Below are 57671 nucleotides of genomic sequence, written 5' to 3'. Positions count from 1 at the left end.
TTCGCAGCAGGCGGTTTTGCCTTTCCTGCGCCTGAGCTGTAGTTGGGTCTTTCTGGCTTCGCTTTACTCTTCTTCTCGGGTGCCGCCTCTGAGCGTTCGGTCAAGGCGATAATGGTATCAATCTCTTTAGGCGTGAGATCGCGCCAGTCACCCAGGGCTAAGCCTTTAAGCGACACATTCATAATCCGCGTGCGGATCAGTTGGGTAACCTCATAGCCGAAGTATTCGCACATACGGCGAATTTGCCGATTGAGCCCCTGTACCAATGTAATCGTGAATACAAAGGTGGACTCTTTTTGTAACTTGCAGCGCTTGGTCACCTTGCCCAGAATCGGCACGCCGCGCTGCATACCCTCGATAAACTCGTCGGTAATCGGCTTGTTCACCGTCACCTGGTACTCTTTTTCGTGGTTGTTATTGGCGCGCAGAATCTTATTAACCAAGTCACCATTATTGGTCAAAAAAATCAACCCTTGGGAGTCTTTGTCGAGCCGCCCAATGGGGAAAATACGTGTGCCATGCTTCACAAACTCAACGATATTGTCCTTTTCGCTGGACTCGGTGGTACTGACAATGCCCACCGGCTTGTTCAGCGCGATCAGCACCAGATCCTCCTCCTCCTGAGGCTCGATCTCCTGACCATTGACCTTCACCAAGTCTCCCGCCACCACCTGATCGCCAGTGGTGGCACGGCGACCGTTAATCCACACGTTGCCCTGCTCCACAAAGCGGTCGGCTTCACGGCGGGAGCACATACCGCTCTCGCTAATGTACTTATTGATCCGGGTAGATTTTCGAAACGACATAAACCGCCACGTGGCTAATGGGTAATAAGCAAACAGTTAAAAAGAGGAGCCGGGCTCCTTTAAGAAGGCCAACTCCTCGTCGGTAGAGGCCCGCCCCAACAAGGCGTTACGGTGCGGGTAACGCCCAAAGCGATCGATAATCGCCTTGTGGCGCACTTCAAAGTCGTAGTTATTCTCTAACCCCGGCTGGTCAAACAACTGCATCGCCAGCTTATGAATGGCCACGGATTCGCTATGCATATAGGGCATATACAAAAACGCACGCTGCTCGCTGGTTAGTTCTGCGTCTGCCCCAGCGGCGACGGCCTCTTGCGCTAGCGCCAGCGCTAAAGCATCCGTGGCAAAGGCGCGAGCATCATCACGGTAAATATTGCGCGAGAACTGATCCAGCACAATGATCTCTGCCAGTCGCCCTTCGGCCGTTTTCCGCCATGGGTAACACTCGCACTGTGAAGCCTGCGTATGCAGTGCGCCAAATCGCTGCAAGATCATCCGATCCATCTCAGGGTCTTTTTTAAACCATTGAGCAGGCGTCAACGCCTCAAACCAGAAATCGAGTACCGCTTGAGCCTCTAAGGACATTGACGCCTCCTGCTTAATGAAGTTTAAAAATGCCGATGTTGCCTAATCGGTATTGCTTAGCCCGTGTTACGTAGACCCGCCGCTATCCCCGCCATGGTGACCATCAGTGCACGGGAAAGATCGGCGCTAATGGCCCCATCGGCGTCGCGGTTCCGCTGCAGCAGCTCCGCCTGCAGGCCGTGGAGCGGATCGATGTAGGGATTACGCACATCAATCGCCTGGCGAATCAGCGGCGTATTCTCCAGCAGTTTCTCCTGCTGCAAGATATCCAGCACGGCCTCTTCCAAGCGCCCAAAGCGTTCACGCAGCTGTTTACCCAATGCCTTCAACGAGGGTTCATCGACCAAGCGGTGCTCGTAGTAAGCGGCAATCGCCACATCGGCTTTGGCCAGCAGCATCTCCAGCATGTCCAGGTAGGTGCCAAAGAAGGGCCACTCATTGCGCATCTCTTGCAGCACATCACGCCCGCCGGGCTGCTCCAAGCGTCGCGAGAAGGCTTCGCCGCTGCCCAGCCACGCCGGTAACATTAAGCGAATCTGCGTCCAGGCGAAAATCCATGGGATGGCGCGCAGGGTTTCCACCCCGCCATCCTGGCGCCGCTTGGTGGGGCGTGAGCCCAACGGCAGCCTGCCCAAGGCACCTTCTGGTGTGACCGCCCGGAAATAGGGGACAAAATCGGGGTCTTCGCGCACCACGCCTACATAGGCGGTATGCGCTACTTTGGCGAGCTGATCCATCTCCTCGCGCCAGTGGGGTTCCGGAGCACGCGGTGGCAGTAGCGTGGCTTCCAGCACCGCGCAGGCGTAGATCTCCATGGAGCGAAGGGCGATATCGGGCTGACCAAACTTGAAGCGAATCATCTCGCCCTGCTCGGTCACCCTCAAACTGCCGTTTACCGAACCGGGGGGCTGGGAGAGAATCGCCGCATGCGCTGGGCCGCCGCCACGGCCCACGGTGCCGCCACGACCGTGGAACAGGGTCAAATCAACGCCGTGTCGGTGACACACATTCACCAACGACTCCTGAGCGCGATACTGCGCCCAGGCAGCGGCTAACTGACCGGCATCTTTTGCTGAGTCCGAGTAGCCAATCATGACCTCCTGACGGTCATCGATCAGAGAACGGTAGCCCGGTATCGCCAGCAGTTGATCCACCACATCGCCTGCGTGATCCAGGTCGTTAAGGGTTTCAAACAGCGGTGCAATAGGTAGCGTTACCTGCCCTCCCACCTCTTTCATCAGCAGCGCCACGGTGAGCACGTCCGAGGGCTCAGCGGCCATGGAAATGATGTAAGTTCCCAGCGCTTCGGAATGTTCCTGTGCTATGACTTTGAAGGTATCCAGCACTTCGCGGGACTCGGCGGAGCATTCCCAGCGGCGCGGAATCAGCGGGCGACGTGAAGTTAGTTCCTCAAGCAGAAAAGCCTGACGTTTGGCTTCGTCCCACTCCTGGTAATGGCCCAGACCCAGGGCGCTAGTCAGCTCTTCAATCACCTGGGCATGGCGGCTGGCCTCTTGGCGCAGATCGAGCTTGGTTAGGGTGACGCCAAAAACGGCTACCCGGCGCAGAGTATCCAGCAGCGCGCCGTTAGCGATAGTGTCCAGCCCCACATCGCATAGCGAACGGTAGCAGGCGAGCAGCGGTGAATAGAGCTGGTCGCGGGTTTCGATAATCGGCCCGCCGTTATAGTTGTGCCCTTCCAACTCTGCTTTGGCCCAATCCCGGGTGGACTCCATGCGTGCGAGCAGACGTTTAAGCACTTCGCGGTAGGGCTCGGCCACATCCCCCGCCTCGGCTTTGAGCGCACTATTCGCCTTCCACATGGAGAGCTCGGTTTTAAGCTGTTCGAGATCGCGTAGATAAAGATCGGCGGCCATCCAGCGACCTAACAGCAGCACCTCGCGGGTCACTTTAGCTGTGACGTTGGGGTTGCCATCGCGGTCGCCGCCCATCCAGGAGGCGTAGCGAATGGGGGCGGCATCCAGTGGCAGGCGTTCACCGGCGGTATCCAGCAGCAGGTTATCCAAATCTCTATGGAAATCTGGCACCGCCTGCCACAGCGAGTTCTCAATCACCGCAAAGCCCCACTTGGCCTCGTCCACCGGGGTGGGCCGCTCGTGGCGAATCTCATCGGTATGCCACGCCTGGCTAATCAGTTCTTCCAGGCGGCCCTGGGCGCGGGCACCCCGCTCAGGGTAGTCATCTGAGCTCTCAATAGCGGTGAGGCACTCATCAATGGCGTCATATTTTTGGATCAAGGTACGCCGGATAACTTCCGTGGGGTGAGCGGTGAGCACCAACTCTACGCGCATATTGGCGAGGGCCTCGACCAGTTTACGCGGTGAGTTGCCCGCCTGCTGAGCACGCTCAAGCAGTTCACCCAACACCGGCTGGGAGCCAGGCTTGTAGTCCTCAACCCGACGAAAGCGCGCCCGGTAGTGCTGCTCGGCAATATTGGCTAGGTTTAAAAACTGGTTGAACGCCCGGGTGACCGGCAGCAGATCCCGCTCGGGCAGCTCGCGCAGGTACTCGATCAATTCGCGCTGCTGCAGCGAGTCGCCCTGGCGCCCGCGCTTGGCGTGGGCGCGAATGGTTTCAATTTTATCGACAAATGCCTGGCCCAAATCATCGGCAATGGTGCGCCCCAGGCTATCGCCCAGAATACGCACGTTATCACGCAGGGATTCGTGTAGGTCGTGACTCATTGGCATGGCCTCCTTGCAGGGGTCGCATCATTATTAAATCAGGAATGTGTAGATTGTTTTTCTTCTGCTTTCGCCGCCTGCCAGTGGGCTTCCATCTCGTCTAGGGAAGCCTCCGTTAATGGCCGCTGGGCAGCGCTAAGCTCGCGCTCGACAAAACGGAAACGGCGCTCAAACTTGGCATTGGTCGCGCGCAGGCACTGCTCCGGGTCAGCCTTCAGCGTGCGGGCAAGATTGGTCACTGCAAACAGCAAGTCGCCGACTTCTTCCTGGGCGTGCTGTTGATCACCGGCGGCGAGCGCCTCTTCCACTTCGGCCAGTTCTTCACGAATTTTAGCCACCACGCCGCGCGCATCGGGCCAGTCAAAGCCTACCCGAGCCGCGCGTTTAGACAGCTTGGCAGCACGGCTAAGCGCGGGCAGCGTGCGCGGTACATCGTCGAGCACAGAGGGCTGCTCAACGGCCCTTTCAGCACGCTCATCGGCTTTAAGCGCCTCCCAGCGGCTGTTGACCTGCTGGGTTTGTACTTCCTCGGCATTCACACCCGGCGGGCGGCGGGAAGCCAGGGTGCCTTCCGGGAATACGTGAGGATGGCGGCGCAGCATTTTGGCGGTCAGCGTATCGACGATATCGGCAAAGTCGAAGCGCTGCTCTTCCGCGCCGAATTGGGCGTAGTAGACCACTTGAAAGAGCAGATCGCCCAGCTCGCCGGGTAGCTCGTCAAAAGCGCGCCGTTCGATGGCATCAGCGACCTCGTAGGCTTCTTCCAGGGTGTGAGGCACAATAGTGTCCCAATCCTGCTGGAGATCCCAGGGGCAGCCCTGCTCCCGGTCGCGCAGCACCTGCATCAAGGTCAGCAGGTCATCGATACCGTGACGCATTATGCTCCTCCCTTGCGAACTTGTTGATCCAGGTCGGCGTTGCGCAAACGACGTACTTCGGTAACGTTGGGCAACTGCTGGATACGCGAGAACAACCGCCCCAGGGATTCAAGGCCATCGACTTCCAGAGTAATGCGCAGCCGGGCAATGCCTTCATCGGTATCGGTGAGCGTGTTCACGGCGAGTACGTTGACCTTTTCATTACCCAGCAGGCCCGTGACATCGCGCAGCAGCCCGGAACGATCCCAGGCCTGAATCTCGATGGTCACCGGATAACGAGTTTGGGCGCGCTCGCCCCACTCCACTTCGATAATGCGCTGGGGTTCGTCCAGGCGCAATTGCAGAATATTGCTGCAGTCCTGGCGGTGCACGGTGACACCACGCCCCTGGGTAATAAAGCCGATAATCGGTTCGCCGGGCACTGGGCGGCAGCAGTTGGCCATACTGGTTTTAAGGTTGCCAACACCGAGCACCGTGATATCGCTTTTGGTGGCTTTGCTGGATTGACGCTTTGGCTTGGCCAGCAGGCGGTCGAGCTGCTCCTGGTCATCGGTTTCACCAAATAGCTGCTGGGCCTGGTGCAGCACCTGACCGATACGCAGGTCACCGGCGCCGATGGCCGCGTACATGTCCTCGGCGTTTTGGTAGTTGACGGCCTTGGCCAGTTTGGGCAGATCGAGGCCCTCGACATCCAGGCGGCGCATTTCTCGGTCAAACAGCACGCGCCCCTCATCCAGGTTTTGATCCCGCGCCTGATGTTTAAACCACGCCTGGATTTTGGCCCGTGCCCGGGAAGTACGTACATAGCCCAGGCTGGGGTTTAACCAGTCGCGGCTTGGCCCCCCCTTGGTGGCGGTAAGAATTTCAATCTGCTGGCCAGTTTTTAACTTGTAGGTGAGCGGCACAATGCGCCCGTTAATCTTGGCGCCCCGACAGCGGTGGCCAATTTCGGTATGCACCCGATAGGCGAAATCGATCGGTGTGGCAATCCGCGGCAGATCAATCACGTGACCGTCGGGAGTGAAAACGTAAATGCGGTCAGGCGCCACATCGCTCGAGAGCCCTTCGCGGAGATCGCCAAAGCCGCCCACTTCGTCCTGCCACTCCAGTACCTGACGCAGCCAGGCAATTTTCTCTTCGTAGCTACGGCTTTTGGCGTTGGTATCGTGCCCTTTGTAGCGCCAGTGGGCACACACGCCCAGTTCCGCCTCGTCGTGCATGGCGAAGGTGCGGATCTGGATTTCAAGTACTTTATTTTCCGGCCCCATAACAGCGGTGTGCAGCGACTGGTAGCCGTTCTTTTTGGGGTTGGCGATGTAGTCGTCAAACTCGTTGGGCACATGGTGCCAGCGCGAGTGAATAATCCCCAGCACGGTGTAGCAGTCCGCCACTTCCGGCACCAGTATGCGCACCGCACGTACATCGTGCACCTGCGAGAAGTCGATCCGCTTACGCTTCATTTTGCGCCAGATCGAGTAGATATGTTTGGCCCGACCATCCACATCGTAGCGGTGGATGTGCTGCGCTTCCATCAAGCTCTTGATGGTTTCGACCACATCGTGAATATAGCGGTCGCGGTCGAGGCGCTTTTCCGCCAAAAGCTTGGCGATCGCTTTGTACTCATCTTCATGCAGGTAACGAAACGATAGGTCTTCCAGCTCCCACTTCAGTTGCCCAATGCCTAAGCGGTGCGCTAACGGCGCATAGATATCGGCAACTTCTCTGGCAACCTGTAAACACTTTTCCCGGGGAGCATCCTTTACCTGACGTAGGGCACAGGTACGTTCAGCAATTTTGATCAACGCCACGCGTACATCGCCCACCATGTTAACCAGCATCTTGCGCAGGTTCTCCTGCTGATTGTGCTGGCCCATCCCATGGTCAGGCGCCAATGGGTAGCTGATCGCGGCCATTTGCAGCACGCCATCAATCAGGCTGGCTACTTCTTCGCCAAAACGCTTTGCTACCGACTCGAGGCTCAGCAATCCTTCCCGCACCGCGCGGTAGAGAACGGCGGCCTCAAGTGTCGCCTGATCTAGTTTTAATTCACCAAGAATATCGGCCATTTCCAGACCCATGCGAAAGCTAGAGCCTGGCGACAGCCATACACGATGGGTACGCGGTGCCTCAAGCTCTAACTGCTCAGCGAGCTCACAGGCCTCGACTAAACGCTCAGGTTCACGTACACGCACATCCTCCTGAAGGCGCGTTAACCATTGTTGTATGTCCACCTTTCCGCTTGCGGTTAGCGGCTGGTCTTCACGCACTTTCACCATGACAATCACTCATCCTTTCAGGGAGACGGTCTCTACATGACCGCCACCGTGGCTTGATGCGATGGGGAAACGTCTAGTCCCCGTACTCGAACAGCATCAGCGTTTCCATATGCGCAGTGTGAAGGAACATATCCGCCACTGCTACTTGCTTGACTCGGTAACCCGCATGCACAAGATGTGCCGCATCCCGGGCAAGCGTCGCCGGATCACAGGAAATATAGACCACCCTGGGTACCGGGTGGCGCGCCAGCGCCTGACAAATGACTTCAGCACCACTACGCGGCGGGTCGAGTACCAGCGCATCGCTACCGCCATACTCAGTTAATAGCGCATTTACGCTGGCAGCGCTGTTCAAATCAGCCTGTTGGCCGCTAACCATCAGTTGGTTACGCTTGGCATTAATGGCTATGCGCGCCACCATGGCAGGGTTACCTTCCACCGCATGCACCTCCGCGCCCGCTGCCGCTATGGGCAAGCTAAAATTTCCGATACCGGCAAAAAAGTCGAGTAGTTTTTGCCCTGACCTGGGCGCAAGCCACTGGATGACCTGGGCGATCATTTGCTGATTAACCTGGGCGTTGACCTGTAAAAAATCCCCCGGTGCAAAACTTAAGCTAAGCGGTGGCTGACCATCCACCGCTAGCGACTCTTCAAGCGCCGGCGCTGCGCCATGCCAGTGCAGTGTGGGTGTTTCACGCCCCAACCAGGTGCCTAGCGCCACTTTTTGCTGCTGCGCAAAGGCTTGCCAGCGTTCAGCGTCCCCGGCGTGCTCTTTTAACTGACGAACCAACACAACCTGCGCGGTTGCCGTTGCCAATAATTCGATGTGCCCTACCTGGCGCGGCGCCTCTAACGTACTCAGCAGCTCACGCAGAGGGGATAACAGGCGCTGTAAGGCATCGACCAATACCGGGCAGCGCTCAATATCCACCAGGCGGTGGCTATGAGCGGCACGAAACCCCAGGCGCGTAGTGCCCTGGCTGTCGACTTTGACCCCTAGCCGTGCCCGGCGCCGATAGCCCTGATCGCCGCCTTGAATCGAGCCGATTTCGTCTAGCGTTATACCCTGGCGAGCAAATAGATCACGCACTACTTCACGTTTATGGGCGCGCTGGGCGTCGACACTGAGGTGCTGTAAATCGCAGCCGCCGCAGTGGCCAAAATGTGGGCAAGGCGGTGTGACACGCAGCTCGGAAGTGGTTAGCAACGATTTGATATGCGCTTCGTCGAAGCGTTTGCGGGTCAGATGAATCGCCACTTCGACCTGTTCACCGGGCAGCGCCTGATCGACAAATACGGTTTTCCCGTTGGCTGCGTGGGCAACCCCACGCCCATCATGAGCCAAACGTTCAATGATCAGCGGCGACGCATCCTCTATAGCAGTATGCGGAGCCTTACCACCCGGTGTGCGCGCCAGCCCAGAATGCCCTGATGCGGGCCTGGCTGGCCGCCGTTTTCCCAACATGGCCATCATTATACTCCTGGGGCAAATAGGCCAGTGGAGAGATAACGATCACCACGGTCACAGACGATAAACACAATCACCGCATTTTCGGTTTGCTCCGCGATACGTAGCGCACCGGCCAAGCTGCCCCCCGATGAGACCCCAGCCAGAATGCCCTCTTCACGGGCCAGACGGCGCATATGCTCCTCGGCCTCTTGCTGACCAATATCGAGGGTGACATCCACCCGCGGCGCCTCAAAAATAGCGGGCAGGTACGCTTCTGGCCAGCGGCGAATACCGGGAATACTGGCGCCATCGGCAGGCTGTAAGCCGACAATTTGAATAGCCGGATTTTGCTCTTTCAAATAGCGCGACACCCCCATAATGGTGCCCGTGGTGCCCATGGAACTGACGAAGTGAGTCACCTCGCCCCCGGTTTGCTGCCACACCTCTGGGCCGGTGGTGCGATAGTGCGCTAACGGATTATCCGGGTTGGCGAACTGGTTAAGCGGTTTGCCTTCGCCTCTAGCAATCATGCCATCGGCAATGTCCCGCGCCTCTTCCATGCCCCCGGCTTTGCTGGCAGAGATTAATTTAGCCCCAAAAGCAGCCATCGCCTGCTTACGCTCTTCCGAGGCGTTTTCCGGCATTACCAACACCATCTGATACCCCTTGATCGCCGCCGCCATGGCGAGCGCGATACCGGTATTGCCGGAGGTTGCCTCAATCAGCGTATCGCCGGGGGTAATATCACCCCGCGCTTCTGCTTCATGGATCATGGAGAGCGCAGGGCGGTCTTTGACCGAGCCGGCAGGATTATTGCCTTCAAGCTTAGCCAACAAGGTATTGTTACGCCCAGCGTTAATGCGCTTCAGGCGTACAAGGGGCGTGTTGCCAACTACATCTTCTAGCGTGGGATAGCCCTTGAGATCGTTCATGAATATTCCTTATCGTCACCGTTATGCTGCATTATATCGGTGCTGCCTTGGGCTGGACAGGCAACCTCATTGAATCAACGAGTTCTTTTCATGTCTTTGAACACCCGTCTTCTATTCGCCTTACTCGGTTTTCCGCTACTGGTATACGCCATGATGGCCGTACTACTGGTCATACAGAGTGACACGCAAGCGCGTACGGCACAGCAAGCGCACTTGGAAAGTGCCGCCGAGCTGTTGGCACCAAGCCTTGCTGATGCGATCGTCAAGGGTGATACCCAGCACCAGGAAATCCTTGCGCGTCAGCTCCGCAATATGCAGGGACTTCGCGGGGTTGCGTTATTTAATCAACAAGGCAGCCTTATCTTACAGTTGGGTCAAGCCCCCTCTTCGTTACTCAACGCCCCCGCTGATCACCAATTGATCATGGAAGAGGACGTTTGGCGGCTGCGTTTGCCGCTAGAGGCTCCTCAGCTCAGTACCAGCCAGACCAGCACAAGACAAGCCAGCCCAGCAAGCAACAGTAGCGTTGGCTGGCTAGATATCGAAATGGACACGCGAGCGCTCACCCTAGTGCGCTATAAGTTGATCGCCAGCCTCAGCCTCGGCGGCATGTTGCTGGGCCTGCTGCTGTTTTTAGTCGCTTTTGCCATCAGCCGCTACGCCACCCGCCCTATCGAAGAAGCCAACCAAGCGCTTTATCGACTATCCCGCGGTGACTATCGATTGGGTTTGGCACCCTCTAATGCGACAGAGCTTCACCACCTGAGTGGTCATATTAACGCCCTGGCAGAGCACTTTCAGCAGGCCCAGCGAAATATGCAAACGCAAATTGAGCAGGCCACCAGCGAGCTGCAAGAGTCAATGGAAACCATTGAGGAGCAGAATATCAAGCTCGATTTGGCTCACCGCAGCGCGCTACGAGCTAACGCCGTGAAGTCTGAATTTTTAGCCAATATGAGCCATGAGATCCGTACACCGCTGAACGGTATTATCGGCTTCTGTCGGTTACTGGGGCGCTCATCACTGGATACACGTCAGCAGGAGTGGCTGCAGCACGTACACCGCGCTTGTGACAACCTGCTGATGCTGGTTAACGACGTACTCGACTTTTCCAAGCTTGAAGCGAACCGCCTCACTCTGGAAGAGACGGATATCGATATTGTTGCACTGGTTGACGAAGTGGTGGGGCTGCATGCTCCCGAAGCCCAACGCAAGCAGCTACACCTGGTGGCCATGGTATACGACGACGTACCGACACCGCTTACCGGTGACCCGCTACGTATACATCAGGTATTGAATAACTTAATTGGCAATGCACTCAAATTCACCCATGAAGGCGAAGTGATCGTGCGCGTCATGCTGGATAACCTTGAAGGCCAGCATGTGGTACTCAATCTCAGCGTCAGTGACACAGGCATTGGCCTAAGCGAGGCCCACAAGGAAGCGCTGTTTAGCGCTTTTTCCCAAGCCGAACCCAGCCATTCACGGCAATTTGGCGGCAGTGGCCTGGGCCTTACTATCTGCCGACAACTAATCGAGCGCATGGGCGGCGAGATTGAGGTGGAAAGCGAGCTGGGTAAAGGCACGACCTTCTCTTTTACCCTCCCCATGCTTGCGCACCAGGCTATCGAGCGGCCACCCGAAGTTCACTTGGACAACCCGACCATTCGCTTATATGAAACGCATGCGCCCACCCGCCATGTACTCGAACACCTACTGCAGCGCTGGGAGGCACACCCCGTCGCCTTTGATGCCGCTGAACCAGCGAAATTGATGATCTTAGGGTTGGAACACAGCGACTTTAGCCCTGAATGGCACTCCCACTGGCAAACAGTGATCGACCAAACGCCCTACCCCACTCTGATTTTAGCCAATGGCAACAGCTTTGACCTACCACCACTGCACTTAACCCATGGTGGAGAGATCCTTTACAAACCCTTTTCCCGCGCTCAGTTGGTGGCGACGCTAAAGCAATTGTTACTCCCCCCACTGATGGCGCATAAAGATGGCCAGGAGCTACTAGCACTACCAGCAGCCCCCCAGCCACTTAAATTACTGATTGTCGATGATAATGCGCCGAACCGAGAGTTGCTCAAAAGCATGCTTGAAGATCCAACACTGCAGGTCATTACGGTAGAAAGCGGTCACCAGGCGCTAGAGTTCGCACACACCAGTAACGTTGACATGGTGTTAATGGATATTCGTATGCCGGGGATGGATGGCGTGCAGACTACCCAGGCGCTGCGTAGGCTTAGTAGCACCTGGGCCCGCTGCCCCATTATTGCCGTTACGGCCCACGTACTCAGTAGTGAACGCCAGCATTGGCTAGCGGAAGGCCTTGATGACGTACTGATAAAACCGATTGATGAGACGCAGTTGGATCAGTTACTCAATCGCTTTTTAGGGGTTACCCACCGGCTGACGTCCAGTAGCGCAACGGTGTCCTCTTCACAGCGGGACAGCAACGCCGCCAATACGCAGCGCTTTAGCCACACTCCCCCCGCCACCCTACCCGTTATTGATCTTGAGATTGGTGCACGCTTGGCGGGGGGTAAAGAGTATTTAGCACGGGAGCAGCTAAAACGTCTAATCGACAGTCTGGATGAGAGTGAACAGCATATGCGCGCTGCGTTTATCCAGCAAAATCTTCCCACCCTACTCGACTGGGTACATGGACTTAATGGCGCCAGCCGCTACTGCGGCGCACCAGAGTTGGCCTTACTGGTGGAGACCCTGGAAACCCGACTGCGCACCAGCGGCTTAGACCATGTTGAAGGGCTATTGGAAGAGCTCTACCGGGCAATGGCAAGGCTACGTGCACAGCGCCCACTGCTGCTTAGGCATTAAGCAAAACTCAACGTTAGCCTGGGGTTTCACGCTCTAGTACAACAAACGCCACCGCGTACTCGGCTTCATCACTCAACGTTACGTGGCTGGTGGTGACACCTGCCGCTTGTAAAAGTCTTCCGGCTTCGCCGTTGAGCAGGAAATAGGGCTTACCCAAGGCATCGTTCAGCACCTGAATATCACACCACTGCAAACCCTGGCGTAGGCCTAACCCCAATGCTTTAACAAAGGCCTCTTTGGCGGCGAAGCGTTTGGCCAGGAATGCGGCGGGCTCAGATTTCTGCTGCCAAAGCGCATGCTCTTCGGGGCCTAAAATGCGCTGAGCAAAGCGCGGGCCGTGACGCTGCATAGCCCGCGTAAAACGCTCAACGCGGGCAATGTCCGAACCAATTCCCACAATCATCGCCTAAAGAAACCTCTCAATAGAAATCGCCGTTTAATGCCCGCAGCAACCGTTGTGCACGTGCCCTGAAACGCCTTCATGATCATGGTCGTGCTCATGAGCATCGAGGGCTGCCATCAAACCTGCTTCCTGGCCAGCAATGATTAAGCGCTTCATCTCCTGCACGGCCTCTTTAAGACCCACAAACAGCGCACGGGCAATAATGGCATGGCCAATATTTAGCTCGTTAACGCCCGGCAGTGCCGCAATTGCCTCAACGTTGTGGTAGTGCAAGCCATGGCCAGCATTCACCACCAAGCCTGATGAGACCGCGTGAGTTGCGGCGGTCGTTAAGCGCTGATACTCGGCATTGGCGACCTCACTGCCAGGACGCGCTTCTGCATAAGCCCCCGTGTGCAGCTCAATCGTCGGCGCTCCGGCGCGTAGGGCTGCATCAATCTGCTCTACGTCAGGATCGATAAACAGGGACACGTCGCACCCCGCTGCACTAAGCCGTTGGCAAGCACTGGCAATGGCGTCAAAACCACCGACCACATCCAGGCCGCCTTCGGTGGTCAGCTCTTCGCGTTTTTCCGGCACTAAACAGACATGGGCGGGACGAATTTCTTCGGCCAGAGCAAGCATCTCTTCAGTTACGGCCATTTCCAGGTTCATGCGCGTATTAAGCACTTCGGCCAGAATACGCACATCCCGGGGCTGAATATGCCGCTTGTCTTCACGCAAATGCACCGTAATGCCATCGGCGCCCGCCTCTTCAACGACCAATGCCGCCTGCACGGGATCCGGGTAACGAGTACCACGGGCCTGGCGAAGTGTCGCAATGTGATCGATATTGACGCCTAACAGTATCCGAGGGGGGTGCATAGAGCCTCCAGCGCAACGATAAGATAAGAGTTTGAGAATAGAATTAGGGGCGCTGACGGCGCCGCGCTAAATCGAGCATCAGCTCCCGTGAACGTAACACGGTGGTGCCCAGATGGGGTGCCAGGGCCGCTCGCATCACCGCCTTCAATGCATTGGCAAGGCCTTCATGCTGCCAATCCCCCTGCTCAATATAGCGCAGCGTTCTGCCATCGAGCCCACGCTCTGCAGGCATAAATGCCCGGCTGGCGGTGTCAAAGCGGTAGCGGAGCTGGGGATCCAAGACGCCGCCTTCTGGTGTCGTAAACTGCGGTGTGGCCTCCAGCGCCTCTAACAACGCCCACTCGTAGCGGCGTAACGCCAGCGCTCGTTCCGCTGGCGCCGGTAGTGCTTCAAGCAGCGCGGTGTAAAACGCAAAAACCTCAGGTGCTGGCAGTTCCAGCGGCAACAGCCGGGTGGCAATCTCATTGGCGTAAAGACCGCATAGCAGTCCTTCACCGGCCAGCAGCGCCGTCTGGCCGCGGGACTCCATCAGGGTAAGCCGCTTTAGCTCACGGCTGCCCTGCCAGGTCACAAACAGCGGTGTAAACGGCTGCAGCCGCTGGCGGGATTTTGAGCCGGGTCTTTGTCCTCCATGGGCGACAGCACGCACTCTGCCGTAATCAAGCGTTAATAGATCCACCAGTGCACTGGTTTCACGATAAGGCCGTCGGTGGAGCAGAAAAGCCGGCTCTGGCGACATCGCTACTTTCAATCGAGGTCGTAACCCAAGCTTTTCAGGGCGCGCTCGTCATCCGACCAGCCGCGCTTTACTTTCACCCATAAATTGAGCATCACTTTGGTGCCCAGGGCACGCTCCATATCCAGGCGCGCCTCTCGGCCAATACTCTTCAGGCGATCGCCGTTTTCACCAATTAGGATGACTTTTTGCCCCTGACGTTCGACCAGAATCAGTGCGCTGATATGCGTCACCCGCTCGGTTTCACGGAACTCTTCAATTTCAACGGTCATCTGGTAGGGCAGCTCGTCGCCCAATTGGCGCATGACTTTTTCACGCACCAGCTCGGCGGCCATGAAGCGAAGGCTTTTGTCGGTAATCTGGTCTTCAGGGAAGAAGTGCACGCTCTCCGGCAGGTGTTTGGCGACCTCCTCTTCCAGAGTGTCTACCTGAGTGCCGTGCTTGGCTGAAATCGGCACGATGGCCGCAAATTCGCGGCGGGCGCCCACCTCTGCCAGCCACGGCAGTAGGTCACCCTTTTCGCCCAGGCGATCAACCTTATTCACCGCCAGAATCACTGGTGCTTTTACATGCTCGAGCCGCTTCAACACCGCCTGATCCTCTTCCGTCCAGCGGGTACGGTCGATAATGAACACCACACAGTCCACATCGCGCAGCGCCTGGGTGGCGGCCTGGTTCATAAAGCGGTTAATGGCTTTATTACGATCCTTGGACATGATGTGCATGCCCGGTGTATCCACGTAGATAAACTGCGTCTCATCGACCGTTTTAATACCCATCACCTGATGGCGCGTGGTTTGCGGACGCCGCGAGGTGATCGATATTTTCTGCCCCAGAATACGGTTCATGAGGGTTGATTTGCCCACGTTGGGTCGGCCAACAATGGCAACGAATCCGCAGGTTTGGCTCATGATTTATCTCCAGGGCTTTTTTCGAGGTACGACAGCGCTTCTTCTGCCGCCTGCTGTTCAGCATGACGGCGGCTAGGGCCTTTACCAGTGGTATGCTCAGCCAGCAGGTCAATGTAGCACTCCACGGTAAAGGTCTGGGCATGCGCCTCGCCCTTTACGCAGACAACTTCATACCGCGGTAGCGCGGCTTGACGCGATTGCAGAAACTCCTGCAATCGCGTTTTAGGATCTTTCTGGGTGTCTTGTAACGAAATATTTTCCAGCCTATTGGCGTACCAATTCAACACACGGTCACGCACCACATCCATGCCGGCGTCGAGATAAATAGCGCCAATAATGGCTTCTACCGCATCCGCCAGAATAGATTCGCGACGGTGACCACCGCTTTTCATCTCGCCAGACCCCAGTCGCAAACACTCGCCAAACTCCATTTCACGGGCCAGTTCCGCCAGGGTTTGTCCCTTTACCAGGCGTGCACGCAGGCGTGAAAGCTGCCCTTCCCGGGCCTGGGGAAAGCGCTGAAACAGCGCCTCGGCGATAACAAAATTGACGATGGAGTCACCCAGAAACTCCAGGCGCTCATTGTTACGACCACCGAAGCTACGGTGGGTCAAGGCCAATTCCAATAGCGTATCGTCGCCAAAGGTATGACCGATTCGTCGGCAAAAAGCGTTCAAGGAATTACTCACAGCTCTCCTACGTCATTGACGTTAACTAAAGTGACATGACTGACTAAATTCAGCATAAGCAGCAGGTTCATTCTATGCGCCGTACGCTGGTAAAGCTTGGCAACCCACCGTCCCAGTGCATCCATACCGCAAACGCACGCCCGACAATATTCTCTTCCGGTACGAACCCCCAGTAACGGCTGTCGTTGGAGTGGTCGCGATTATCCCCCATCATAAAGTAATGCCCTTCAGGGACTTCCACTTCACGCATTTGCGGGCCAGGGTCGCGTGGATTGTTATAAATAAAGTGCTCGGCATCGCCAAGGCGCTCTTCTAATAATAGCTGTTGAGGCGAACCTTCGGGCCCCTCTTCGATCAGCTCTTTCGCCACCGGATCACCGTTAACGTAGAGCTGCTTACCTTCATAACGGATGCGATCCCCTGGCATGCCGACGACACGCTTGATGAAGTTCACCGAAGGTTCGTCGGGGAAACGAAACACCATGACATCGCCACGCTCAGGATCGCCGACTTCGATAAAGCGGGTGTTCACCACCGGCAAACGTAGGCCGTAGGCGAATTTGTTGACCAGAATAAAGTCGCCGACTTCCAGCGTAGGACGCATTGAACCAGATGGGATCTGAAAGGGTTCAATGATAAAACTACGCACCACCAGCACTACCAGCAGCACTGGAAAAAAAGAACGCGCATAGTCAACCGGCCAAGGCTCTTTAAGCAGTTTCTCGCTGGTAGCTGGATCCAGCCCCTCCTGGGCATTGGCCTCCGCTGCGGCGAAGCGTTGGCGGCGTTTGGGCTTTAATAGCCAGACATCCAACAGGTAAATAACGCCCGAAAGCGCAACGGCAAGTACCAGCAGTAATGAAAAATCCATGAGTGGCGTTCTTTCCTAGTCGTTAACCTTGAGCACAGCAAGGAAGGCATCCTGGGGGATTTCCACGCGCCCCACTTGTTTCATGCGTTTCTTACCTGCTTTCTGTTTCTCGAGCAGTTTTTTCTTACGGCTGACATCGCCGCCGTAGCACTTAGCCGTCACATTCTTGCGCAGCGCCTTCACGGTGGAGCGAGCTACCACTTGGCCCCCAATCGCCGCCTGAATCGCCACATCAAACATCTGCCGTGGGATCAGCTCTTTCATTTTCTCGACCAATAGACGACCACGACCATGCGCATGATCACGGTGGATAATCACCGCTAGCGCGTCAACTTTGTCGCCATTGATCAGTACATCAAGACGCACCAGCTTGGCCATCTCAAAACGCTCGAAGTTGTACTCAAGCGAAGCGTATCCCTTGGAGATCGATTTCAGGCGATCAAAGAAGTCCATGACCACTTCTGACATGGGCAGCTCGTAGGCCAACTGAATCTGATTACCCAAGAACTGCATGTCTCGCTGGGTACCGCGACGCTGCTCACATTCGGCAATGACGTTACCCACGTATTCCTGGGGAACCAATATGCTGGCGCGTACGATCGGTTCACGCATTTCATCTACGTCGGCCATATCGGGCAGCTTGGAAGGGTTGGAGACGTAGTTAACATCACCATTCTTCATCGCCAATTCGTAGACAACCGTGGGCGCGGTAGTGAGCAGGTCGATGTCATACTCTCGCTCCAGGCGCTCTTGAATGATCTCCATGTGCAGGGTACCAAGAAAGCCTACCCGGAAACCAAAACCAAGTGCGTCGGAGTTCTCTGGCACATACTCGAGCGAGGCATCGTTAAGCGCCAGTTTTTCAAGCGCATCGCGGAAATCTTCGTAATCATCCGCACTAACCGGGAACATACCGGCATACACCTGCGGCTTTACCTTTTGGAAACCAGGCAGACGCGCTACATCAGGCGTTTTGGTGTGGGTAATCGTATCGCCTACTGGTGCCCCGTGAATCTCTTTGATGCCAGCAACAATAAAGCCGACTTCACCTGCGCGCAGAATATCGGTCTGTTTGCGCTGGGGGGTAAAAATACCCACTTCCGTGGCGCCCCAATCGCGGCCCGTTGATTTAATGCGTATCTTGTCGCCCTTACGCAGCGTGCCATCGAAAAGGCGCACTAACGAAACAACACCCAGGTAGTTATCAAACCAGGAGTCGATAATCAGCGCTTGCAGCGGCGCCTCCGGGTCACCTTTGGGCGGCGGTATATCACGTACCAAACGCTCAAGCAGTGCATCAATGCCAATGCCGCTTTTAGCCGAAACCTGGCAGGCATCAGTGGCATCGAGGCCAATAATCTCTTCGATTTCCTGGGCCACCTTATCGCAATCGGCTTGAGGCAAATCGATTTTGTTAAGTACCGGCAGTACTTCCAGACCTTGTTCGATAGCGGTATAGCAGTTAGCGACCGACTGAGCCTCCACCCCTTGTGCAGCATCGACCACCAGCAACGCCCCTTCACAGGCGTAGAGCGAACGCGACACTTCATAAGAGAAGTCGACGTGCCCAGGGGTATCGATAAAATTCAGTTGGTAAACCTGACCATCGGCGGCGGTGTAATCCAGCGTGACCGACTGCGCTTTGATGGTAATACCACGCTCACGTTCAATGTCCATTGAATCGAGCACTTGCTCTTTAAGCTCACGCTCGGTCAGCCCCTCGCAGGTCTGGATCAGGCGATCAGAGAGCGTCGATTTGCCATGGTCGATGTGAGCGATAATAGAGAAATTGCGTATGTGCTTAAGCTTTCCGTTGGGAACGTCTTGGGACATCGAGTCTGTTCTGCCTTAGTGGTACGCAAGCGGCCCCACTAGCAGGCCGCTTCGAGAGTTCAAAGCTCGAAAACAGCTGCCGTTTGAAAATAAGGGCCATTTCCGACAAAAAGATATTCGCTATTGTAGCGATATGCGCAGGCTAGGAACAGCGGTCCGGCGAGAACCGCCGGACCAGGAGTGAAAATAGGCGGGCTATTCCAGACGAAGCGCTACAAAGAGTGAGCGCCCATCGCGGAACAGACGTACTGGAATAGCACGGTCAGTGGGCAACGCCTCGACAATCTCTACCAGCTCATTGGAAGAGGAAACGCTGCGGTGATCAATGCTCACTAATACATCACCTGGGCGAATGCCGGCCTCAGCAGCCACGCTGCCAGACTCAACCTGGCGCACGATCACACCACCGGGAATATTCAACTGCTCACGCATGGTGTCATCAATTTCTGCGACCATGACACCAAGACGCGCTTGATTATTGCTGCTGCCCTGCGCCGTCTGCTGCTCGGCATCTGGCCAGCTACCTAATTCGACTGACTCGGTCAGCTCTTCACCGTCACGCATCAAGGTGAGCTCCACCTCGGTGCCGGGCGCACCTTTACCAATCAGCCGTGGCAGTGAACTCGAGCGTTCGACCTCTTCACCATTGACCTCCAGGATGACATCGCCAGCCTGAAGCCCACCCTGTGCCGCGGGGCCTTCGGGATCAAGGTCAGCAATCAGCGCGCCAATCGCACTCTCCATGCCGAACGATTCGGCCAGGTCGTCAGACACGGGCTGGATCATCACACCTAACCAACCACGGTTCACGCGACCACCTTCACGCAGCTGGTCGGCCACATCCATGGCAACGTTAATGGGAATGGCAAACGAGACGCCCATAAAGCCACCGCTGCGGGTAAAGATTTGTGAGTTAATACCCACCACTTCGCCATCTAGATTGAACAGCGGGCCACCGGAGTTACCGGGGTTGATCGCTACATCGGTTTGAATAAACGGCACATACGCATCTCGCGGCAAGGTACGGTTAATGGCACTGACAATACCCGCAGTGACCGAATGATCAAAACCAAAAGGCGAGCCAATAGCAGCCACCCACTCACCTACTTTGAGCTCATCAGAATCCCCTAGCGTAAGTGTAGGCAAGTCACTGGCATCAATTTTAAGTAGCGCCACATCAGTCTGTGGATCGCTACCTATCACTTCCGCACTCAATTCACGCCGGTCATTGAGCCGCACCAGGATCTCATCAGCATCCTGCACAACGTGTGCATTGGTCATTACATAACCATCTTCACTGATAACGAACCCTGAGCCTAAAGACTGCCGCTCTTCTGTACGCCCCTGCCCGCCACCAGGCGGTGCTGGAAAGCGATCACCGAACTCCTCTCCAAAAAAGTGACGGAAAATTTCCGGGATCTCCTGACCACCGAACCCACCCAAACCCGGCGCGCTACTGCGCTGTACCGTTCGACTGGTCGAGATATTCACTACCCCTGGCGCAGCGTCTTCAACTAAGGCAGTGAAATCAGGCAAATTCTGAGCGTTGGCGACTTGGCCAAACGTTAGCAGTGCCACCACACAGACCCAAAGCGTGGAAGGGAGAATCAAGCGCTTCATGCAAGAGCTCCTACTTTATGTAATAGCAATCAATGACAGATCAACAACTCAAAGCGAGATGCCGGAGAACCAAATTGACGAACTAATTGACCAAGCGTGGGCGAAAGCGTTCCCCACGCCCACGCATTAGGTACTTAATACCTAGCGCACCGCCGACCAAGGCAATAAAAAAACTCAGCGGTGCCAGCCAAACCATGTCACTTACAAACGACACCGTGCCGGATAGCAACAGCGCCAACATAAGTGGCAATCCATAAACACAAAAAGCCAGCAGTGTGACAGAGGTGCGCGGTAAGCTAATAGTGACTTGACGGCCTAACGGATAGTTTCGCTCAGCGTTACTGGTTCTCGTGGGGAGTGCAACAGCAATGCGCTGACTGCGCTGGCGCGCCAACAAACGTCCGCCACAACCTCTCCCCTGAGCGCACTGCTCGCAGTTCTGTTGGGCGGAAATTTCTACGATGACACTTTGCGCAACATGATCGACGACCGTGCCAGCACGGTGTAGAGAAGTATCAGACAAAGCGTCACAGCAAGACGAGGTCATCATTCAATCTCCCCAGCCTGATCGTTGCTTTGCGGAGATGGGTCTTCCAGGAGATCGAAAGTGATTGAGCGAACTATGCGCTGCAGCGTTGCTACCGGCAGCTCACCAATCACCACCAACTGCCAGCGCCCCTCAGCAGTGATGGCATGCTCAATGGCCACGGCCGAAACCCCTAGCTGTTGCACGCCTTCTTGCAAGGTAGTGGTTGCATCCTGTGCAAGAGGCTCGACAAAGATACTTACGGTAGCCAAACCATCGCTGTAGACGCGCTGGTGAATATCATCGCCGGCGAAAGTGACGGGTTGTGCAACGAAGCCATCGGGCAACCAAGTGGCGCGCCAAGGTGTACTGCCGATAACGATAGGGGTAGCCGCCCTGACGCTGCCAGTATATTTTTCAGGAGACTGAAGCTGGGTAATTTGAAAGGTTTCAATAATCCTGCCTTGATGATCACTGAGCACATGTTTAAGCAGCAATCCGGTATCCCCATCCAGCCACCACTCATGTGAAAAGCGCCACTGGTCGCGGGGTTCAAAAACCAGCTTGATAGCATCACGATCTGCTACCCGGGTGTTGTCCTCAAGCTCGATAGCATAATATTTCTCAAGATGAGCTGCCCATCTTGCTGGAGAAGGTAGCTCACCGTTGCCATGCCCTTCAGTCCAGGCCAATCTACCCACCGGCGAGCGACGCTCAATGCTTACGGAAGGGCCGTCAAGGTACTGCACCACCTGCTGACGAATGCCGTCTTTAATGCGGTGCGACAGTGCTAGCGTGCGAACATCGACAGAGTCGATAGCCACTGCTCTCGCTTGAAAAGCATAACAGTGGCTGGCCCACAGGCCGCGCTCAAGCCACTCGGTTGCGTTGCGGGGTTGCGCCTCAACCTCCTCCATCGCACACTCATAGCCATCACTATCGCTAGAGCGAGCACTGGCTTCCGAAGCACTGGTTTCCGTAGGGCTGTCGGCATTTTCTGCATGCGCCTGAAGCGAGAGCGTGCCCACCAAAAACGCCAGCGCCCAAGTACCTTTTAAGCGCCTGGGCACTCTTATGTTGCGCACCCCCATCCCGCGCACTCCTTACTTACCCATTGTGCATCAATAATCAAAAAGCATGCATTCGGCTTAGCGCTGACCCAATGGTTCAGTGACTGCCGATGAACGCATTAATGGCATCCAACTGTCGCCACTACCGTAAGCGGCACTCTGGGTATGCTGCTCTAAATAAGACTGCAATAAGCCAATCTGATCAACATCAATGTTAGTCCCCTGGGACGCGGAGACTCCCTGGGGTGTCTGAACCGAGTAGCCAGCTTCGCTAATGTTCATTAAACCACCTTGCCCCGACTGGCCGCTGAGCCGAAACGGAGTAGGCTCAAACATGGGCATATCAGCGCGCGTAGCCACTGCCGACTGAGAAGCCAGGCTAACGGGCTGCACTTGGGTGGATCCATTAGCCCCAGGTGTCGTCGTGGCTACGTCACTGCTGCCCTGGCGAACGGATGAGTCATTGCCAAAGAACTGAACGCCAGTAATCACCATCAGTGACACAGCAGCGGCAACGCCGGCGCCGCGAGCAAACGAGATGCCGCCCGTACGGTGAGCCGCAGGCTCAGAGTCTTGCATCATTGGAGCAGGCTCTTCGCGCAAACGGGCCATAATGCCCGCAGAAAGATCAACGCTTACATCAACGCCCTGCTCGCGCTGCATCATGCTGCGGGCAAGGTGATAGCGGCGCCATGTTTCTGCGGCATCGTCATCATTCGGCAGTGCCTTCAACACTCGGCGAAGCTCAAGCTCATCACTTTCGCCATCCATTAACACCGAAAGTGATTCCCGTGTGTTTTGACTCATACTTCACACCCTCACACTGTTTAAAAGAAGTACTGGGGTGATGGCCTTCGTTACCTACACCACCACTCCGACGACTTCCAAGGCCAAGACTCCGTTACAGGCTAAGGAAATTATCAAAATTTACTAACCTGCGACGCTAAGCTCATGACGCTTTGCACACCGATATATCAACGATTGACACATCAAGCGTGCTCATCAAGATAGTCAGGCTTTATGACGCCTTACATGCCAGACAGTTCACAAAAAATAAAACCTTTATTTTTTATACCGACATTGTTACAGCGATCATATTGCCGCCTTCCTACGACCACTCCTCGTCGCGACTGTTCCGCGCCGTCGATACTAATGGGCGAATATGTTCATCAACCGCCTCGCGAGCACGGAAAATTCGCGAACGCACGGTACCCACGGGGCACTGCATGACCTGGGCAATATCTTCGTAGGCAAGACCATCCAGCTCGCGCAGGGTAATCGCCGTGCGCAGATCATCAGGAAGATTTTCGATCGCCTGATAAACCGCGGCCTCAAGCTGGTCTCTGGCGATTGCCGCTTCAGGCGACTCTGAATCTGCCAACCGTCCGCTCTGGTCGATAATTTCAGCATCGACAATATCCAAATCACTGCCCGGCGGACGCCTTCCCCGCGAGACTAGATAGTTTTTCGCTGTATTAATCGCGATGCGGTACATCCAGGTATAGAACGCACTTTCTGAGCGAAACTTACCCAAGGCGCGGTACGCCTTAATAAATGCCTCCTGGGCCACATCCTGAACTTCAGAGTGATCATGAACGTAACGACCAATCAGGCCGATAATTTTGTGCTGGTACTTTTTTACCAGCAGATCGAAAGCGCGCGTATCACCTTTCTGGGCACGTTCAACAAGCTGTTGGTCTGTTTCCCGAGTGCCCATTCACACGCTCCTCCAGCTCGTACGACTTGCGCCGAGCCCCATTCCTATTAGCCCTAACACGTGGGCGTTCACAGCAAGCAGCATAGCGTCCCTTGGGCATTGATTAATAATAGAGTGAATAACAGGGCGAGTACGTCGCCCGAGTATGTTGCTGCATTTTATAACGGTACTAAATTTTAACGACCTAAATTTTAACAAAAGAGCGCCCAGTGTTACGCGTTCCGTGCAGCGCATCAAGCGCTTACCCCCTTTCGCAAAACCCTGCGGCTGACACTTTTAATGCCGCTATAGTTCCACAGCAATTGATTTTTACCTGCCCGGCGAGCGATAGTAGATACCACTTTTACCGGCGCCTCACTTTTTCAGTCATTACGTAATCACAGGTAGCAAGATGTCAGAACAGCAGGTTAATAACCTTAACGTCCTCGCTCAAGACGTTCTCACCACGCCAGAAGCGCTCAAGAATGCCGTACCGTTAACCGAGGCGGCAGAGCGTACCGTAATTGAAGGCCGTAAAACCATTCAAAATATCCTGGATGGCAACGACCCGCGGCTGCTAGTCGTCGTGGGGCCGTGTTCAATTCACGATGTGGAAGCCGCACTCGACTACGCCCGCCGTCTTCGCACACTGGCCGACCAGGTCAGCGACAGCCTGTATATTGTGATGCGCGTCTATTTTGAAAAACCACGCACAACGGTTGGCTGGAAAGGTCTGATTAACGACCCGCACCTTAATGACTCCTTTGAGATTGATGAAGGCCTGCATATCGCCCGCAAGCTGCTGGTCGATCTGGCAGAAATGGGCTTACCACTGGCGACCGAAGCACTCGACCCCATCTCACCTCAGTACCTGCAGGACTGCATTAGCTGGTCTGCGATTGGCGCCCGCACCACCGAGTCACAGACCCACCGGGAAATGGCGTCTGGCCTCTCCTGCCCGGTCGGCTTCAAAAACGGCACCGACGGCAGTCTGGACGTGGCGATAAACGCGCTTCAGTCCGTGGCCAGCCCGCACAATTTCCTGGGCATTAACCAAGCCGGTCAGGTAGCCATTATTCGCACCCGCGGCAATGCTTACGGCCACGTCGTTCTTCGTGGCGGCAACGGCAAGCCTAACTACGACAGCGTGAGCGTCGCCCTGGCGGAGAAAGAGCTTGAGAAAGCCAAGCTCTCACCCAACATCATGATCGACTGCTCCCACGCCAACTCCAACAAAGACGCTGCGTTACAGCCGCTGGTACTGGAGAACGTTACCAACCAGATCCTGGAAGGCAATACCTCCATTATCGGCCTAATGGTTGAGTCCAACATTGGTTGGGGCAACCAGAAACTAACCGCAGACCTCAGCCAGCTACAGTATGGTGTCTCCATTACCGATGCCTGCATCGACTGGGACACGACGGTAGAAACCTTCAACCGCATGAACGATAAGCTAGCCACCACCCTGGCCAAGCGCATCGCCAAATAACGGTATCACCGCGATAACAGCGACGGCAAAACCCCGCTTCGGCGGGGTTTTTTACGCCCGGTTAGCGACTGATTTCACGCCGAAATGGCGGTAGCGCATCTAACAGGGCCTGCCCATAGCGGCGGGTAATCACCCGTTTATCCAGCAAGGTGATTGTGCCTCGGTCGCTCTCTTTGCGAATCAAACGCCCGCACGCCTGAACCAGTTTAATAGACGCATCAGGCACGCTAATGCGCATAAACGCATTGCCGCCCTGACTCTCAATCCACTCCGCCAATGTTGCACCTACCGGATCGTCGGGCACCGCAAAGGGCAGCCGAGTAATCACCACGTGCGTCAAATAGTCGCCGGGGAGATCAATCCCTTCCGCAAAGCTCGCCAAGCCAAAGATGATACTCCCCTTACCTTTATCAACGGCCGCTCGATGGCGTTCAATAAGCTCACGCTTGGGTAGCGCATCCTGAGCAAGCACGCGCTCTTTTACCATCGCAGGCAGGGCTTTATCCACCGCCCGCAGCTGAGCACGGGAAGAGAACAGCACCAGCGCCGCTTCTTTTTCGGCCAACTGCGACACAAACGTGACAATCGCCCGCTCATGGGCCTCCCTGTCGCCAGGGTCGGTGGCCTCTTGGGGGACTCTCAACACCGCATTGGCGTAATCAAAGGGGCTTGGCAGTGCCTGATAGCGATAGCGATTGGCCAATCCAGCCCGCTCCTGCAGGCGCTCAAAGCGCCCCAAAGCGGTCAAGGTCGCTGAGGTGACCACCGCACCGTGGCAGCGTCCCCATAAATGCTTGGCCAGGGTATGCGCCGCTGACACGGGGCTAGCTGAGAACTCCACTTCCGGTTCGCCTGCAACACGGCTAAGGGTGATCCAGCGGGCGCTGGGCGCCTCATTGGCCACATCCTGCTCGCTAAACGCCTGCCAAAGTGCATGGGCTTCTAAGGCTCGCCCATGCAGCAGCGCCACCAAGGGCAGCCAGGTTTCTGCCTGCTCACGATCAAGGCCGGTCTGCTTATCGGGGTCAAGGCTTTCGCGCAGTATATCGCTGATACTCTCGAGACAACGCGACAGTGACGCAAACATCACCAATAGCTGCTGCGCCTGCTCCCGCAGCGCATCGGGAACTTGGCCCTTTTCAAAACGCGATTGATGGGTGGCCTCTTCATCAGCGAGACCATTAGGCCGCTCCGCCAACTGATGCCCCATGCTAAATACGTCACCTAGCGCAGGCTCCAGGTTATGAATCAGTTCTGGCAAGCTCACCAATAAGCGAGACACCGTGGGCTGAATGGCTAACGCCTGGTGAAGGTCGGTCAGGCTGCTTCTCAGCGTTTTTAACCAGCGCAGACAGCCGTGCACCGCAAAACGGTGGGCAAAGTGGGAAAGCGCCTTTTCGGGCAGGTGGTGGCCTTCGTCGAAGACAAAGATGCAGTCCGCAGGGTCAGGCAGAATCGCGCCGCCACCCAAGGCCAAATCAGCCAGCACAAGATCGTGATTGGCGACAATGACATCCGCATTTTCAAGCTCCCGACGGGAGCGAAAGAACGCGCAGGCACCAAAGTGACCGCAGCGCCTTCCGGTGCACTGGCGATGGTCCACCGTAAGACGGCGCCAGTGGGCATCCTCAATCGCCTCGGGCCAGTTGTCGCGATCCCCCTCCCACTCACCCTGGCCATAGGCTTGAGCCATATCGCTGGCAATGACCGCGAAGTCACTACTTTGGGTTTGCAGTGACTGTTCAAACAGCGACAGCGTTGGGTTGGGCTCGGTACCTTCGAGCGCCTGATCCAAGCGCGCCACGCAGACATAGCGGCCACGCCCTTTGGCTAATGCGTAGCGAAAAGCGATACCGCTGTGGCTAGCGAGCGAGGGTAAATCCTGGTTGAGCACCTGCTCCTGGAGAGCGACCGTGGCCGTTGAGATGATTAGCCGCTTGCCCCGCGCTTTAGCGATCGGCAAGGCAGCAATCAGATAGGCCAGGGTTTTACCCGTGCCGGTGCCTGCTTCGAGCACACAGACATGGGTATCGCTGGTTCGCTTGCCCTCGCCGTCGCTCTCAATATTTCCCAGCGTGCGGGCGATTTCGGCGATCATCATGCGCTGACCATAGCGTGGCGTTAGCTCAAGATTCTCCACCACGCGACGATAAGCGTCCTGAATCTCGCTTTTAAGGGCATTATCCAGCATGCGGTTTAGAGCATACCTTCCGGCGGATGTACGCAGGGCAGTTTGTCATTGATGTAGCGTTCGATTTCCGGCAATGAGAAAGCATCCTCTTCGCCAACGAAGCTAATCGACACGCCCTTAGCACCGGCGCGTCCGGTACGACCAATACGGTGTACATAATCTTCCGGGTCTTCGGGCAGGGTGTAATTGATGACGTGGCTGACGTCTTCAATGTGGATCCCACGGCCAGCAACGTCAGTGGCGACCAATACCTGAATCTCACCTTCGCGGAAGCTTTCCAGGGTTTTGATACGCTGATTCTGTGGCACATCCCCCGACAGCATCGCCGCACTGACACCGGCCTTTTTCAACAGGTCGTCAAGTTTGCGTACCAAGTCACGACGGTTACCGAACACCATCACGCGTTCGAAGCTCTCCTGTTGGAGCAGGTTAACCAACAAGCGCTGCTTGTCGTCATCGGACACCAGGTACACACGCTGATCGATATCCGCCTGATTCTCAACGGTCACTTCGATCTCAACGTGGGCAGGATTTAATGTCCACTGGCTGGCAAGGTTCAGGATGTCGTCGGTAAAGGTGGCCGAGAAGAGGAAGGTCTGACGCTCCTCTTTTTTCGGCGTGTAGCGAATAATCCGCTTAACATCGGGAATAAAGCCCATCGACAACATACGGTCGGCTTCATCCAGCACCAATACTTCGACTTCATTGAGGTCGATATCGCGCTTCTGGTGGAAATCCAACAGCCGCCCTGGCGTTGCCACCAGAATATCGATCTTGCTGCCCAGGCTTTCACGCTGCTTCTGGTAGTCCATACCGCCGACCACGCTCGCCACATTGAGCTGCGTGAAGCGCGCTAACGCTTTGGCATCTTTTTCGATCTGCAGCGCAAGCTCGCGGGTAGGAGCAATAATCAAGGCACGCGGCGCGCCAGGCTTTTGTCCATTGGGTGTTGGCTCTTCCAGAAAGTAGGCCATCACCGAGATCAAAAAGGCGGCGGTTTTACCGGTTCCCGTTTGCGCTTTGCCGACAATGTCGCCACCTAATAGCGTTTGGCGCAGGGCTTCGGCTTGAATAGGCGTGCAGTACTCAAACCCCTGGGCATGAATAGCGCGCATTAAGGGCAGCGGCAAATCAAAGTCATGAAAGCGCCACTTGCCTGCCACGGCGGGCACCTGAAACTGACGAAGATCCCAGCTCGACTGGCGACGACGCGGTTTACGACGGCGACGTTTTGGCTTGCGGTTCTGGGCCGGTGCTGTGGTCTGTTCCGACTCGCTCATAGGCTGTCTATCTGTCCATTGCTGTGGAAGTTGGCATCATGAAGCGCGCATTGTACCAGGGCTTGGCGATAAGAGCGCGTCCTGCTGTCGAAGGAGTCCCAAGGCCTGTTAGAATAGCCGTTAAATCGACGTAAGGAGCGCGACATGACGCGTAAGAAAAAAACTCGTTCACTGGCCGACAAGGTGACCATTCGTACCGGTCGGCGTAAGGATTATAAAAAATGGCGCCACGACAATCCTGATCAAGTCGCCCCTTCGCGCCGTTTTGTAGCGAAAAAACAGCAGCAGCGCAAACTTCAGGCGGTGAGAAAACTGGCCCGCCAACAGAGTGGGCAGGATATTGCCATTCACCCTGACAAAACTGGCAGCGGCGTCAACAAACCGCACGGGGACGACTCATAATGCGCTTGGTTTCGTTCAACATTAATGGCATCCGCGCACGGCTTCACCAGCTACAGGCGTTGATCGACACTCAGCAGCCGGACGTGATTGGACTGCAGGAAACCAAGGTGCAGGACAGCGAGTTCCCGCTTGCCGACGTAGAGGCCATGGGCTACCACGTTTTTTATCATGGCCAAAAAGGCCATTACGGCGTTGCCTTACTGTGCCGCCAAGCACCCGAAGAGATTTTTTACGGTTTCCCCGATGACGGGGAAGACGCTCAGCGCCGCATGATCGGCGTTCGTCTAATCGCAGAGGATGGAGACACCGTGACGGTATGGAACGGCTACTTCCCTCAGGGCGAAAACGTTACTCACCCGACCAAATTTCCCCATAAAGAGCGCTTTTATGGCCAGTTAGCGCGACTGCTCAACGAGCAGCACCGCCCCGACGAGCGGCTGGCGATCATGGGCGACTTTAATATCTCGCCGGAAGATCAGGACATCGGCATTGGTGAAGCTAACCGTAAGCGCTGGCTGCGTGAAGGCAAAGCCAGCTTTCAGCCCATTGAGCGCGAGTGGCTCGAAGGCATTAAAGCCTGGGGGCTTAGCGATAGCTATCGACTCTGCTACCCAAACAGCGATGACCGCTTTAGCTGGTTCGACTACCGCTCAAAAGGGTTTAATCAGGAGCCCAAGCGCGGCCTGCGTATCGACTATATTCTCGTCACCCAGGCGCTTGCAGAAAAGGTTACCGGTGCGGGTATCGACTACGACCTGCGCGCCATGGAGCGACCTTCAGATCACGCGCCTACCTGGAGCGACTTTGATATTGCGCTTAAAATCTAGACCTCTCTGCATACGGCGCTAGGGCGCCGCGAGGGCGCTGTGAACCCATCCATGGTCGCTACTTTTTCCATCCCTGGAAAAGACCCTCGCTTTACCCTATCGCCGACCTACTGAACTGGACAAACATCTTTTCTGCGTGAGATTAACTAGTTGAAACTGGCCAGCCACTGCTCCGCTTCATCGTCACCTAATGACGAGGCGCGGGCAAAGGCTTGTTTCGCTTGCCCATCCTCACCCCAGGCGTAGGCGAGCTGACCATAGGTTCGCCAGTCGTCGACTGCTTGAGTATGCAGTGCTAACGCATGCCAAGCACTCAAGGCCTTCTCAACGTCTTTAGCCTGCCGCCAGGCGCTGGCCAGTAGACGCAGATTCGACTCGTCGCGGACAATATCGCCCTCACTCATCGCCCGCTCTAGGTGTTCTGCCGCCCTTGCGGGGGTGCCGCCGGCGAGATGGAGTTGAACCAACAGCCAGAAATCTTCCTGCTCTGTTAATTTGCCTAATTGCCACGCCGTCTCCCACAGGCCAGCGGCAACCCCTGACTGGCCAGCCTGCTGAGCAAGGCCGGCGGCTTGGCGCCAGTCAGCAGCGTCGCTTTGCGCATTCAAGCCATCCAGCAGCCAGCCCAAGGCCTGATCGCCTTGCCCTGCATTGCGATACACAGCAAGCGCTAGCGTCTGCTGAACTTCGTTTAATTCTGGCGTCTCATTAACCGCCTGCTCTAGCCAGTCGGCAGCTTCTTCCCACCGCTCCTGTTGCGCCAGCAAGCTGACTAACTGCCATGTAGTATCAATATCCTGCTGACTGGCTAACCACTCACTGAGCAGCTCAATGGCCTGATCACGCTGACCGGCAGCACGACGCAGTGAGGCTTCCTCACGTAGCCAGCGAGCCGCCTGGGCGTTATCAACCCCATTTAAGCCACGTGCTATCGCCAGCCGATCCGCTGCCTCAGCGTGTTGATCCTGGCGCGCCAAGGCGCCTGCCGCCAATTGCTGGTAGAGGGCGCTGGCCCACTGATCCGATTGATTGCCTGGCGCCAGGCGCTCGGCCTGAGCAGTCGCACGCTCAACAATCTGAGCTAACGCGCCTTCTTGCAGCTGACTATCTTGTAATTGAGCCTGTAGCGCATTGAGGTCAGCAATCACATCACCCTGCAACGCTGGACTCGCCAGTGCTGAGAATGACCATGCGCTAAGCATTAAACAAACGCTGAGCGATAAAATCGATAAAGGGCGCTTCATAGCTACCTCAACTGAAACTCGACCCGCTGGGTGGCATTGCGTAATCGATCATCGGGTTCAAATTGCCACTTAGCAATCGCGTCTCGCGCGGCATCGTCAAATACGCGGCGCGGCTGCGCATTGGTAATACGTATAGAAGAGCTGTCGACGCTTCCATCGCGGCGAATTGTAAACGTCACTTCCACAAAACCTTCCATGCCACGCCGCTGAGCACGAGGCGGATAAATGGGCTCAGTCTGGCTAGTTGGAGTGGCCCGTCCAACATTAACTGGCTCATTCGAAGGCGCTGGCTCAGCCGCTGGAGCAGCCTCGCGCTCAGCGGGCTCACTCGTCTCAGCAGCAGGCGCTGGCTCAGCGGGCGCTTCCTGTGGCGGCGGCTCAGGTGCAGGTTCTGGCGTGGGCTCAGGCCGGGGCTCTGGTTCAACTTCCGTTAGCTCCGGGAGTTCGCTGTCCATTTCTACCGGCTCAACGGGTTCATCCGGCAGTTCTACTTCCGGCATGCTGATAGTGCTCTCAGCTACGGGCGGTGGCTCGGGAGCTGGCATGGGCGGCGGCGTTTGTTGCGGCACCGCTTCAACGGGCTGCGGTGCGGGTGCCTCTTGTTCGGGGGCCACTTCCGGTGCCTCAACCATCGTCATCGCCATACTCATGGTCAGCTTTTCGGGCTCCCGCTCGGGGGGAGCGACAAGCTGGGCAAGCAGCCAGAACAAGCCCACTGCCAGCACGACGCCTCCCATTAACGACAGCATGTGGCGCATCATGACCCACTCCGACTCGCTGCCACCGCCACTTGGTCAACCCCCGCTTCGCGCAGGCGATCCATCACCTCGATCAGCAACCCAGTCGTGGATTCGCGATCCGCCTGGATAACCACCGAGCCATCGTCGCTCAGCATATCGGCCACCTGCTGCCCAACCCGGTGGGCATCCACAGGACTACCATCTACCCACACTGCGCCCTCTGGAGAAATCGCCACAAGCACCTGGGCATCTGGACGCGGCGTGGCGGCACTGGATTCCGGGCGCTCAATCTCGACACCACTCTCTTTGACAAAGCTGGTGGTGACGATAAAGAAAATCAGCATGATAAAGACCACGTCGAGCATGGGGGTAAGGTTCACCTCATTGCTTTCAGCAGTTGCATCTATGGAACGACGTCTACGCATCACTCTCCTCCAGTGCCCGAGCCAAGCGGTCATGCAGCCGCTGGTCTTCACGACGAATGACGTGCTCTAAACGACTAATAAATAACAGCCCTACCACAGCGACGGCCATACCGGTCAAGGTAGGCAGCGTTGCACGGGCAACACCGTCGGCCATGGCACGCGCCTGATGAGTCTCACTCAGCGAAAGACTGTCGAATACACTGATCATCCCCGTTACCGTGCCTAACAATCCCAGTAACGGGCACAGCGCGACCAACAGCTTTAACCATGGCAAGGGCTTGCGCAGCCTGGCGACGAGCGCCTCTGCCCACACATGGCGCAGCGTGCGTGCACTCCAGCTGGTGTGGTCATTGCGCGCCGCCCAGCGGCGCAGCAGTTGACGCCTTGCTATACGCCAGGTGATTCGGTAGTACCACCAGCGCTCCATGGCCATGGCGAACACCAACACGGCCACCACTGCCAGAACGACCAGCACCGCACCACCCGCCTCCACTAAGCGCTCAACGGGTTCGAGCCAGAGAGGAAGAGTGGACATGTTAATTCACCACGGGCGTTTGAGATTCCAGATGATCTGCCAATGTCGCACTCGCCTGCCCTTCAATCACATGGGTCAGATAGCGACTGCGACCTGCCAACGCTGTTTGCACAAACAGCAGCGGCACGGCGGTAATCAGGCCCAGCACAGTAGTCACCAGCGCCTGGCTAATACCACCCGCCATTAGCTGCGGATCACCGGTACCGAATACGGTAATCGCTTGGAAAGTCACGATCATGCCGGTTACCGTGCCCAGCAGGCCGAGCAATGGCGCAATGGCAGCCAGTAGTTTGACCATCGGTTGGCTGCGCTCCAGCCGAGGCAGTTCGGCCAGCACAGCCTCATCCAGCCGCGCTTCCAGTGCTTCAGGGGTTTGATGCTTATCCATACCCTCGAAGCGTAACAGCACACGCCCTAGCGGGTTATTGGCCCGCAGTTGATCAAGGGATTGGCGCTGGCGTTTAACACGCAGACTGACCAACACTAGATAGAGGTACTGTCCAAGGCCGACAATCATGCCCAGAACCCCCAGCGCTACAACCACGTAGCCTACATAGCCACCCTGCTGGAAACGCTCCCATAGACTGGGCTGCTGGGCCAGGGCTTCCAGCACACTGCCCTGAGTAGGATCCACCGCAAACACATTACTTTCGCCCTGGTAGTAATCGGCCAGCAGCCCGCCAATGGCACTGGGGGTACGCGGCAAAACCACCAGGTTGCCGTCATTTTGACCACGCTCTACAAGCTCGCTCTCGGTAAAGGCTGCAAAATCGCCCAATCGTACCAGCTCGCGGGTGACCACCTCGCCATTAGCATCGGCGACCGGCATTGAAAGCCGCTCGGCACGACCGGTGCGCGCTGTTAGCGTCGCCAAGCCATCTACCAAGCTTTCCAACTGATGGCGCTCAAGTACTTCGACTTCATCCAAACGCGGCGGCAACGATCCCTCTTCGAGGGTGAGCAAGCTCTCCTCCCCCAGCGCATTGCGAATCTCGGAGCTATGCCGGGCCAGATTGTCCAACAATCCAGAAAGCGCTTCGCCCTGCTCTGCCTGACGTTCGCTCAGTTCACTGGCTTGCTCTGTTTGCTCTGCCTGCTGGGCCTCTAACGTTTCATGCTGCTGCTGGGCCTCTTCGTTCTCGGCGCGCGCCTGCTCCAGTGCGGCCTCTAGCGCCTGCTGATCATCCAGAAAGTCCATTAACCGCTGTTGGTCACGCGCTTGCGCCGCCTCACGGGCTTCACGCAACGAAGTAGCGTTTTCGGTTTGTGCTGTGGCTGCACCACTGAATGCCGCCAGCACTATTAGTGTGCAGATAGCGCCAAACTGCCCTATGGACAAACGACCAGCATGCTGGCGATTAAACGTTAGGCTAAAACGACTCATGGCTGCTCTCCCTGCTGATCATTGACAGTAATCGAGAGCGGCAAGGTTAATAGATCAGGAGCGCGCTGATCTTCCGCCATGCGCAGACCACTGCGCACTTCGCGCAGGTACTCGTCATCCAGCGACTGCCATTCGCCACTTTGGGCGCTCCACACGCCACCCTCGCGGCCATCGGGGGTTAGGTAGTAAAAGCCGATACGTCCGATGCGCAAGAAGTCCACTTCACGTTCGCGGCCATCCTGGCTTAAACGACCCCGCCAGCTGTCCATCTCCTGACCATAATCGAGTTCAACGCGCCACGCTTCGAGCAGCCCATTAATACGTTCAATGGTGTTTTGCCCCTGCTCATCGGGCTGTCGCTCAACCCGTGCCAACCGTTCATCACGCAAGAACGGCAAGTCACGCTCAATCCATTGGCTCAACTGCGCTGACATGTTTTGCTCAATCACGGGCAGCGCTGCACGGGTCTCTTCCAGCGTATCCAGCGCCGTCGCCAACCGCTGCTGGCGCGCAGCCTCTTCCGCCAAGCGTCCACTCAGTGAGGCATTCTCAGCCTCCAACTGGCGGGTTTCGCGCTCCAAACGGCGCAGCTCTTCCAACTGCTCGCGGGTTTGCTCATCAGCAGCATCAATCTGCTCCTGGAGCGCTGCCTGAGCCTGCTGGGCTTCTACACTCTCGGCCGCTTGAGCCACTGCTTGTTCACTTGCTAGCAGCGTGCCACTGACCAGCACTCCCGCTAGCCACCATCCACGCAAGGCAAAGAAAGGCCTGTTCAGCACGTCGACTCTCCGTCACTGAGTAGCGGGCGGCGGACGCCGCCCCACTAGAAACTAATTGGGTATCAGAACGATTTGCGTTTATCTTTCACGCTGACTAGCCTACCACTAATAGAATAAATGACAATATTTATCATTAGCAATCAATCGATTTTTGCTTACCTAGCGCGCATAAAAAAAGCGCCCTTCGGCGCCCGTTATTACAATATTCAAGCTTAATAGTTAACCACTACGTACTCTTTCGTCAGCGGTGCCAGCGGAAGCAGCCAAGCCTCTTCACGGGTTACCCATCTTGCTTCGGCAATTTCAGCCGCCGCCTCGACAGGCTCATCGATAACAAGGCTAAATAGATGCGCTTTGAGCACCATGTCCGGCTCATTGGCGGCGGGAGCGCTGTATACGCCTAGCGGAATCAGTTGATCTTCATTAACCTGCAAGCCCAACTCCTCCTTCAGCTCACGGCACAGCGCCCTTAGGGCAGTTTCCCCTGTATCGATCTTGCCACCGGGCTGCATAAAGAAAGATGTATTGTGCTTACGCACCAATAGCAGGCGCCCATCAGGGTCGCTTACGACGGCAGCGGCGATCTCTAATACGTTAGCTTCGCTGGCTGACATACACCCTCCTCTATGCTCATAACTTCCGGTGTGAGATTAAAACGCCCAGTCGTCGTCTTCTGTAGCGACGGCTTTGCCGATCACGTAAGAGGAGCCAGAGCCGGAGAAGAAATCGTGGTTCTCGTCGGCGTTGGGTGAAAGTGCAGCCATGATGGTCGGATCCACATCGGTAACACTACTGGGGAACAGCGGCTCAAAGCCAAGGTTCATCAGCGCTTTATTGGCGTTGTAGTGAAGGAATTTTTTCACGTCTTCACTGAGGCCGACCTCGTCATACAGCGACTCGGTGTAGCGCACTTCGTTGTCGTAGAGCTCCAACAGCAGTTCGTAGGCGTAATCTTTGACTTCCTGCTGACGCGCGGGTGTCGCTTCCGCCATTGCCTGCTGGAATTTGTAGCCAATGTAGTAGCCGTGTACCGCTTCATCGCGAATGATCAGACGAATCAAGTCAGCGGTGTTGGTCAACTTGGCATGGCTTGACCAGTACATTGGCAGGTAGAAGCCAGAATAGAACAGAAACGACTCAAGGAACACGCTGGCGACTTTGCGCATTAGCGGATCATCCGAGCGGTAGCGCTCTAAAATGAGCTGGGATTTTGCCTGTAGCGTGGGATTCTCTTCGCTCCAGCGGAAGGCGTCATCCACATCGCGAGTGGTGCAGAGCGTCGAAAAAATCGAGCTGTAGGAGCGCGCATGCACTGATTCCATAAAGGCGATGTTGGTATAAACCGCCTCTTCATGGGGCGTGCGGGCATCTTCCATTAATACTGGCGCACCGACACTGCTCTGAATGGTATCCAGCAGCGTAAGGCCGGTAAACACGCGGATCGTCAGCTGTTTTTCTTTATCAGTCAGGGTATTCCAGGACTGAATATCGTTCGACAGCGGGACTTTCTCCGGCAGCCAGAAATTACTGGTCAAGCGGTTCCATACTTCCAGGTCTTTATCATCCTGAAGGCGGTTCCAGTTAATTGCGTCAACCCGCGATAAACGTTGCATGGTATTCATATCACTCTCTCAAAGCCCGGCTATGAGAGCCGGGCTAGCGAAACTTATTTATAAAAACTGGCTATAAAAAGCTGGTTTTAAAAACGAACGCTCAACACACACAAGGCGTATCAACAGACATCAGTGCCATTACAGCGTGCAGGAAACGCAGCCTTCTACCTCAGTACCTTCTAACGCACTCTGGCGCAGGCGAATGTAGTAGAGCGTTTTGATGCCTTTGCGCCAGGCGTAAATCTGCGCTTTATTGATATCGCGCGTGCTTGCGGTGTCCGGGAAAAACAGCGTTAGCGACAGGCCCTGGTCGACGTGCTGCGAGGCTTCCGCATAGGTGTCGATGATCTTTTCCGGGCCGATTTCATAGGCGTCCTGGAAGTAGTCAAAATTCGCTTCATCCAGGAAAGGCGCCGGGTAATAAACACGCCCCAACTTGCCCTCTTTACGAATCTCTATTCTCGCCGCCACCGGGTGAATACTGGAGGTGGAGTTATTGATGTAGGAGATCGACCCCGTCGGCGGTACCGCCTGCAGGTTACGGTTATACAAACCGTGGGCCATGACCGAGGCTTTGAGCTCCTGCCAATCGTCTTGAGTCGGCAGCGCAATACCGCTGCGCTCGAACAGCTCACGCACTTTGTCGGTACGCGGCAACCATGCCTGATCGGTGTACTTATCAAAGAAGCTACCCGATGCGTAGGTGGAATCCTCAAAACCGGCAAACGACTCTTTATGCTCAATCGCCAAACGGTTCGACGCACGGATCGCATGAAAGGCCACGCAGTAAAAGTAGAGATTGGTAAAATCCAAGCCCTCGTCAGAACCGTAGTAGATATGCTCCCGGGCCAGGTAGCCGTGCAGGTTCATCTGCCCCAAACCAATCGCCCGCGACTTCGCATTGCCTTCAGCAATAGAGGGGACGCTGCGCAGGTTGCTCATTTCCGAAACGGCGGTAAGGCCGCGAATAGCGATTTCCACGCTGGTGCCGATATCGCCTGAATCCATCACCTTGGCAATATTCATGGAGCCCAGGTTACAGGAGATATCCTGGCCGATTTGGCGATAACCCAGGTCATCGTCATACTCCGTCGGCGTATTGACCTGAAGAATTTCAGAGCAAAGGTTACTCATGTTAATGCGGCCAGCAATCGGGTTGGCGCGATTAACCGTGTCTTCGAACATGATGTATGGGTAGCCTGACTCAAACTGCAGCTCGGCGAGGGTTTGGAAGAAGGCCCGTGCATTGATCTTATGCTTGCGAATGCGCGCATCCGCAACCATCTCCTGGTACTTCTCGGTAACGCTGATGTCGCCAAAGGGCACGCCGTAAACACGCTCTACATCGTAGGGCGAGAACAGGTACATGTCGTCGTTGCGCTTGGCAAGCTCAAAGGTAATATCCGGAATCGTCACACCCAACGAGAGCGTTTTGATACGAATTTTCTCGTCGGCATTTTCCCGCTTGGTATCCAAAAAGCGCAGGATATCCGGGTGGTGAGCGTTGAGATACACCGCCCCTGCACCCTGGCGGGCCCCCAGCTGGTTAGCATAGGAGAAGGCATCTTCCAGCAGTTTCATAATCGGGATAATGCCCGACGACTGATTTTCGATACGCTTAATGGGCGCGCCGGACTCACGAATATTGCTGAGCAGAAACGCCACGCCGCCGCCTCGTTTGGAGAGCTGCAGGGCCGAGTTAATGGAGCGGCCAATCGACTCCATATTGTCTTCGATACGCAGCAAAAAGCACGACACCAGCTCACCGCGCTGCTGCTTGCCGCAGTTCAAAAAGGTGGGCGTCGCGGGCTGAAAGCGGCCGCTAATGATTTCATCCACCAGCGACTTCGCCAGCGTTTCGTCGCCCCGCGCCAGGGTCAGCGCGACCATGCAGACACGGTCTTCGTAACGCTCTAGATAGCGCTTGCCATCAAACGTTTTTAGCGTGTAGCTGGTGTAGTACTTAAAGGCGCCCAAAAAGCTTGGGAAGCGAAACTTATAGGCGTAAGCCTGCTCGAACAGCGCCTTGATAAAGGCGAAGCTGTACTGGGCCAGCATCTCGGCTTCGTAGTACTGCTCTTCGACCAGGTAATCGAGCTTTTCTTCCAACGAGTGGAAGAACACAGTGTTCTGGTTAACGTGCTGCAAGAAGTACTGGCGTGCCGCTTCGCGATCCTTATCCAACTGTAGCTCGCCATTGGCACCGTACAGGTTGAGCATGGCGTTAAGAGCGTGATAGTCCAGCGTGCGCGCTTCGGTCTTAGCTGCTGGCCGCTTGGCCTCACCGCTGCTAGTGGACACGTCGTTCGAGACTGAGTCTTTCGGCGCTGAGTCTTTCAGGGCTAGGTTTGTCGTTTCCAAAACTCTTCTACTCCTTGACGGACATTGGCCACGTCATCGTCGGTGCCAAATAATTCGAATCGATACAGCAGCGGCACATGGCATTTTTTCGCAATAATACGGCCAGCAAGGCCATACGCTTCGCCAAAATTTGTATTTCCCGCTGCAATCACCCCCCGCAGGAGGCTTCGATTATGTGTGTCGTTAAGAAAATGGATCACCTGCTTGGGCACCGCCCCCTGCTCACTTCCCCCACCATAAGTGGGGGTAATTAAAATATACGGCTGGGTAACGCGTGGAACAGGCTCATCTCGATTCAACGGCAGTCGCTTTGCGGCAAAACCAAGTTTTTCTACAAATCGATGGGTATTGCCTGATTTTGTAGAGAAGTACACCAAACTGCCGGCGATAGGTGAGGATGAACAACTTGCCAGCATGTCAGGTAACTTAAGCCAGCGCTTGAATGCGATCCGGACGGAAACCCGACCAGTGATCCTCACCGACGACGACGACAGGAAGCTGGCGATAGCCGAGAGCTTCGACTTCTTCTTGGGCACCGGATTCGGCAGTAATATCGATAACGGTGTAATCAAGCCCCTGCTTGTCGAGCGCGCGGTAAGTTGCGGTGCACTGAACACAAGCCGGCTTGCTATAAATTTGAATTTCCATGGATGATCCCCTTTTCATAGCGGCATTTTTCGGGTAGAGCACATCTAGTGCCCGCCCCCTCTAGAAGATACAACGCATACTATATATAGACCAATGGAAAATCAATTCAAGCATATGTGGTATTTTTCATCCACAGGATATTGACAGCTAATGCCCAATACTGTCCCAGACAAAAAAAACCGCCCACTAAAAAGTGGGCGGTTTTTTCACAGCGCCGCAAAGCGGCGCGGCTAGCGGATCATAGCAATATTAGCTAATCGCAGCTTGGTAACGACGTTCAACGTCTTCCCAGTTCACCACGTTAAAGAACGCAGCAATGTAGTCCGGACGCTTATTTTGATACTTCAGGTAGTAGGCATGTTCCCAAACATCCAGACCTAACAGCGGCGTGTTGCCGTGCATCAACGGGCTGTCTTGGTTCAGGGTATTCTCTACCACTAGTTTCTTTTCAGGGGTAATGGAGAGCCAGGCCCAACCACTACCGAAACGACCAACGGCCGCTTTTTTGAACTCTTCTTTAAAGGCTTCCTGACCGCCCAGCTCAGCATCAATCGCTTTGGCAACATCGCCCTGGGGGTTGCCACCGCCGTTAGGCGACATCATCTGCCAAAACATGGAGTGATTGGCATGACCGCCACCGTTGTTGATAACGGCTTGACGCTTGGCTTCCGGAACGCGATCCAGATTAGCGACCAGCTCTTCGACAGGTACATCTTCAAGACCTGTGCCTTCCAGCGCGGCGTTCAGGTTGTTGATGTAGGTCTGATGGTGACGAGAGTGGTGAATTTCCATCGTCATCGCATCAATGTTTGGTTCGAGAGCGTCATATGCGTACGGCAATTCGGGTAGTGTATGTGCCATATCATCATCTCCTTGAGTGGCTTTCGTTGCTTTCAATTACCTATGTGCGGTCAGCCCGCAGCTTTTTCAACCACCGGGGTGGTATTTCTTACCTTTTGCCCCAGTACTTTAGTCAACTATTGCCAGTTTACCTAATACACCGGCCAAAAAAAAAGCCGACTTCTGGCGAAGTCGGCCCACCGCTATTTACTCACGTATTGCTTACAGCTTGCTCTCAAGCTCCGGCAGGATCTCGAACAGATCCCCCACCAGGCCGTAATCTGCCACCTGGAAAATCGGTGCTTCGTCGTCTTTATTGATCGCGACGATCACCTTGGAGTCCTTCATGCCCGCCAGGTGCTGGATGGCACCGGAAATGCCCACGGCGATATACAGATCCGGGGCGACGATCTTGCCAGTCTGACCGACCTGCATATCGTTAGGTACAAAGCCTGCGTCAACCGCGGCACGGGAAGCACCGATGGCGGCACCGAGCTTGTCGGCAATGCCGTCGAGCAGCTTGAAGTTTTCGCCGTTGCCCATGCCGCGGCCGCCGGAGATCACCACCTTGGCGCCGCCCAGTTCAGGACGATCCGACTGCGCCAGCTCTTCTTTGACAAAGCTGGACTGACTGTTGTCCACCACCACATCGACGGTTTCAATCGTCGCGCTGCCGCTGGTGCCGACCGCATCAAAGCCGGTGGAGCGCACGGTGATCACTTTCAGCGCGTCGTCGCTTTTAACGGTGGCAATGGCATTACCGGCGTAGATCGGGCGCTTAAAGGTATCGGCGCTGTCCACGGCGATAACGTCCGACAGCTGGCTGACGTCTTTTAGCGCCGCTAAACGCGGCAGTACGTTTTTGCCGGTGGTGGAGGCGCTGGCCAGCACGTGGGTGTAATCACCCGCCAGTTCGACCAGCAGCGCGCCCATGGGCTCGGCCAGCTGGTGGGCGTAAACGGCGTTATCGGCGACGCGGACTTTGCTCACGCCGTCGAGTTTGGCGGCGGCCTCGGCAGCGGCTTGAACGCCTTCCCCGGCCACCAGGATATCGATATCGCCACCGATGGCTTGGGCGGCCGCCACCACGTGGGCGGTGGCGCCGGCCAGTTGGCCTTCGTGTAGGTCGGCAAGTACCAAAATGCTCATAAAATCAGCTCCTTTCAAAGCGCATGCGTAAAGTACGGGGGGTAATTAACCGACCTTAAAGAACTTTGGCTTCGTTTTTGAGTTTGTCGATCAGCTCGTCTACCGAGGCGACTTTAACGCCCCCCTTGCGCTCGGCGGGCGACTCTACTTTGAGCAGACTGACCTTGGAGGCAACCTCGACGCCGTAGTCGGCGGGGGTTTTGACATCCAGCGGCTTTTTCTTGGCCTTCATGATGTCGGGGAGCTTGGCGTAGCGCGGCTCATTCAAACGCAGGTCGGTGGTGACAATCGCCGGCAGCGTGAGGGCAATGGTTTGCAGGCCGCCGTCGATTTCACGGGTGACATGAACCTTGTCGCCGTCGACCGCCACTTCCGAGGCGAAGGTACCTTGCGGAAGCCCCGTCAGTGCGGCGAGCATTTGGCCGGTCTGGTTGTTGTCGGTGTCAATGGCCTGCTTGCCCAGCACCACTAATCCCGGCTGCTCCTCTTCGACCACTTTGGCCAACAGCTTGGCCACCGCCAGGGATTCGGCGCGCTCGTCGGTTTCGATATGGATGGCGCGGTCTGCCCCCAGGGCCAGCGCGGTACGCAGCTGCTCTTGGGCGGCCTTGGGGCCTACCGTGACGGCGACCACTTCCGTCGCCACGCCCTTCTCTTTCAGGCGCACCGCCTCTTCCACGGCAATTTCGCAGAAGGGGTTCATGGCCATTTTGACGTTGGTGAGATCGACGTCCGAATGATCCGCCTTAACGCGGATTTTGACGTTGTAGTCGATGACGCGTTTCACCGCGACGAGTACTTTCATAGGTTCCTCGCTTGGCTTGTGTAAAGCCGTTACCCTGAGACGGCACCCGCCCAGCGGATACCCCTTTTTAAGACGTGTGATGCATTGAAAACTTACCGGCAATCGCTCAAAAGCGATCGCCTGCCCCAATACAGGCGCTGCCAACGATAACGGCGGCGCTTTTAAATTCAATATACAAATTCAATCGAGCGTTTGATAGGTGCGCAATTGAAAAACCTTATCAATTTGCCATAGCCTGCCATAAAGCGACAATAGCTAATGCTTAATCGTCCACTACGGCCTTAGTCGTAGCACTGAACGCTGGTAAGCAAAGCATACAGCCAATAAATACCCCTTTCACCATCGTAGGCGTGACCTGACACAGGTATTATGCCTATCATGGGGCATAACCAGAAGCAAACGACCGTTTTAAATTAAGATCACTTTTTATAAGCTAGTTTCCTAGCCCGAACTTTGGGTTAGCTTTGAGTTAGCTTTGTAAAAGTTGACACTTAAAAAGAGTAAGGAGAAACCGGGTGGAAACTGTTGAACGCGATGTAATGGACTTTGATGTCGTCATTGTCGGTGCGGGCCCATCCGGGCTTTCCGCAGCATGCCGACTGATGCAGCAAGCCAATGAGGGTGAGCAAGAACTCACGGTGTGTGTCGTTGAGAAAGGTTCAGAGGTTGGCGCGCACATTTTATCCGGCGCGGTGTTTGAACCCCGTGCACTGGCGGAGCTATTTCCTGACTGGAAGGAGCGCGGCGCACCGCTCAATACGCCGGCGATTCGCGACGACGTCTTCTTGCTCAAAGATGCCGAAAAAGCGCAGAAAGTGCCTAACGCCTTGGTACCTAAAAGCATGCACAACACCGGGGGCGACCTTACCCGCTATGTGATCAGTGCTGGCAACCTGTGCCGCTGGCTGGCCGAACAGGCAGAGAGCCTCGGGGTAGAAATCTTCCCGGGTTTTGCTGCCCAAGAGGTCATTATTGAAGATGGTGCCGTGCGCGGCATTCTGATTGGCGATATGGGCGTCGCCGCCGATGGCACCCCCAAGGATAGCCATATGCCGGGCATGGAGCTGCGCGCCAAGTACACGCTGTTTGCCGAAGGCGCGCGGGGGCATTTGGGCAAGCGGTTGATCAAAGACTTCTCATTGGATGCAGGTCGCGACCCGCAACACTACGGTATCGGCCTTAAAGAGCTGTGGGATGTGCCTGCCGACAAACATGAACCTGGGCTCGTGTTGCATGGCTCTGGCTGGCCATTAGATAAAAACGCCCACGGCGGCTGGTTCCTCTACCATGCGGAAAACCAGCAGGTCGTTGTGGGGTTGATTATGGATCTTGGCTACCAGAATCCATGGCTTTCGCCCTTCGACGAGTTTCAGCGCATGAAGCATCACCCGGTCATTAGCCAGTACCTCGAAGATGGTAAGCGTGTAGCTTACGGCGCACGGGCAATTACCAAAGGTGGCTTTAACAGCCTACCTAAAATGACCTTCCCAGGTGGACTATTGATTGGTTGTGATGCAGGCACCCTCAATTTCTCCAAGATCAAAGGGCTGCATACTGCCATGAAGTCTGGCTTGGTTGCCGCGGAGAGCGTATTTGAGGCAATCAAAGGGGGCGATGAGGGCGCACAGGAGCTAACGAGCTTCACCCAGAAATGGGAAGCCAGCTGGGCCTATCAAGAACTTAAAGAGAGCGCCAGTTTCGGGCCTGCGATCCATAAATATGGCACCGTCGGCGGCGGAGCGTATAACTTTGCTCATCAGTTGCTGGGCAACAAGTTGCCAAATGTCCATGACACGGCCACCGACCATGGAGCTCTCAAGCCTGCAGCCGAGTTTGAAAAGATTAACTACCCCAAACCGGACGGCAAACTCTCTTTCGACAAGCCAACCTCGGTGTTTCTGTCGAATACCAACCATGAAGAGGATCAGCCGTGTCATTTGCGCCTGGACGATCCTGAGTTGCCGATCCGCGAAAACCTGCCCAAATACGCAGAGCCGGCGCAGCGCTACTGCCCGGCTGGGGTTTATGAAGTGGTGGAAGATAGCGCAGGTCAGCCACGCTTTCAGATCAACTTCCAAAACTGCGTGCACTGCAAAACTTGTGATATCAAAGACCCAGCGCAAAACATTACCTGGGTGGCCCCAGAGGGCGGTGGTGGCCCAAACTACCCGAATATGTAAGTAGCTGGCTCACTGCTTGCCCTGTATTGGCTGCAAAAGGGTAAGCAGTGCTTCATTATCCCTTACTTCTTTTCCAGACAGCTTTCCTCTGCTGATAACGGTCTGTAGCTATAAAAACCGTGGAAATGGTGGCTGTAGGGGCTGAGAATGAAGCGTTCCTGCTCATGGGAGGCGACCCCCTTCGCAAACACCTGGAGACTGAGATGCTGACCCAGCTCAATGACTGATGAAGATAACTGCTGGTCATGACGTGTCCCTGATAAACGCTTAACTAGGCAAGAGCTGACTTTTAAAGCGTCTACTGGTAACACGTTTAAATCGGATAAAGATGAATACCCGGTGCCAAAATCGTCAACCACAATCCTGACACCCAGTTTTTTGATCTCTGCAAAAATACTCGCCGTACGGTTAACATCCTGCAGCAGCATGCTCTCGGTAATCTCCAACTCAAGCAGCCTCGGGTTCATACCGGTTGTCGCTAGCGCGTCGCTGACACTCTCAACAAAGCCATTGTCATAAAATTGGCGTGCGGAGATATTGACGGCCATGGTTAAAGCAGGAAAACCTTCATGCTGCCAAAGCATGTTTTGTCTACAGGCATTTTCGAGCACCCATTGACCGATAGGCATAACCAAACCACTCTCTTCAGCGAGGGGCATAAATTGCGCGGGCTCAAGCAGGCCCAGTGTTGGATGCTGCCAACGCAGCAGCGCCTCCATACCAAGCGTATTGCCACCTTCGATGTCATACTTTGACCGAAAGAGCAGCCTGAACTCCTGACCTTCAAGCGCCCGGTGCAAGCCAGACTCCAGCGTTAAGCGCACATCCATCTCCGCACTTAATTCGTCGGTATAGTACTGAACATTGTTTTTGCCCAGTTGCTTCGCCTGATACATGGCCATATCAGCACTTTTCATTAATGTTTGCTCATCAAGCCCGTCAAACGGATACAGCGAAACACCAATACTGACCGAGACATGACACTCCTGGCCCGCGAGCATAAAAGGGTCTCTAACAGCGGATAGAATTTTTTGGGCTATTGGCTCAATCTGATCTCGGCGGCTGGCCCTGCTCAAAATAATGACAAATTCGTCCCCCCCTAACCGAGCGACAAAATCGCTTTCTCGCACCGAGGCGGTCAGCCGTCTTGCCGCCTCTTGCAGCAGGTGGTCTCCGGCATCATGCCCTAAGGTGTCATTAATTAACTTAAAGCGGTCAAGATCCAGGAAAAGGAGCGCAAAGGATTCATCATGGCGGGTGCCAAGCTTCACAGACTGGGTAAGCCAGTGGCTCAAAAAAGCTCGATTAGGCAAATCGGTTAGCGTGTCATGGAAAGCCAAGTGCTCAACCTGCTGGGCGTGCAATACACGCTCTTCCATTACCCGCTGCTGCGCCCGCTGAAGCTGCCAGCTTAGACGGGCGAGCATAGCCAGAATGATCAGCAGCAAGCCGCTTGTCCAAGCAGCCCGCTGCCAGTATTTTCGCGCCAGCTGTTGAGCCGCGGCCAACTGCTCCTGCGCAGACAACCCGACGACGATAGATAATGGGAAATCATACAGCTGGCGAACCAGCGTGTAGCGCTCGACACCTTGCCAATGGGTCAGAAAGGGGGCACTTACAGCATCCAGCGTGCTACTTTTCCAAGCCGCTATATCCATCAGCTCACCGGAGTAGGTAGCCTCTCCACTGCGCCTGACAAGTACCTCGCCACCCGTACCAACAAGTGCCAGCATCCCCTGCTGGCCCAACGAACCCACTTCATAACTGCTCACAAAGTAATTCGCATCAATAGCGATAACCACCCACCCCGTGCCTGCCTCTTCCTCAGATGTTGTCTGGGACATTAACGGCCGAGCAAAAGTCAGCTGTTTTGCTTGATAAGCATCCGTCTCCCAAACGGCCAAGTAGTCATCGCCCAGCACTGCTTGCGAAGGAGGCGTTAGGCGCTGCCCAAGCCGTCCTGAATCAGTCGTTTCAACAATCCTGCCCTGTGCATCAACAATACTGATGGTGAATAGCAGAGCAGGCGGCAGTAACCGCTGCTCATTCAAAACACCAAGCACGTTAGCGTAATCACTACTATTGGCGGTAAAACGAACTAATTTCAGTGCCGTATCGATTTCCCGCAAGGCTCTGACAACACGCGCTTCATAAGTGTCGGTTATTTCACTCACAGACAGCTCAGCCTGGCGCTCAATGACCATACTCTCTTTATTGACTAAAAAATAAGTACTGCCCCATATAACCAGCAGCATCATAAAGGCCACTATACCGAATAGTACAAATGGCTCGACAAGATGATGTGACCATCGATTAATCAAGATTCGGGATGGACTGCCCTGCTCTGGGTCTGTTTGATCATTGAGGCTACTCAATTGTCACCACTCGCAAACGCTCATCAAGAAAAGAAGAGTCTATATAGCCTAGGGATTTTGCATCGCTGACTAGCCGCTCTACCACTGCACGACTGTTCGTAAGCGCTTGGGGCGGCTGCCCTCGTCCGGTGAATATCTGCCTGGCCCAGTGCGCCTTGATCTGCGCGGGGGTTTGCCCTGTGTAGAGAGTGTAAAACTCACTTCTCGCTGCCGTACCTTCAGTAAGATCCAAGGGCACGACTTCAACTCCATTGACTATTAGCGTGCGGCGCCCTAAGTAAACATCTCTTAAATCGCTAAAGGTAAGACGAGTAACAGGTGCTTCAACTGATACAACCACCAATACCTCAGCTGAAGCTGGGTGGTAAAACAGGCTCAGTCCGGATGCCAATAACAAGCTGATCGCAGACGAAATGAGGCGTTTAAACATTGCCACTCTCCTTAAAACACAAAGTCGAGCGCAAGGCTAAACAAGTTAATACGTTCACCTGGGGTAAACTCGGGCTGTTGATTAATCAGCCCCCCGGATGACCCTGAACGCATATCGATGTGATCATACTGGGCCGTTAGGGCCATACCCGGCCTGAAATCCCAGCGAGTTCCCACCGTTATGCTCTCCTGCTGCATTCCGCTGGATATTAGCTCATTCAACATACCATTAAGTAATTGCGCGCCTTCTGCAAAGGGCGCTGGATAAAGGGCAGCATTCAATCCCGGCTCTGAGGTATTACTGGTGACTTTTGCTCGCGCAACCCCCACATACGGTGTCCACTCGGCGATCCGATAACCGAGCGTTATGTAAGCGCCTTCACTCTCCCCTAACAGAGATGGCGACGAAGAGCGTGCCCATTCGCCCATCACAAACCATGAGCCGGGGTCATAACCCAACCCTAAGCTCAGTAGGCTCGTACGCTTACCATCCACTTCATAGCGGCTAGCAAGCTCTTCACCGGGTAGACCAAAGAGGCGATAAACGTCGAAGAATTGTGAGAGTTCATCTGCGCTTACTTTAAGTTCGCCATAGCTGGCAAACAGGGTGACATCCCCCCAATGAGTACGGTGAGAAACGCCCCATGAATCGCTGGCGTCGATACTGCCCGTTGAGTAATCAACGCTGCCCCCACCAAAATTCATCTGCAATTCATTGGTAGTCTCCCCTAATGGGTATCGATAGCGCATATCAACACCATCGAAATTGGCCACGGGCATTAAACGGTAAACTTCTTGTGGGGGCCTAATCCATGGGGTGGCGTAATTAACTTTACGGTGCTCAGAGGCCATAAAAGAGCTTTGCACCATTCGCCCTACGCGCAAGCTAAGATCAGGGGTAAGGTCATATTGAACATTCGCCCACTCAATCTCAGGTGCGAATGAACCATCGTATCGCTTCTCGCTGACCACCTGAACAACCGAGGAAAGTTGTGGCGTCACACGCAGCGTAGCTTGGAGCCCTAGGCGGCTATCAACTTCAGCGCTCCAGTCATCACTATACCCTGCACCTTCTGAAGCAAAGGGGTCAGCAACGAAGTCAGCGTTTCGCTCATCAGAATGAACAACGCCCAGCGTGCCGAAACCATTAAATTCCAGATTAGGCAGACCGCTGTCGGCAAGCAAGGCGCCGCTTTGGGTGACGATCAAAATGGCGCAGAGCCAGGTGGCTTGCCTTACCATGCCCGTTCCCTATTTGATTAGTTATATGCTATGAGCTGTGGAGTATTCGCTCGGTAGGAGTGAGGGTATTAAATCGGCAGGGCCATGCTAAGTCAAACAACCCTAAAGCTTAATTCGACGGCAAATGTGAAAGAGTGTGTCTTAGCGTTGAATCAACGACTTATCCCGCAAGCGTTGAGCCATTTTCCAGCAACTCAATGGGTGCCCGGCGGGCAATAAGCCGCCTTCGCCCGGCCTGGTCAAAGCGCACATCAATCACTGGATCACTGATACTGCCTTCTACGGCGGCCACTTCACCCTCGCCAAATACCGCATGAAGAAGGCGCTGACCGGGGTAAAAATGGGCATCTCCCGAATAGCCTACTTTGGCCTCTTCAACCTGCGCCGGTGCTAGCGCAATATCGTCGCGCCCCAGCCGGGTTAGATAGCGCTTTACCAACGCCACCGATGTGACTTGCAGCGAAGCCGCTGGAGGGCTGGCACTGGCTAGGCAGGAGGCTACCCGCATACTGTCCTGCCAGGCGCTTTCGGCAATAAAGCGACTAGGCCGATGCACGCCGCCATCATGGAGCACTAAAAGCTGCTCCTGGGCACGGGTAATGGCGACGTAGAAGAGCCTACGCTCCTCCTCCAGACGGTCATCACTGAGTGGATTGTCGCGGCTATAGTGGGGAAAGTCCTCTTCGTTAACCCCAGCCACCGCCACCATTGGCCACTCAAGGCCTTTGGCGCCGTGAACGGTACTGATCAGGACACCGCCTGCCTGGTTCTCTACCGGTCGCTCAAGCAGTTCGATAAAAGCATCCGGATCCTGCACGCTTTGCGCCTGCTCGATCAACACATCGAGCAAGCGTACGTCTTCTTCGCCTTTATCCCGCCGTGCAGCGGCTCTTTTAAGCGTTTTTTCAGCATCAATACTTTCAACTACGTGGCGTAAAAGCTTGGCGGGCGGCCAAGCACTTAGCTGGGGCAGCTCACAAAGCAGCAGCCAGCGTTTTTTTAGCGTACGCCGCTGTATGGGCTTTAACGCCGTTAACAGGGGGTCATGGCGTTCGGGCCACTGCTGGGTAGCAGCCAACTGATAGGCAAGTCGCTGCAGATGCTCACGGGCAACGAAGGGGGTGGGTTGTGCAAGCAGCAGTAACAGCTGCTGCGGGTCGCGCAGCAGATCAGGACGACGCGACAGCTTTAAATACCCCGCCAGGGCCTGCACCAGCGGTAGACGAAAAACAAAACGATCCTCACGCTGAAGCCGAAAAGGAATCCCAGCTTGTAACAGCGCCAGTTGAAACGGCACTGATAGCGCCCAACTGCGCACCAGCAAACTGGCCTCGTTAAACGCTCGCCCCTGGGCCTGCCAATCCACTAACGCATCAAGCAGCAAACGACTCCCCTGCCCCACCGAGACACGCGTCTCCGGGTTATTGACGGCGGCAAGGCACAGCTGGTTGGGACGGCGCTGATTCGCCGCAATAGCATGATTAGCCGCCAGCGCCAGGGCATGGCCATGCCGAAACGTCGTCGACAGCGGGTAGTCAGTGGCTTCGCCAAAGGTAGCAGTGAAATTTTCCAGCATGTTGTCGGGTTTGGCACCACGCCACTCATAAATACACTGGTTGGCATCACCCACTGCCATCACCTCGGCACGACTGCCTACCAACACAGATAGCAGGCGCTGCTGAGCAGCGTTGATATCCTGATACTCATCAATAATCACATGATCGAGAAACCCTTCCACACGGCTTCGCAGGGCACTATCTCCCTCTAACACCAGCAGTGGACGATAGAGCAGATCGGCATAGGTCATAACGCCTTCCGCTGCTAATAGCCGCTCCGCCTCGGCAAACGCCGCTGGAAAGTAGTCGGTATCCGGGTCGAAATTTAGCCGCTCATAGAGTGCTTCGGGGGTGATCATTTCTGCTTTCACCAAGCCACAGAAATGGGCCAAGGTTTCCAGCCGATCCCCCTCCAGGGCAGCATCGCGGCGTTCGACAGCGTCCCGCAATACGTTCAGGCTCGCTTGACGAAGCAGCCTTTCCAACTGCCAATCGGCGGATAACAACTGCCGGGGCGGAAGGGCGCCCCAGCGGCACAGGCTTTGGGTCAAGCGGTGGCCCAGGGAGTGAAAAGTGCGCACATCCGGCAGTGCCTGCCCGGCAGGTGCCATGGAGGCTAACCGGCGCTGAAAATCATCCTTTGCTGAGCGGTTAAACATCAGCACCAGAATACGCTTTGGCGGAACCCCGTTAGCCAATAGATGCAGCACCCGCGCGGCCATGGTGGTGGTTTTGCCTGCACCAGCCACTGCCGCCACCCGCGCATGTCCAATCTGATGGCTGACCACAGCTTGCTGTTCAGCGGTTAACTTCACGGCGCCTCGCCAAGCAACTCATCATCAATCTGCCCCAGCACAAACCACTGCCCGGCACTCGTTACGCCAAGTTCACTCTGGCCATTGCCTATATCACGGGCTTTAGCCGTCTCAACCAGTTGGTAAAAGACATTACGGTGCAAGCGCGCAGCGAGCCCAAACCTCACCGGCAGTTGCGGCACAGTCTCGCCTTTTGGGGTTAAACTGAGAGAAAGCGGGTGCTCAGCATCTAAGCGCACAATGTCGTCAAACTGGGTGGTAAACCACCAGGCACCGTCACGAAAGTCAGCTTCTACCGCCACCAGCGGCAGGTCTTCGACCTCTATCCGCCAGCGCTCCACCGGCGTGACCAGGCAATACCCCTCGTCATCCAGGCGCAGCAGCGTGGCTAGGAGACGCGCCACCTTGGGTCTGGCAAACGGCTGCCCTTCGTGCCACCAGCTACCATCGGCGTGAATGACGATACTCATATCGCCAGAGAGCGCAGGCCGCCACTCATCGAGGGGAGGAATAGCCCCAGCGAACTCTTCCTCTCCGCCACCTTGCTGGAGCAATCGATCAATATTCATCTCGCCCACCTCGCTTGAGCGTATTCAAAGCGCATTGGGCGATAAAAGCCCAGCGTTTGCCAGCGCCTCTCTAACGTGTTCCGGAGCATCGGGCGCCGCGGCACGGAAGAGCTGATAAAAGTTGGCAGTCGTCTGCATGGCGACTTCATCGACAGTGATGCCCCGTTCCTGGGCAATGCACTCCGCCACTTGTACCACCCAGGCGGGCTCATTGGGCTTGCCGCGATAGGGAACAGGCGCCAGGTAAGGGCTGTCGGTCTCAATCAACAGACGATCAAGCGGCAGTTGACGGGCAAGTTCACGCAGCGATGCAGCATTGCGAAAGGTAATAATGCCCGACAGTGAGATATAAAAACCCAGCCGCACCGCCTCACGAGCCATCACCAAGTCTTCAGTAAAACAGTGTAATACACCGCCCACCCGTGAGTCGCTGTATTCACGTAGCAAGGCCAAAGTTTCCTGTTTGGCTTCGCGGGTATGAATAATCACCGGCAGCTCCAGCTCCCGTGCGGCGATTAAGTGACGCTTGAAACGCTCATGCTGTATCTCGACAGGCACACTGTCGCGGTAGTGGTAATCCAGGCCAGTCTCACCAATCGCCACCGCGCCATAGCGCTCAGCGGCCTCTTTTATATCCGCGACGCTGGGCTCATTGTCACTTTGGTGTAAGGGATGCAAGCCAGCCGAAATCGCTACATCGTTATGCTCCCGGGCAATGGCCGCCAGTTGGGGCATATCGTCTAACGTAACCGCCACAGCAAGAAACTGATTGACGTGGGCAGCACGAGCGGCGGCCAAGATGGCCGCAATGTCGCCCCCATGGGTCTGGTCGGATAAACGATCTAAGTGACAGTGTGAATCGACAAACATACGGCTCTCGACAATAAATGGGTTCTAGCAGACTGTTAAAAACAAGGGGGTCAAAACAGATAGGCCATAACGACTAGATCATAACCAGGCAGTTCAGAGCGTGAAGGACGGGGCCGCTTTATCCAATTGACCGGCAAGCAGCGCCTCAATGCGGTCACGCACAGAATAGTTCTGCTGGCTGAAGTGGAGACCAATGCCTGGCATTCGGCGGCCACTCACTCCCTCCGGCGACACCCACACCACCTGGCCGCTGATCGAAAGGCGTTCGCTTTCCCCTGGCAGTGTGAGCAGTAAAAAGACTTGCTGGCCAAGCGCATAGGGAGTCTGAGTAGGAACAAACATCCCCCCACGCTCCAAAAAAGGCATATAGGCAGAAAGCAGTGTCGGCACATCAGGAATGGTAAGAGAGAGCGCTTTCTGAGTTGCCATGACGACCTCGCTGAACTGTTTTGAACAGCCGTGGGAACAGGGTTAAATACCGCTATGAACGCAATAGCGCTGCCCAACGCACCAACCACGCCTCGAGTACTAGCTGAGGATTTGGGTTTGCCCCCACTGCCAATAAGCGCCGCTGTTCACGGGCATAATCAAGCAGACGAAACCAATCTTGAACACGACCATTTTTGACCGCTTGGCGATAAAGCGGCTCTAAATCGGGATTATGCAATACCTCTCCGTTACCGGATAAACCGAGACGAATCAGGTCTTCCAGCCAGGCAATACCGTACCATAAGATGGCATCTATCGCCTGGCGATCCAGGCGGGCCGCCTCTGAAACGGGCTCTGCACCCCGCACCAATTGCTCAAAACTGTCATGAATCTGATGGCGCAGGGCGCGTTCTTCTGGTGCGGCCAGCTCCACGGCCAGCAGCGGCAGTCCTCCCGCCACCTGCCACCAGAAGTAGGCTTCATCGGCGCTACCCAATTGCTCAATCAACCAGCCACGACACGCCTCAAAGTCGACGCTGGGCAGTGACCACTGCTGGCACCGAGAGCGGATCGTCGCTAGCATCCGCGAAGGGACATCGGAGAGCAGAATAAACAGCGTTTTATCACCGGGCTCTTCAAGGCTTTTGAGTAGCGCATTGGCGGCAGCAACGTTCATGGCCTCGGCGGGAGAGACCACAATCACCCGGTAGCCACCCTGCTGGGCAGTTTGCGAAACAAAACGGTTAACCTCGCGAATGGGGTCAATACGGATTTGGCGCTTCCCCTCTTCAGGCGAGACCCGCAGGAGATCCGGGTGATACCCCGATGCCAGCATCGCGCAGCTATGGCAGTGGCCACAGGCTTGATCCGCGGGTGAAGCGCATAGCGTTCGGGCAATTAACGCTTCCGCCAACTGCTGCTTACCCACGCCGTGGGCACCGTGAATAAGCAGCGCGTGGGGCATTCTGCCACTATCAGCCAGACGGGTTAAATGCTGCCAAGTGGCTTGATGCCACGGCATTACGCTGGTTAACGCCATGCTGCGATCCGATTGAGCAGGCTTTGACGTATTTGCATTTGCACCTCTTCGAGCGAGTGCTGGGCGTCAATCACGGCAAAGCGCTCGGGCGCTTCTGCCGCACGCGCCAAGTAAGCATCGCGCACCGCCTGGAAGAAGTCCCCCGGCTCCTGTTCAAAGCGATCCCGTTGCTCTTGCCGGTCAGTCAAACGCGACTCTAAGCGCTGTGTGGCAGCCTCTTTAGGCATATCCAGCAGCAGCGTCAAATCCGGTGAGACCCCCTGCTGAACAAAATTCTCCAGCACGGCAATTCGCTCCTTGGCGATGCCCCTTCCGCCGCCCTGATAGGCAAAAGTGGCATCGGTAAAACGATCACACACCACCCACGCCCCTCTGGCCAGGGCGGGCAAAATTTTCTCCGCCAAATGTTGGGCCCGCGCTGCGAACATTAGCAATAGTTCAGCATCCACGTGCAGCGGCTCTTGAGGAGCAGGATCCAGCAGTAAGGCGCGAATAGCTTCGCCACGAGCGGTGCCGCCCGGCTCTCGGGTACGCACCACTTCCAGGCCCTCAGCTTCCAGGCACTCAGCGACAAAGCCCACGTTGGTGGACTTGCCCACCCCTTCGCCGCCTTCCAGCGTAATGAAGCGTCCACGCTTACTCATCATGCTCCCTTACTGTGGTATTCTCGATCAATATTGGCTGATGGTTCACGGCGATTAACGGTTACGAATATAGCGGTTAACAGCGTTGTTGTGCTCCCGCAGCGTGCGCGAGAAGTGGTGCGTACCATCGCCGCGGGACACGAAATAGAGTGTTTCACCAGGCAATGGATTTACCGCCGCCTCTAGCGATTCGCGACCTGGCATGGCGATCGGCGTAGGCGGCATCCCGTCAATCACGTAGGTGTTATAGGCCGTAGCCTCGCGGATATCGGCACGGGTAATTCGCCCTTCATAACGCTCACCCATACCGTAAATAATCGTCGGGTCGGTTTGTAGGCGCATGCCCTGCTCCATCCGGCGTTTGAACACCCCGGCAATCTCGCGCCGTTCCTCGGGCGCGCCGGTTTCCCGTTCGATCAAGGAGGCCATAATCAGCGCTTCGTAGGGGGAGTCAATGGTAAGGTCGTCCGCGCGCTCTTCCCATACTTCTTCCAGAATGCGCTCCATCCGCTCCAATGATTGGCGCAGAATATCCACATCGCTCATCCCCAGATGATAGCGGTAGGTATCAGGAAAGAACCAACCCTCGGGAAAGGTGCCCTCTCGGTCGAGAAGCGTCATCACCTCTGCATCACTCAAGTCAGCGGTACGATGTTCGAGTTTCGGCGCGGCATTGAGCAACTCGCGCATCTGCCGAAAAGACCAACCCTCAGGAATGGTCAGCGAGTAGGTAACCACTTGATTGCTACCTAGCAGCGCCATCATTTCCAGTCCGCTCATATCCGGCAACAGCTGATACTCGCCTGTACGCAGCCGAGGCACACGTTCCGGCTCAACTCGCGCTAACAAACGAAACGCCCAGGCATCCTCAAGCACGCCCTGCTCTTCCAGTTGCGCCACTACCTGATTAAAGCCTGCACCAGAGGGCACTTGGTAAAGCATTGGCTCTTCAATTGAAAGCGGCGCCTCTAATCGGCTCTGCCAATAGAAATAACCGCCCGCTGCACTGGCAGCCCCAACCACTATCAATACCAATAAAGCGGTTAATAACCGTTTCACCATGACACCTCTAAGAAAATTGCTGAGCGATATCTAAACAGTGGCGTTTAAACAACGCCCAATAGCTGATGCGCCAAGCGCTGGAACGGATCAAACTGACTCAGCGACCAGCGCTGCAGCAACGAGCCACTCGCTGAAAGAAGCTTAGTGACTGGCCATACCCCCTGGACAGAGTTGGCCACCCATAGCCGTTCGACATCAGCGAGTTGATCAAGGGTCAACGCATCCTCAGCGACGGCCCCCTGCTCAAGCAACGCTGCGCGCAGCGTTCCAGCCACACCGCACTGGTCAAGCTGAGGCGTAAACACCTCCCCCGCCTGCTGCCAAAAAACGTTCATGCTGGTCGCTTCTACGACAAGACCTTCACTGTCGGCGAGCACCCCCTCGGCAATAGTGGCATCGCTCCACTCCCGGCGGGCCAGCACGTTCTCCAGACGATTTAAGTGCTTGATACCTGCCAAGCGAGGCTGACGGGCAAGCTGCAAATCACAAAGACGAACCGTTACACCATTCTGCCAGCGCTCAACCGAGGGCTGAAACGGCATGCGTCGGCTAAGCAGGCGTGGTACGACCTGATCCGGCGCAGCATAGCCTCGCCCGCCGCTGCCCCGGGTCAGTATCAGTTTTAGCACCTCCACTTCGGCGGTAGGGTCGCCTTGCCAAGTGGCGTCAAGCGCCTCCTGGCTAAGTAACGGTATTCCCAGCCGCTGACAGCCCTGCGCCAGGCGCGCCGTATGGTAGCGCCACAGCACAGGAGCACCATCACGCAACAGCACCGTCTCAAAAAGGCCATCACCATATGCCAGCCCACGATCATCAAACGGCACCGACTGATCATCAGATAACGCAGGCGGCAACATAGCCCACTACACCTTTTTAAACAGTAGCGAACCGTTAGTGCCACCAAAACCAAAGGAGTTCGAAAGCGCCATATCAATACGCATATCCCGCGCGGTATGCGGCACATAGTCCAGGTTGCAGCCTTCCTGCGGGTTATCCAGATTAATCGTGGGGGGCGCAATCTGGTCACGAATAGCCAGAATACTAAACACCGCCTCCACTGCGCCTGCGGCGCCCAGCAGGTGGCCAATCATCGACTTGGTCGAGCTCACTGCCACACTGTTTGCAGCATCACCCAGAACGTTCTCAATGGCGCGGCTTTCAGCCAGATCGCCTGCCGCGGTGGAGGTGCCATGAGCGTTGATATAATGAACCGCAGAGACATCAACCTGGGCATCTTTGATCGCATTGCGCATAGAGAGCGCAGCGCCACGCCCATCTTCCGGGGGCGAAGTCATATGATAGGCGTCATCGCTCATCCCAAAGCCCACCAGCTCGGCGTAAATATTTGCTCCCCGTGCCTTGGCATGCTCATACTCTTCAAGCACCAGCACCCCAGCACCGTCGGAGAGTACAAACCCATCGCGGTCAGTATCCCAGGGGCGGCTTGCCGCTTGGGGATCATCATTGCGGGTAGAGAGTGCGCGGGCAGCAGAGAAGCCACCCAGCCCTAGCGGCGTAGTGGCCATTTCGGCACCGCCACAGATCATCACGTCGGCATCGCCGTAGGCGATAGTGCGTGCACTGTAGCCAATATTATGGGTACCCGTGGTGCAGGCAGTCGTAATGGCAATGTTCGGGCCTCTAAAGCCGTGCTGAATCGCCATATTGCCTGAGATCATATTAATGATAGAGCCTGGTACAAAGAACGGCGAGACCTTGCGGGCACCGCCTTTGTTCAGCGCGTTGTGATTGTGCTCAATCATGGGTAAGCCACCAATGCCTGAGCCGATAGCTACACCGATACGATCGGCGTTTTCCTCGGTGCACTCAATACCGGAGTCTTCTACCGCCTGTGCGCCGGCTGCCATGCCGTACTGAATAAACAGATCCATCTTGCGGGCATCTTTTGGATTCAGATACGGGCTAATATCAAAATTTTTGACTGCCCCACCAAAGCGGGTGTTAAAACCGCTGGTGTCAAAATGCTCAATAGGTGTGATACCGCTTTTACCGGCCACAATGTTGGCCCACGACTCATCAACGCTATTACCCAC

Annotated in this window: 52 protein-coding genes (2 of these 52 cut by a window edge); 5 read left to right on the top strand and 47 right to left on the bottom strand. The window is 55.7% G+C overall.

Annotated elements, in window-relative coordinates; all coding sequences use genetic code 11:
• From rluF to cysM, 7 genes are all read right to left on the bottom strand, one after another.
• Positions 1–806 carry the 5' portion of a 23S rRNA pseudouridine(2604) synthase RluF gene (gene rluF / locus OM794_RS08880; RefSeq protein WP_226249583.1) on the bottom strand. 256 nt of this gene lie to the left of the window's left edge, so 806 of the gene's 1062 nt are visible here — the first part of the coding sequence; it begins with the start codon at positions 804–806; its stop codon lies beyond the left edge, outside the window.
• Positions 807–842: 36 nt separating this feature from the next.
• Positions 843–1388, bottom strand: a complete 546-nt coding sequence (locus tag OM794_RS08875) for a DUF924 family protein (protein ID WP_265154505.1) — start codon at positions 1386–1388, stop codon at positions 843–845.
• Between the two features lie 56 nt (positions 1389–1444).
• The gene (gene ppc / locus OM794_RS08870; protein WP_226249584.1) at positions 1445–4093 is read right to left on the bottom strand and encodes a phosphoenolpyruvate carboxylase; all 2649 of its coding nucleotides are present in this window, start codon (positions 4091–4093) and stop codon (positions 1445–1447) included.
• 38 nt (positions 4094–4131) lie between these two features.
• The gene (gene mazG / locus OM794_RS08865) at positions 4132–4971 is read right to left on the bottom strand and encodes a nucleoside triphosphate pyrophosphohydrolase (protein ID WP_226249585.1); all 840 of its coding nucleotides are present in this window, start codon (positions 4969–4971) and stop codon (positions 4132–4134) included.
• Positions 4971–7247, bottom strand: a complete 2277-nt coding sequence (gene relA / locus OM794_RS08860; protein WP_226249586.1) for a GTP diphosphokinase — start codon at positions 7245–7247, stop codon at positions 4971–4973. Before relA ends, mazG begins: the two co-directional genes overlap by 1 nt.
• A 73-nt stretch (positions 7248–7320) precedes the next feature.
• Positions 7321–8718, bottom strand: coding sequence for a TRAM domain-containing protein (locus tag OM794_RS08855; RefSeq protein WP_226249587.1), 1398 nt, complete (start codon positions 8716–8718; stop codon positions 7321–7323).
• A 2-nt stretch (positions 8719–8720) separates the two neighbouring features.
• Positions 8721–9629, bottom strand: coding sequence for a cysteine synthase CysM (cysM, locus tag OM794_RS08850; RefSeq protein WP_226249588.1), 909 nt, complete (start codon positions 9627–9629; stop codon positions 8721–8723).
• Between the two features lie 90 nt (positions 9630–9719).
• Here cysM and OM794_RS08845 point away from each other — a divergent pair, with 90 nt between their 5' ends.
• Entirely contained in the window at positions 9720–12476 is a 2757-nt protein-coding gene (locus OM794_RS08845; RefSeq protein ID WP_226249589.1) for an ATP-binding protein, read from the top strand.
• Positions 12477–12489: 13 nt separating this feature from the next.
• Here the strand turns inward: OM794_RS08845 and acpS are convergent, their stop codons facing one another.
• The 12 genes from acpS to rpoE all read right to left on the bottom strand — a co-directional run bounded on the left by acpS (position 12490) and on the right by rpoE (position 23716).
• Positions 12490–12879, bottom strand: a complete 390-nt coding sequence (gene acpS, locus OM794_RS08840) for a holo-ACP synthase (RefSeq protein ID WP_226249590.1) — start codon at positions 12877–12879, stop codon at positions 12490–12492.
• Positions 12880–12912: 33 nt separating this feature from the next.
• The gene (gene pdxJ, locus OM794_RS08835) at positions 12913–13743 is read right to left on the bottom strand and encodes a pyridoxine 5'-phosphate synthase (protein ID WP_226249591.1); all 831 of its coding nucleotides are present in this window, start codon (positions 13741–13743) and stop codon (positions 12913–12915) included.
• Positions 13744–13786: 43 nt separating this feature from the next.
• A complete protein-coding gene (recO, locus tag OM794_RS08830) occupies positions 13787–14482 on the bottom strand; it encodes a DNA repair protein RecO (protein ID WP_088701720.1) in 696 nt (231 codons plus the stop codon).
• 8 nt (positions 14483–14490) lie between these two features.
• Positions 14491–15390 carry a GTPase Era gene (gene era / locus OM794_RS08825; protein WP_226249592.1) on the bottom strand — a complete coding sequence of 300 codons (900 nt, stop codon included), beginning with the start codon at positions 15388–15390 and terminating at the stop codon, positions 14491–14493.
• A complete protein-coding gene (rnc, locus tag OM794_RS08820; protein ID WP_226249593.1) occupies positions 15387–16079 on the bottom strand; it encodes a ribonuclease III in 693 nt (230 codons plus the stop codon). The genes era and rnc overlap by 4 nt, the downstream gene beginning before the upstream one ends.
• Positions 16080–16146: 67 nt before the next feature.
• On the bottom strand, positions 16147–16950 hold the full coding sequence (gene lepB / locus OM794_RS08815; protein ID WP_226249594.1) for a signal peptidase I: 804 nt from the start codon (positions 16948–16950) through the stop codon (positions 16147–16149).
• A 15-nt stretch (positions 16951–16965) separates the two neighbouring features.
• The gene (gene lepA / locus OM794_RS08810; protein WP_226249595.1) at positions 16966–18783 is read right to left on the bottom strand and encodes a translation elongation factor 4; all 1818 of its coding nucleotides are present in this window, start codon (positions 18781–18783) and stop codon (positions 16966–16968) included.
• A gap of 195 nt (positions 18784–18978) precedes the next feature.
• Positions 18979–20403 carry a DegQ family serine endoprotease gene (locus tag OM794_RS08805; protein ID WP_226249596.1) on the bottom strand — a complete coding sequence of 475 codons (1425 nt, stop codon included), beginning with the start codon at positions 20401–20403 and terminating at the stop codon, positions 18979–18981.
• Between the two features lie 82 nt (positions 20404–20485).
• Complete coding sequence (locus OM794_RS08800; RefSeq protein WP_226249597.1) at positions 20486–20953, bottom strand: SoxR reducing system RseC family protein; 468 nt, start codon at positions 20951–20953, stop codon at positions 20486–20488.
• Positions 20950–22020 (bottom strand): MucB/RseB C-terminal domain-containing protein, encoded by a 1071-nt coding sequence (locus OM794_RS08795; protein WP_226249598.1) that lies wholly within the window; start codon positions 22018–22020, stop codon positions 20950–20952. The genes OM794_RS08800 and OM794_RS08795 overlap by 4 nt, the downstream gene beginning before the upstream one ends.
• A 57-nt stretch (positions 22021–22077) precedes the next feature.
• Positions 22078–22806: a sigma-E factor negative regulatory protein gene (locus tag OM794_RS08790; RefSeq protein ID WP_088701727.1), complete on the bottom strand. Its 729-nt coding sequence runs from the start codon at positions 22804–22806 to the stop codon at positions 22078–22080.
• Positions 22807–23107: 301 nt separating this feature from the next.
• On the bottom strand, positions 23108–23716 hold the full coding sequence (rpoE, locus tag OM794_RS08785; RefSeq protein ID WP_226249599.1) for an RNA polymerase sigma factor RpoE: 609 nt from the start codon (positions 23714–23716) through the stop codon (positions 23108–23110).
• A gap of 391 nt (positions 23717–24107) precedes the next feature.
• On the opposite strand from rpoE, the gene OM794_RS08780 reads away from it, so the two are divergent.
• Positions 24108–25184, top strand: a complete 1077-nt coding sequence (locus tag OM794_RS08780; RefSeq protein ID WP_088701728.1) for a 3-deoxy-7-phosphoheptulonate synthase — start codon at positions 24108–24110, stop codon at positions 25182–25184.
• A 61-nt stretch (positions 25185–25245) separates the two neighbouring features.
• On the opposite strand, the gene dinG is transcribed toward OM794_RS08780, so the two are convergent.
• Together dinG and rhlB are read right to left on the bottom strand one after the other, a co-directional pair.
• Positions 25246–27375, bottom strand: a complete 2130-nt coding sequence (gene dinG / locus OM794_RS08775) for an ATP-dependent DNA helicase DinG (RefSeq protein ID WP_226249600.1) — start codon at positions 27373–27375, stop codon at positions 25246–25248.
• Between the two features lie 5 nt (positions 27376–27380).
• Positions 27381–28655: an ATP-dependent RNA helicase RhlB gene (gene rhlB / locus OM794_RS08770; RefSeq protein ID WP_226249601.1), complete on the bottom strand. Its 1275-nt coding sequence runs from the start codon at positions 28653–28655 to the stop codon at positions 27381–27383.
• A gap of 144 nt (positions 28656–28799) precedes the next feature.
• Between rhlB and OM794_RS08765 the strand changes: the two genes are divergently transcribed.
• Entirely contained in the window at positions 28800–29057 is a 258-nt protein-coding gene (locus OM794_RS08765) for a hypothetical protein (RefSeq protein WP_226249602.1), read from the top strand.
• Positions 29057–29884 (top strand): exodeoxyribonuclease III, encoded by an 828-nt coding sequence (gene xthA / locus OM794_RS08760; RefSeq protein ID WP_226249603.1) that lies wholly within the window; start codon positions 29057–29059, stop codon positions 29882–29884. Before OM794_RS08765 ends, xthA begins: the two co-directional genes overlap by 1 nt.
• Before the next feature lie 146 nt (positions 29885–30030).
• Here the strand turns inward: xthA and OM794_RS08755 are convergent, their stop codons facing one another.
• The 14 genes from OM794_RS08755 to OM794_RS08690 form a co-directional block, all read right to left on the bottom strand.
• The gene (locus OM794_RS08755) at positions 30031–31128 is read right to left on the bottom strand and encodes a hypothetical protein (RefSeq protein ID WP_226249604.1); all 1098 of its coding nucleotides are present in this window, start codon (positions 31126–31128) and stop codon (positions 30031–30033) included.
• Between the two features lie 2 nt (positions 31129–31130).
• Positions 31131–31889, bottom strand: coding sequence for an energy transducer TonB (locus tag OM794_RS08750; protein WP_265154502.1), 759 nt, complete (start codon positions 31887–31889; stop codon positions 31131–31133).
• Positions 31886–32293 (bottom strand): ExbD/TolR family protein, encoded by a 408-nt coding sequence (locus tag OM794_RS08745; protein WP_022523852.1) that lies wholly within the window; start codon positions 32291–32293, stop codon positions 31886–31888. The genes OM794_RS08750 and OM794_RS08745 overlap by 4 nt, the downstream gene beginning before the upstream one ends.
• Complete coding sequence (locus OM794_RS08740; RefSeq protein ID WP_088701735.1) at positions 32286–32828, bottom strand: MotA/TolQ/ExbB proton channel family protein; 543 nt, start codon at positions 32826–32828, stop codon at positions 32286–32288. Before OM794_RS08740 ends, OM794_RS08745 begins: the two co-directional genes overlap by 8 nt.
• Before the next feature lies 1 nt (position 32829).
• Positions 32830–34212, bottom strand: coding sequence for a MotA/TolQ/ExbB proton channel family protein (locus OM794_RS08735; RefSeq protein WP_226249605.1), 1383 nt, complete (start codon positions 34210–34212; stop codon positions 32830–32832).
• Entirely contained in the window at positions 34209–34991 is a 783-nt protein-coding gene (locus OM794_RS08730; RefSeq protein WP_226249606.1) for a DUF3450 domain-containing protein, read from the bottom strand. Before OM794_RS08730 ends, OM794_RS08735 begins: the two co-directional genes overlap by 4 nt.
• A 212-nt stretch (positions 34992–35203) precedes the next feature.
• A complete protein-coding gene (locus OM794_RS08725) occupies positions 35204–35605 on the bottom strand; it encodes an NUDIX hydrolase (protein WP_226249607.1) in 402 nt (133 codons plus the stop codon).
• A 36-nt stretch (positions 35606–35641) separates the two neighbouring features.
• The gene (gene nrdF, locus OM794_RS08720) at positions 35642–36613 is read right to left on the bottom strand and encodes a class 1b ribonucleoside-diphosphate reductase subunit beta (RefSeq protein ID WP_088701738.1); all 972 of its coding nucleotides are present in this window, start codon (positions 36611–36613) and stop codon (positions 35642–35644) included.
• A 129-nt stretch (positions 36614–36742) separates the two neighbouring features.
• Positions 36743–38905: a class 1b ribonucleoside-diphosphate reductase subunit alpha gene (gene nrdE / locus OM794_RS08715; protein ID WP_226249617.1), complete on the bottom strand. Its 2163-nt coding sequence runs from the start codon at positions 38903–38905 to the stop codon at positions 36743–36745.
• Positions 38906–38946: 41 nt separating this feature from the next.
• Positions 38947–39381, bottom strand: a complete 435-nt coding sequence (nrdI, locus tag OM794_RS08710) for a class Ib ribonucleoside-diphosphate reductase assembly flavoprotein NrdI (RefSeq protein ID WP_226249608.1) — start codon at positions 39379–39381, stop codon at positions 38947–38949.
• A 10-nt stretch (positions 39382–39391) separates the two neighbouring features.
• Positions 39392–39613: a glutaredoxin-like protein NrdH gene (nrdH, locus tag OM794_RS08705; protein WP_008956787.1), complete on the bottom strand. Its 222-nt coding sequence runs from the start codon at positions 39611–39613 to the stop codon at positions 39392–39394.
• Positions 39614–39862: 249 nt separating this feature from the next.
• Positions 39863–40474 carry a superoxide dismutase gene (locus OM794_RS08700; protein WP_226249609.1) on the bottom strand — a complete coding sequence of 204 codons (612 nt, stop codon included), beginning with the start codon at positions 40472–40474 and terminating at the stop codon, positions 39863–39865.
• Between the two features lie 201 nt (positions 40475–40675).
• On the bottom strand, positions 40676–41602 hold the full coding sequence (locus OM794_RS08695; protein WP_265154500.1) for an electron transfer flavoprotein subunit alpha/FixB family protein: 927 nt from the start codon (positions 41600–41602) through the stop codon (positions 40676–40678).
• 55 nt (positions 41603–41657) lie between these two features.
• Positions 41658–42407 (bottom strand): electron transfer flavoprotein subunit beta/FixA family protein, encoded by a 750-nt coding sequence (locus OM794_RS08690; protein ID WP_039858181.1) that lies wholly within the window; start codon positions 42405–42407, stop codon positions 41658–41660.
• Positions 42408–42922: 515 nt separating this feature from the next.
• Between OM794_RS08690 and OM794_RS08685 the strand changes: the two genes are divergently transcribed.
• Positions 42923–44587, top strand: coding sequence for an electron transfer flavoprotein-ubiquinone oxidoreductase (locus OM794_RS08685; protein ID WP_226249828.1), 1665 nt, complete (start codon positions 42923–42925; stop codon positions 44585–44587).
• A gap of 62 nt (positions 44588–44649) precedes the next feature.
• On the opposite strand, the gene OM794_RS08680 is transcribed toward OM794_RS08685, so the two are convergent.
• The 12 genes from OM794_RS08680 to fabF all read right to left on the bottom strand — a co-directional run.
• Positions 44650–46845: a putative bifunctional diguanylate cyclase/phosphodiesterase gene (locus OM794_RS08680; protein ID WP_226249827.1), complete on the bottom strand. Its 2196-nt coding sequence runs from the start codon at positions 46843–46845 to the stop codon at positions 44650–44652.
• 109 nt (positions 46846–46954) lie between these two features.
• Entirely contained in the window at positions 46955–47392 is a 438-nt protein-coding gene (locus OM794_RS08675) for a phosphate ABC transporter substrate-binding protein (RefSeq protein ID WP_226249826.1), read from the bottom strand.
• 11 nt (positions 47393–47403) lie between these two features.
• Entirely contained in the window at positions 47404–48633 is a 1230-nt protein-coding gene (locus OM794_RS08670; RefSeq protein WP_226249825.1) for a porin, read from the bottom strand.
• A gap of 160 nt (positions 48634–48793) precedes the next feature.
• Positions 48794–51004: an ATP-dependent helicase gene (locus tag OM794_RS08665; protein ID WP_226249824.1), complete on the bottom strand. Its 2211-nt coding sequence runs from the start codon at positions 51002–51004 to the stop codon at positions 48794–48796.
• The gene (locus OM794_RS08660; RefSeq protein WP_226249823.1) at positions 51001–51573 is read right to left on the bottom strand and encodes a DUF1285 domain-containing protein; all 573 of its coding nucleotides are present in this window, start codon (positions 51571–51573) and stop codon (positions 51001–51003) included. Before OM794_RS08660 ends, OM794_RS08665 begins: the two co-directional genes overlap by 4 nt.
• A 24-nt stretch (positions 51574–51597) precedes the next feature.
• Positions 51598–52443, bottom strand: coding sequence for a TatD family hydrolase (locus tag OM794_RS08655; RefSeq protein ID WP_226249822.1), 846 nt, complete (start codon positions 52441–52443; stop codon positions 51598–51600).
• 93 nt (positions 52444–52536) lie between these two features.
• Positions 52537–52872 (bottom strand): PilZ domain-containing protein, encoded by a 336-nt coding sequence (locus OM794_RS08650; protein ID WP_226249821.1) that lies wholly within the window; start codon positions 52870–52872, stop codon positions 52537–52539.
• Between the two features lie 52 nt (positions 52873–52924).
• Positions 52925–53911 (bottom strand): DNA polymerase III subunit delta', encoded by a 987-nt coding sequence (locus tag OM794_RS08645; RefSeq protein ID WP_226249820.1) that lies wholly within the window; start codon positions 53909–53911, stop codon positions 52925–52927.
• On the bottom strand, positions 53902–54555 hold the full coding sequence (gene tmk, locus OM794_RS08640; RefSeq protein ID WP_226249819.1) for a dTMP kinase: 654 nt from the start codon (positions 54553–54555) through the stop codon (positions 53902–53904). The genes OM794_RS08645 and tmk overlap by 10 nt, the downstream gene beginning before the upstream one ends.
• 54 nt (positions 54556–54609) lie before the next feature.
• A complete protein-coding gene (mltG, locus tag OM794_RS08635) occupies positions 54610–55617 on the bottom strand; it encodes an endolytic transglycosylase MltG (RefSeq protein ID WP_226249818.1) in 1008 nt (335 codons plus the stop codon).
• Between the two features lie 44 nt (positions 55618–55661).
• Entirely contained in the window at positions 55662–56474 is an 813-nt protein-coding gene (gene pabC / locus OM794_RS08630; RefSeq protein ID WP_226249817.1) for an aminodeoxychorismate lyase, read from the bottom strand.
• Positions 56475–56480: 6 nt separating this feature from the next.
• On the bottom strand, positions 56481–57671 hold the 3' portion of the coding sequence (fabF, locus tag OM794_RS08625; protein ID WP_226249816.1) for a beta-ketoacyl-ACP synthase II. 48 nt of this gene lie beyond the right edge of the window; only the last 1191 of its 1239 coding nucleotides appear in the window; its start codon lies off the right edge, out of view — the gene reads right to left on this strand; the stop codon is at positions 56481–56483.

The organism is Halomonas sp. BDJS001 (assembly GCF_026104355.1).
Lineage (GTDB): Bacteria > Pseudomonadota > Gammaproteobacteria > Pseudomonadales > Halomonadaceae > Vreelandella.
This window is presented reverse-complemented; position numbering and strand designations above follow the sequence as displayed.

Bases quoted from the DNA above. Each gene is read 5' to 3' on its own strand.
- OM794_RS08875 (WP_265154505.1), bottom strand. From the start codon at position 1,388: ATGTCCTTAGAGGCTCAAGCGGTACTCGATTTCTGGTTTGAGGCGTTG.
- ppc (WP_226249584.1), bottom strand. From the start codon at position 4,093: ATGAGTCACGACCTACACGAATCCCTGCGTGATAACGTGCGTATTCTG.
- mazG (WP_226249585.1), bottom strand. From the start codon at position 4,971: ATGCGTCACGGTATCGATGACCTGCTGACCTTGATGCAGGTGCTGCGC.
- relA (WP_226249586.1), bottom strand. From the start codon at position 7,247: ATGGTGAAAGTGCGTGAAGACCAGCCGCTAACCGCAAGCGGAAAGGTG.
- OM794_RS08855 (WP_226249587.1), bottom strand. From the start codon at position 8,718: ATGGCCATGTTGGGAAAACGGCGGCCAGCCAGGCCCGCATCAGGGCAT.
- cysM (WP_226249588.1), bottom strand. From the start codon at position 9,629: ATGAACGATCTCAAGGGCTATCCCACGCTAGAAGATGTAGTTGGCAAC.
- OM794_RS08845 (WP_226249589.1), top strand. From the start codon at position 9,720: ATGTCTTTGAACACCCGTCTTCTATTCGCCTTACTCGGTTTTCCGCTA.
- acpS (WP_226249590.1), bottom strand. From the start codon at position 12,879: ATGATTGTGGGAATTGGTTCGGACATTGCCCGCGTTGAGCGTTTTACG.
- pdxJ (WP_226249591.1), bottom strand. From the start codon at position 13,743: ATGCACCCCCCTCGGATACTGTTAGGCGTCAATATCGATCACATTGCG.
- recO (WP_088701720.1), bottom strand. From the start codon at position 14,482: ATGTCGCCAGAGCCGGCTTTTCTGCTCCACCGACGGCCTTATCGTGAA.
- era (WP_226249592.1), bottom strand. From the start codon at position 15,390: ATGAGCCAAACCTGCGGATTCGTTGCCATTGTTGGCCGACCCAACGTG.
- lepB (WP_226249594.1), bottom strand. From the start codon at position 16,950: ATGGATTTTTCATTACTGCTGGTACTTGCCGTTGCGCTTTCGGGCGTT.
- lepA (WP_226249595.1), bottom strand. From the start codon at position 18,783: ATGTCCCAAGACGTTCCCAACGGAAAGCTTAAGCACATACGCAATTTC.
- OM794_RS08805 (WP_226249596.1), bottom strand. From the start codon at position 20,403: ATGAAGCGCTTGATTCTCCCTTCCACGCTTTGGGTCTGTGTGGTGGCA.
- OM794_RS08800 (WP_226249597.1), bottom strand. From the start codon at position 20,953: ATGATGACCTCGTCTTGCTGTGACGCTTTGTCTGATACTTCTCTACAC.
- OM794_RS08795 (WP_226249598.1), bottom strand. From the start codon at position 22,020: ATGGGGGTGCGCAACATAAGAGTGCCCAGGCGCTTAAAAGGTACTTGG.
- OM794_RS08790 (WP_088701727.1), bottom strand. From the start codon at position 22,806: ATGAGTCAAAACACACGGGAATCACTTTCGGTGTTAATGGATGGCGAA.
- rpoE (WP_226249599.1), bottom strand. From the start codon at position 23,716: ATGGGCACTCGGGAAACAGACCAACAGCTTGTTGAACGTGCCCAGAAA.
- OM794_RS08780 (WP_088701728.1), top strand. From the start codon at position 24,108: ATGTCAGAACAGCAGGTTAATAACCTTAACGTCCTCGCTCAAGACGTT.
- dinG (WP_226249600.1), bottom strand. From the start codon at position 27,375: ATGCTGGATAATGCCCTTAAAAGCGAGATTCAGGACGCTTATCGTCGC.
- rhlB (WP_226249601.1), bottom strand. From the start codon at position 28,655: ATGAGCGAGTCGGAACAGACCACAGCACCGGCCCAGAACCGCAAGCCA.
- OM794_RS08765 (WP_226249602.1), top strand. From the start codon at position 28,800: ATGACGCGTAAGAAAAAAACTCGTTCACTGGCCGACAAGGTGACCATT.
- xthA (WP_226249603.1), top strand. From the start codon at position 29,057: ATGCGCTTGGTTTCGTTCAACATTAATGGCATCCGCGCACGGCTTCAC.
- OM794_RS08755 (WP_226249604.1), bottom strand. From the start codon at position 31,128: ATGAAGCGCCCTTTATCGATTTTATCGCTCAGCGTTTGTTTAATGCTT.
- OM794_RS08750 (WP_265154502.1), bottom strand. From the start codon at position 31,889: ATGATGCGCCACATGCTGTCGTTAATGGGAGGCGTCGTGCTGGCAGTG.
- OM794_RS08745 (WP_022523852.1), bottom strand. From the start codon at position 32,293: ATGCGTAGACGTCGTTCCATAGATGCAACTGCTGAAAGCAATGAGGTG.
- OM794_RS08740 (WP_088701735.1), bottom strand. From the start codon at position 32,828: ATGTCCACTCTTCCTCTCTGGCTCGAACCCGTTGAGCGCTTAGTGGAG.
- OM794_RS08735 (WP_226249605.1), bottom strand. From the start codon at position 34,212: ATGAGTCGTTTTAGCCTAACGTTTAATCGCCAGCATGCTGGTCGTTTG.
- OM794_RS08725 (WP_226249607.1), bottom strand. From the start codon at position 35,605: ATGTCAGCCAGCGAAGCTAACGTATTAGAGATCGCCGCTGCCGTCGTA.
- nrdF (WP_088701738.1), bottom strand. From the start codon at position 36,613: ATGAATACCATGCAACGTTTATCGCGGGTTGACGCAATTAACTGGAAC.
- nrdI (WP_226249608.1), bottom strand. From the start codon at position 39,381: ATGCTGGCAAGTTGTTCATCCTCACCTATCGCCGGCAGTTTGGTGTAC.
- nrdH (WP_008956787.1), bottom strand. From the start codon at position 39,613: ATGGAAATTCAAATTTATAGCAAGCCGGCTTGTGTTCAGTGCACCGCA.
- OM794_RS08700 (WP_226249609.1), bottom strand. From the start codon at position 40,474: ATGGCACATACACTACCCGAATTGCCGTACGCATATGACGCTCTCGAA.
- OM794_RS08695 (WP_265154500.1), bottom strand. From the start codon at position 41,602: ATGAGCATTTTGGTACTTGCCGACCTACACGAAGGCCAACTGGCCGGC.
- OM794_RS08690 (WP_039858181.1), bottom strand. From the start codon at position 42,407: ATGAAAGTACTCGTCGCGGTGAAACGCGTCATCGACTACAACGTCAAA.
- OM794_RS08680 (WP_226249827.1), bottom strand. From the start codon at position 46,845: ATGATGCTGCTGGTTATATGGGGCAGTACTTATTTTTTAGTCAATAAA.
- OM794_RS08675 (WP_226249826.1), bottom strand. From the start codon at position 47,392: ATGTTTAAACGCCTCATTTCGTCTGCGATCAGCTTGTTATTGGCATCC.
- OM794_RS08670 (WP_226249825.1), bottom strand. From the start codon at position 48,633: ATGGTAAGGCAAGCCACCTGGCTCTGCGCCATTTTGATCGTCACCCAA.
- OM794_RS08660 (WP_226249823.1), bottom strand. From the start codon at position 51,573: ATGAATATTGATCGATTGCTCCAGCAAGGTGGCGGAGAGGAAGAGTTC.
- OM794_RS08655 (WP_226249822.1), bottom strand. From the start codon at position 52,443: ATGTTTGTCGATTCACACTGTCACTTAGATCGTTTATCCGACCAGACC.
- OM794_RS08650 (WP_226249821.1), bottom strand. From the start codon at position 52,872: ATGGCAACTCAGAAAGCGCTCTCTCTTACCATTCCTGATGTGCCGACA.
- OM794_RS08645 (WP_226249820.1), bottom strand. From the start codon at position 53,911: ATGGCGTTAACCAGCGTAATGCCGTGGCATCAAGCCACTTGGCAGCAT.
- tmk (WP_226249819.1), bottom strand. From the start codon at position 54,555: ATGAGTAAGCGTGGACGCTTCATTACGCTGGAAGGCGGCGAAGGGGTG.
- mltG (WP_226249818.1), bottom strand. From the start codon at position 55,617: ATGGTGAAACGGTTATTAACCGCTTTATTGGTATTGATAGTGGTTGGG.
- pabC (WP_226249817.1), bottom strand. From the start codon at position 56,474: ATGTTGCCGCCTGCGTTATCTGATGATCAGTCGGTGCCGTTTGATGAT.